Annotated in this window: 60 protein-coding genes and 1 pseudogene (1 of these 61 cut by a window edge); 37 read left to right on the forward strand and 24 right to left on the reverse strand. The window is 65.8% G+C overall.

The features are described from left to right. The coding region (locus B3H47_RS10235) for a glucokinase (RefSeq protein WP_286986922.1) at positions 1-448 on the reverse strand (448 nt) is incomplete at its 3' end. Between the two features lie 136 nt (positions 449-584). Here B3H47_RS10235 and edd point away from each other — a divergent pair. Together edd and eda are read left to right on the forward strand one after the other, a co-directional pair. Next, entirely contained in the window at positions 585-2,480 is a 1,896-nt protein-coding gene (gene edd / locus B3H47_RS10240; RefSeq protein ID WP_286986923.1) for a phosphogluconate dehydratase, read from the forward strand. Further along, entirely contained in the window at positions 2,477-3,100 is a 624-nt protein-coding gene (gene eda, locus B3H47_RS10245) for a bifunctional 4-hydroxy-2-oxoglutarate aldolase/2-dehydro-3-deoxy-phosphogluconate aldolase (protein WP_286986924.1), read from the forward strand. The genes edd and eda overlap by 4 nt, the downstream gene beginning before the upstream one ends. A 20-nt stretch (positions 3,101-3,120) precedes the next feature. Here the strand turns inward: eda and B3H47_RS10250 are convergent, their stop codons facing one another. From B3H47_RS10250 to B3H47_RS10265, 4 genes are all read right to left on the reverse strand, one after another. After that, positions 3,121-3,324: a hypothetical protein gene (locus B3H47_RS10250; RefSeq protein ID WP_013121841.1), complete on the reverse strand. Its 204-nt coding sequence runs from the start codon at positions 3,322-3,324 to the stop codon at positions 3,121-3,123. A 104-nt stretch (positions 3,325-3,428) separates the two neighbouring features. Further along, positions 3,429-3,638, reverse strand: a complete 210-nt coding sequence (locus B3H47_RS10255) for a hypothetical protein (RefSeq protein ID WP_286986925.1) — start codon at positions 3,636-3,638, stop codon at positions 3,429-3,431. A 14-nt stretch (positions 3,639-3,652) separates the two neighbouring features. After that, complete coding sequence (cydB, locus tag B3H47_RS10260) at positions 3,653-4,786, reverse strand: cytochrome d ubiquinol oxidase subunit II (protein ID WP_286986926.1); 1,134 nt, start codon at positions 4,784-4,786, stop codon at positions 3,653-3,655. Between the two features lie 5 nt (positions 4,787-4,791). Further along, positions 4,792-6,429 (reverse strand): cytochrome ubiquinol oxidase subunit I, encoded by a 1,638-nt coding sequence (locus B3H47_RS10265; protein ID WP_013104169.1) that lies wholly within the window; start codon positions 6,427-6,429, stop codon positions 4,792-4,794. Between the two features lie 382 nt (positions 6,430-6,811). On the opposite strand from B3H47_RS10265, the gene B3H47_RS10270 reads away from it, so the two are divergent. Continuing rightward, complete coding sequence (locus tag B3H47_RS10270) at positions 6,812-7,135, forward strand: DUF1840 domain-containing protein (RefSeq protein ID WP_013104170.1); 324 nt, start codon at positions 6,812-6,814, stop codon at positions 7,133-7,135. After that, complete coding sequence (locus B3H47_RS10275) at positions 7,136-8,098, forward strand: cation diffusion facilitator family transporter (RefSeq protein ID WP_286986927.1); 963 nt, start codon at positions 7,136-7,138, stop codon at positions 8,096-8,098. Here B3H47_RS10275 and B3H47_RS10280 read toward each other — a convergent pair. Next, positions 8,086-9,129, reverse strand: a complete 1,044-nt coding sequence (locus tag B3H47_RS10280; protein ID WP_286986928.1) for a sterol desaturase family protein — start codon at positions 9,127-9,129, stop codon at positions 8,086-8,088. The genes B3H47_RS10275 and B3H47_RS10280 overlap by 13 nt on opposite strands. 18 nt (positions 9,130-9,147) lie before the next feature. Next, entirely contained in the window at positions 9,148-10,203 is a 1,056-nt protein-coding gene (locus B3H47_RS10285) for a beta-propeller fold lactonase family protein (RefSeq protein WP_286986929.1), read from the reverse strand. 279 nt (positions 10,204-10,482) lie between these two features. Between B3H47_RS10285 and B3H47_RS10290 the strand changes: the two genes are divergently transcribed. The 16 genes from B3H47_RS10290 (at position 10,483) to hprK (ending at position 26,591) form a co-directional block, all read left to right on the forward strand. After that, positions 10,483-10,911 (forward strand): hypothetical protein, encoded by a 429-nt coding sequence (locus tag B3H47_RS10290; protein WP_286986930.1) that lies wholly within the window; start codon positions 10,483-10,485, stop codon positions 10,909-10,911. Positions 10,912-10,954: 43 nt separating this feature from the next. Further along, positions 10,955-11,533 (forward strand): glycine zipper family protein, encoded by a 579-nt coding sequence (locus tag B3H47_RS10295; RefSeq protein WP_013104175.1) that lies wholly within the window; start codon positions 10,955-10,957, stop codon positions 11,531-11,533. A 92-nt stretch (positions 11,534-11,625) separates the two neighbouring features. Then, positions 11,626-14,199: a penicillin-binding protein 1A gene (locus B3H47_RS10300; protein WP_286986931.1), complete on the forward strand. Its 2,574-nt coding sequence runs from the start codon at positions 11,626-11,628 to the stop codon at positions 14,197-14,199. Positions 14,200-14,278: 79 nt separating this feature from the next. Beyond that, positions 14,279-15,301, forward strand: coding sequence for a glycine--tRNA ligase subunit alpha (glyQ, locus tag B3H47_RS10305; protein WP_286986932.1), 1,023 nt, complete (start codon positions 14,279-14,281; stop codon positions 15,299-15,301). 63 nt (positions 15,302-15,364) lie between these two features. Then, entirely contained in the window at positions 15,365-17,482 is a 2,118-nt protein-coding gene (gene glyS, locus B3H47_RS10310; protein WP_286986933.1) for a glycine--tRNA ligase subunit beta, read from the forward strand. A 26-nt stretch (positions 17,483-17,508) separates the two neighbouring features. Then, positions 17,509-18,096, forward strand: coding sequence for a D-glycero-beta-D-manno-heptose 1,7-bisphosphate 7-phosphatase (gene gmhB / locus B3H47_RS10315; protein WP_013104179.1), 588 nt, complete (start codon positions 17,509-17,511; stop codon positions 18,094-18,096). 10 nt (positions 18,097-18,106) lie between these two features. Beyond that, a complete protein-coding gene (locus B3H47_RS10320; RefSeq protein WP_286986934.1) occupies positions 18,107-18,844 on the forward strand; it encodes a lysophospholipid acyltransferase family protein in 738 nt (245 codons plus the stop codon). Beyond that, positions 18,831-19,715 carry a M48 family metallopeptidase gene (locus B3H47_RS10325; protein ID WP_286986935.1) on the forward strand — a complete coding sequence of 295 codons (885 nt, stop codon included), beginning with the start codon at positions 18,831-18,833 and terminating at the stop codon, positions 19,713-19,715. The genes B3H47_RS10320 and B3H47_RS10325 overlap by 14 nt, the downstream gene beginning before the upstream one ends. Positions 19,716-19,741: 26 nt before the next feature. Then, positions 19,742-21,184 carry a cardiolipin synthase gene (gene cls, locus B3H47_RS10330; protein WP_286986936.1) on the forward strand — a complete coding sequence of 481 codons (1,443 nt, stop codon included), beginning with the start codon at positions 19,742-19,744 and terminating at the stop codon, positions 21,182-21,184. 78 nt (positions 21,185-21,262) lie between these two features. After that, positions 21,263-21,652: a lactoylglutathione lyase gene (gloA, locus tag B3H47_RS10335; protein WP_013104183.1), complete on the forward strand. Its 390-nt coding sequence runs from the start codon at positions 21,263-21,265 to the stop codon at positions 21,650-21,652. 57 nt (positions 21,653-21,709) lie between these two features. Further along, on the forward strand, positions 21,710-22,042 hold the full coding sequence (locus B3H47_RS10340) for a DMT family transporter (RefSeq protein WP_276732164.1): 333 nt from the start codon (positions 21,710-21,712) through the stop codon (positions 22,040-22,042). 143 nt (positions 22,043-22,185) lie between these two features. Continuing rightward, on the forward strand, positions 22,186-22,986 hold the full coding sequence (locus B3H47_RS10345; protein WP_013121854.1) for a hypothetical protein: 801 nt from the start codon (positions 22,186-22,188) through the stop codon (positions 22,984-22,986). Between the two features lie 61 nt (positions 22,987-23,047). After that, a complete protein-coding gene (locus B3H47_RS10350; RefSeq protein ID WP_013121855.1) occupies positions 23,048-24,079 on the forward strand; it encodes a substrate-binding domain-containing protein in 1,032 nt (343 codons plus the stop codon). Positions 24,080-24,594: 515 nt separating this feature from the next. Continuing rightward, on the forward strand, positions 24,595-24,927 hold the full coding sequence (gene hpf / locus B3H47_RS10355) for a ribosome hibernation-promoting factor, HPF/YfiA family (RefSeq protein ID WP_286731621.1): 333 nt from the start codon (positions 24,595-24,597) through the stop codon (positions 24,925-24,927). Between the two features lie 128 nt (positions 24,928-25,055). Continuing rightward, entirely contained in the window at positions 25,056-25,526 is a 471-nt protein-coding gene (gene ptsN, locus B3H47_RS10360; protein ID WP_013104189.1) for a PTS IIA-like nitrogen regulatory protein PtsN, read from the forward strand. Positions 25,527-25,637: 111 nt separating this feature from the next. Continuing rightward, positions 25,638-26,591 carry an HPr(Ser) kinase/phosphatase gene (gene hprK, locus B3H47_RS10365; RefSeq protein ID WP_286986937.1) on the forward strand — a complete coding sequence of 318 codons (954 nt, stop codon included), beginning with the start codon at positions 25,638-25,640 and terminating at the stop codon, positions 26,589-26,591. A gap of 48 nt (positions 26,592-26,639) precedes the next feature. Here hprK and fur read toward each other — a convergent pair whose 3' ends face one another. Beyond that, positions 26,640-27,122 (reverse strand): ferric iron uptake transcriptional regulator, encoded by a 483-nt coding sequence (gene fur / locus B3H47_RS10370; protein WP_013104191.1) that lies wholly within the window; start codon positions 27,120-27,122, stop codon positions 26,640-26,642. A 141-nt stretch (positions 27,123-27,263) separates the two neighbouring features. On the opposite strand from fur, the gene B3H47_RS10375 reads away from it, so the two are divergent. The 4 genes from B3H47_RS10375 to B3H47_RS10390 are packed head-to-tail and all read left to right on the forward strand — an operon-like array spanning position 27,264 to position 29,828. Continuing rightward, positions 27,264-27,863 carry an outer membrane protein assembly factor BamE gene (locus B3H47_RS10375; protein WP_286986938.1) on the forward strand — a complete coding sequence of 200 codons (600 nt, stop codon included), beginning with the start codon at positions 27,264-27,266 and terminating at the stop codon, positions 27,861-27,863. Between the two features lie 23 nt (positions 27,864-27,886). Then, positions 27,887-28,708 carry a 4-hydroxy-tetrahydrodipicolinate reductase gene (dapB, locus tag B3H47_RS10380; RefSeq protein WP_286986939.1) on the forward strand — a complete coding sequence of 274 codons (822 nt, stop codon included), beginning with the start codon at positions 27,887-27,889 and terminating at the stop codon, positions 28,706-28,708. A 7-nt stretch (positions 28,709-28,715) separates the two neighbouring features. Next, positions 28,716-29,369, forward strand: a complete 654-nt coding sequence (locus tag B3H47_RS10385) for a MotA/TolQ/ExbB proton channel family protein (RefSeq protein ID WP_013104194.1) — start codon at positions 28,716-28,718, stop codon at positions 29,367-29,369. Positions 29,370-29,381: 12 nt separating this feature from the next. Continuing rightward, a complete protein-coding gene (locus B3H47_RS10390) occupies positions 29,382-29,828 on the forward strand; it encodes an ExbD/TolR family protein (protein WP_286986940.1) in 447 nt (148 codons plus the stop codon). A 6-nt stretch (positions 29,829-29,834) separates the two neighbouring features. On the opposite strand, the gene B3H47_RS10395 is transcribed toward B3H47_RS10390, so the two are convergent. Beyond that, entirely contained in the window at positions 29,835-30,173 is a 339-nt protein-coding gene (locus B3H47_RS10395) for a c-type cytochrome (protein WP_286986941.1), read from the reverse strand. 139 nt (positions 30,174-30,312) lie between these two features. Further along, entirely contained in the window at positions 30,313-32,139 is a 1,827-nt protein-coding gene (locus B3H47_RS10400) for a diguanylate cyclase (RefSeq protein ID WP_286986942.1), read from the reverse strand. Positions 32,140-32,297: 158 nt separating this feature from the next. Between B3H47_RS10400 and B3H47_RS10405 the strand changes: the two genes are divergently transcribed. Continuing rightward, positions 32,298-32,936 carry an MBL fold metallo-hydrolase gene (locus B3H47_RS10405; RefSeq protein ID WP_286986943.1) on the forward strand — a complete coding sequence of 213 codons (639 nt, stop codon included), beginning with the start codon at positions 32,298-32,300 and terminating at the stop codon, positions 32,934-32,936. A 42-nt stretch (positions 32,937-32,978) separates the two neighbouring features. Here B3H47_RS10405 and B3H47_RS10410 read toward each other — a convergent pair whose 3' ends face one another. The 12 genes from B3H47_RS10410 to pyrE all read right to left on the reverse strand — a co-directional run bounded on the left by B3H47_RS10410 (position 32,979) and on the right by pyrE (position 41,221). Further along, the gene (locus B3H47_RS10410; RefSeq protein WP_286986944.1) at positions 32,979-33,506 is read right to left on the reverse strand and encodes a cytochrome b/b6 domain-containing protein; all 528 of its coding nucleotides are present in this window, start codon (positions 33,504-33,506) and stop codon (positions 32,979-32,981) included. Next, positions 33,503-33,790: a PepSY domain-containing protein gene (locus B3H47_RS10415; RefSeq protein WP_013104200.1), complete on the reverse strand. Its 288-nt coding sequence runs from the start codon at positions 33,788-33,790 to the stop codon at positions 33,503-33,505. Before B3H47_RS10415 ends, B3H47_RS10410 begins: the two co-directional genes overlap by 4 nt. A 140-nt stretch (positions 33,791-33,930) precedes the next feature. Continuing rightward, complete coding sequence (locus B3H47_RS10420; protein ID WP_286986945.1) at positions 33,931-34,848, reverse strand: OmpP1/FadL family transporter; 918 nt, start codon at positions 34,846-34,848, stop codon at positions 33,931-33,933. Continuing rightward, the gene (locus B3H47_RS10425) at positions 34,778-35,179 is read right to left on the reverse strand and encodes a hypothetical protein (protein ID WP_286986946.1); all 402 of its coding nucleotides are present in this window, start codon (positions 35,177-35,179) and stop codon (positions 34,778-34,780) included. The genes B3H47_RS10420 and B3H47_RS10425 overlap by 71 nt, the downstream gene beginning before the upstream one ends. A 159-nt stretch (positions 35,180-35,338) precedes the next feature. Next, a complete protein-coding gene (locus B3H47_RS10430) occupies positions 35,339-35,671 on the reverse strand; it encodes a BON domain-containing protein (protein WP_286986947.1) in 333 nt (110 codons plus the stop codon). A gap of 11 nt (positions 35,672-35,682) precedes the next feature. Beyond that, positions 35,683-36,159, reverse strand: a complete 477-nt coding sequence (locus B3H47_RS10435; protein WP_286986948.1) for a DUF6691 family protein — start codon at positions 36,157-36,159, stop codon at positions 35,683-35,685. A gap of 24 nt (positions 36,160-36,183) precedes the next feature. Continuing rightward, on the reverse strand, positions 36,184-36,660 hold the full coding sequence (locus tag B3H47_RS10440; RefSeq protein WP_324344813.1) for a YeeE/YedE family protein: 477 nt from the start codon (positions 36,658-36,660) through the stop codon (positions 36,184-36,186). Positions 36,661-36,667: 7 nt separating this feature from the next. Beyond that, complete coding sequence (locus tag B3H47_RS10445) at positions 36,668-36,907, reverse strand: hypothetical protein (RefSeq protein ID WP_286986950.1); 240 nt, start codon at positions 36,905-36,907, stop codon at positions 36,668-36,670. 239 nt (positions 36,908-37,146) lie between these two features. After that, complete coding sequence (locus tag B3H47_RS10450; protein ID WP_286986951.1) at positions 37,147-38,517, reverse strand: sigma 54-interacting transcriptional regulator; 1,371 nt, start codon at positions 38,515-38,517, stop codon at positions 37,147-37,149. 9 nt (positions 38,518-38,526) lie between these two features. Then, the gene (locus tag B3H47_RS10455) at positions 38,527-39,030 is read right to left on the reverse strand and encodes a hypothetical protein (protein WP_286986952.1); all 504 of its coding nucleotides are present in this window, start codon (positions 39,028-39,030) and stop codon (positions 38,527-38,529) included. Beyond that, positions 39,027-40,490, reverse strand: a complete 1,464-nt coding sequence (locus B3H47_RS10460) for a sensor histidine kinase (protein WP_286986953.1) — start codon at positions 40,488-40,490, stop codon at positions 39,027-39,029. The genes B3H47_RS10455 and B3H47_RS10460 overlap by 4 nt, the downstream gene beginning before the upstream one ends. Positions 40,491-40,522: 32 nt before the next feature. Next, positions 40,523-41,221 carry an orotate phosphoribosyltransferase gene (pyrE, locus tag B3H47_RS10465; RefSeq protein WP_286986954.1) on the reverse strand — a complete coding sequence of 233 codons (699 nt, stop codon included), beginning with the start codon at positions 41,219-41,221 and terminating at the stop codon, positions 40,523-40,525. Between the two features lie 104 nt (positions 41,222-41,325). Here pyrE and B3H47_RS10470 point away from each other — a divergent pair, with 104 nt between their 5' ends. From B3H47_RS10470 to ubiM, 4 genes are all read left to right on the forward strand, one after another. Further along, the gene (locus B3H47_RS10470; protein WP_286986955.1) at positions 41,326-42,249 is read left to right on the forward strand and encodes a 23S rRNA (adenine(2030)-N(6))-methyltransferase RlmJ; all 924 of its coding nucleotides are present in this window, start codon (positions 41,326-41,328) and stop codon (positions 42,247-42,249) included. 203 nt (positions 42,250-42,452) lie between these two features. Continuing rightward, positions 42,453-42,785, forward strand: a complete 333-nt coding sequence (locus tag B3H47_RS10475) for a YegP family protein (RefSeq protein WP_013104211.1) — start codon at positions 42,453-42,455, stop codon at positions 42,783-42,785. Positions 42,786-42,878: 93 nt separating this feature from the next. Then, on the forward strand, positions 42,879-44,285 hold the full coding sequence (locus B3H47_RS10480; protein ID WP_286986956.1) for a dihydrolipoyl dehydrogenase: 1,407 nt from the start codon (positions 42,879-42,881) through the stop codon (positions 44,283-44,285). Positions 44,286-44,329: 44 nt separating this feature from the next. Next, complete coding sequence (gene ubiM, locus B3H47_RS10485) at positions 44,330-45,559, forward strand: 5-demethoxyubiquinol-8 5-hydroxylase UbiM (protein ID WP_286986957.1); 1,230 nt, start codon at positions 44,330-44,332, stop codon at positions 45,557-45,559. Positions 45,560-45,565: 6 nt separating this feature from the next. Here ubiM and cydC read toward each other — a convergent pair whose 3' ends face one another. Both cydC and cydD read right to left on the reverse strand, forming a co-directional pair. Continuing rightward, complete coding sequence (cydC, locus tag B3H47_RS10490; protein ID WP_286986958.1) at positions 45,566-47,353, reverse strand: thiol reductant ABC exporter subunit CydC; 1,788 nt, start codon at positions 47,351-47,353, stop codon at positions 45,566-45,568. Further along, the gene (gene cydD / locus B3H47_RS10495) at positions 47,353-49,110 is read right to left on the reverse strand and encodes a thiol reductant ABC exporter subunit CydD (protein ID WP_286986959.1); all 1,758 of its coding nucleotides are present in this window, start codon (positions 49,108-49,110) and stop codon (positions 47,353-47,355) included. Before cydD ends, cydC begins: the two co-directional genes overlap by 1 nt. 177 nt (positions 49,111-49,287) lie before the next feature. On the opposite strand from cydD, the gene B3H47_RS10500 reads away from it, so the two are divergent. The 8 genes and pseudogenes from B3H47_RS10500 to kdpB form a co-directional block, all read left to right on the forward strand. Further along, positions 49,288-49,737, forward strand: coding sequence for an OsmC family protein (locus tag B3H47_RS10500; protein WP_286986960.1), 450 nt, complete (start codon positions 49,288-49,290; stop codon positions 49,735-49,737). Positions 49,738-49,785: 48 nt separating this feature from the next. Further along, positions 49,786-50,436, forward strand: coding sequence for a class I SAM-dependent methyltransferase (locus B3H47_RS10505; protein ID WP_286986961.1), 651 nt, complete (start codon positions 49,786-49,788; stop codon positions 50,434-50,436). A gap of 12 nt (positions 50,437-50,448) precedes the next feature. After that, positions 50,449-50,757, forward strand: a complete 309-nt coding sequence (locus tag B3H47_RS10510; RefSeq protein WP_286986962.1) for a hypothetical protein — start codon at positions 50,449-50,451, stop codon at positions 50,755-50,757. Between the two features lie 159 nt (positions 50,758-50,916). Next, on the forward strand, positions 50,917-51,129 hold the full coding sequence (locus B3H47_RS10515) for a hypothetical protein (protein ID WP_286986963.1): 213 nt from the start codon (positions 50,917-50,919) through the stop codon (positions 51,127-51,129). Positions 51,130-51,245: 116 nt separating this feature from the next. Beyond that, the gene (locus tag B3H47_RS10520; protein ID WP_286986964.1) at positions 51,246-51,371 is read left to right on the forward strand and encodes a hypothetical protein; all 126 of its coding nucleotides are present in this window, start codon (positions 51,246-51,248) and stop codon (positions 51,369-51,371) included. Between the two features lies 1 nt (position 51,372). After that, on the forward strand, positions 51,373-51,462 hold the full coding sequence (gene kdpF, locus B3H47_RS10525) for a K(+)-transporting ATPase subunit F (protein WP_276729370.1): 90 nt from the start codon (positions 51,373-51,375) through the stop codon (positions 51,460-51,462). Continuing rightward, on the forward strand, positions 51,462-53,255 hold the full coding sequence (gene kdpA, locus B3H47_RS10530) for a potassium-transporting ATPase subunit KdpA (protein ID WP_286986965.1): 1,794 nt from the start codon (positions 51,462-51,464) through the stop codon (positions 53,253-53,255). Before kdpF ends, kdpA begins: the two co-directional genes overlap by 1 nt. Positions 53,256-53,306: 51 nt before the next feature. Then, positions 53,307-54,085, forward strand: a pseudogene (gene kdpB, locus B3H47_RS10535) (potassium-transporting ATPase subunit KdpB); its annotated part runs 871 nt beyond the window's last position; the annotation flags it as partial.

Genomic DNA, 54,085 nt, shown 5'->3' on the forward strand with positions numbered 1-54,085 from the left:
TCAGGCCCGACACGCCCAGGCCGGTGCCCGCGCCCAGCAGCGCCAGCGGCGCGCCGGGCACGGCGCTGCCGCCGCCCACCTGAACGAGCTCGGCCGCGGGCAACTCGGGCAGGGCGCGCGCGAGCACAGCGAAGTCGTTGAGCACCAGAAAGGTCTGCAGCCCCAGCTCGGCGCGGGCCTGGGCGATGGAAAAGGCCCAGTGATGGTTGGTCATGCGAATCTGGTCGCCATACACCGGGTTGGCAATACCGATGGCGACATGGCGCACGGCGGTCGCGCCCGTGGCGGCGAGATAGGCGAGCAGCGCATCGGCAAAGCGGGCGTAATCCGCCGTGGGCAGCACGCGAATATCGCTCAGCCCTTGCGCGGTGTGCAGGGCGAATCGGGCATTGGTGCCGCCGATGTCGCCGACCAGGCGGGTGGCAGGAAGGGAGAGATTCGCAGTCATCTTGGGGGTGTACTCTGAGCAGCCTTGCCGGTGGGGTAGGCATAGTATGTTGCCTGATGAAGCGGGTTTGAGCCCCTTAATGGCCTGTGGGTACGGAGTATCGCGGCCTATCGCTAAATGACTGTTTGGAGTTGCCATGTCTTCTTTGCATCCCGTATTAGTGGCCGTGACGCAGCGCATCGAGGCGCGTAGCGCGGCGCGGCGCGAGGCTTATCTGGCGCGCGTGCGCGCGGCGCGGGGCAGCAAGGTCGAGCGCGGGCACCTCTCCTGCACCAACCTGGCGCACGCGATGGCGGCCGCCCCGGCGCCGGCTAAGCTGACGCTCAAGGAAATCACCCCGCAGTCCCGGCCCAATCTGGCCATCGTTTCCGCGTACAACGACATGCTCTCGGCGCACCAGCCGCTGGGCGCGTTTCCGGCCTGGATCAAGGAGGCCGCGCAGGCGGCGGGCGCCACGGCGCAGTTCGCCGGGGGCGTGCCCGCGATGTGCGACGGCGTGACCCAGGGGCAGGCCGGCATGGAGCTGTCGCTGTTTTCGCGCGACGTCATCGCCATGGCCACGGCAGTGGCGTTGAGCCACCAGATGTTCGACGCCGGGCTCTACCTCGGGGTGTGCGACAAGATCGTGCCCGGCCTGCTGATTGGCGCCCTGGCTTTCGGCCATTTGCCTGGCATATTCGTACCCGGTGGCCCCATGACCAGTGGCATGGGCAACGACGAGAAGGCCCGCATCCGCGCGCTGTATGCCGAAGGCAAGATCGGCCGCGCCGAACTGCTCGAAGCCGAGATGCAGTCGTATCACAGCGCGGGCACCTGCACCTTCTACGGCACCGCCAATTCCAACCAGATGCTCATGGAGATCATGGGCCTGCACCTGCCCGGCTCGGCCTTCGTCAACCCTGGCACGCCGCTGCGCGAAGCGCTCACCCGCGCCGCTGCTACCCGCGCCGTGGCGATTTCTGCCGAAGGCCCGGAGTACACCCCGATCGGCGAACTGGTCGATGCGCGCGTGATCGTCAACGGCCTCGTCGGCCTGCTGTGCACGGGGGGCTCGACCAACCACACCATCCACCTCGTGGCCATCGCCCGCGCCGCGGGCATCGACATCAACTGGACCGACTTCGACGATCTCTCCAAGGCCGTGCCCACGCTCACCAAGCTCTACCCCAACGGCCGAGCCGACGTCAATCAGTTCCACGCGGCCGGGGGCATGGGCTTTGTCATCCGCGAACTGCTCGCCGCCGGTCTGCTGCACCCCGATGTGCAGACCGTGGCCGGGCCCGGCCTGGCGCGCTACGCGCAGGAGCCGGGCTTCGATGGCGGCCAGCTCGTCTGGCGCCCGGTAAACGACGAGACGCTCGACCGCGACATTCTGCGGCCCGTCTCCGATCCGTTCGCCCCAGACGGCGGCCTCAAACTCATGACGGGCAATCTGGGGCGTGCCGTCATCAAGGTCTCGGCGGTCAAACCCGAATACCGCGTGATCACCGCGCCCGCCCTCGTGTTCGACGAGCAGGACGACCTGCTCGCCGCTTTCAAGCGCGGCGAGCTCGAGCGCGACTTCGTCGCCGTCATCCGCTTTCAGGGCCCGGCGGCCAACGGCATGCCCGAGCTGCACAAGCTCATGCCCACGCTGGGCGTGTTGCAGGAGCGCGGTTTCAAGGTGGCGCTGGTGACCGACGGGCGCATGTCGGGCGCCTCCGGCAAAGTGCCCTCGGCCATTCACGTCACGCCCGAGGCGGCGCACGGCGGGCCGATCGCCAAGGTACGCGAAGGCGATCTCATCACGCTGAACGCCCACACCGGAGAAGTCAACGCCGAAGTGCCGCCCGAAGTCTGGGCTGCGCGCCAGGCGCAGAGCGTCGACCTCAGTCGACGCCAATACGGCGTGGGCCGCGAGCTGTTCGCCGCCTTCCGCCACCATGTGGACGGCGCCGAGCAGGGGGCGACCAGCTTTCAGCATCCCGACTGGGCCCCCAAACGAGAGCCCGCCCTGTCCGCTGCGCCCGTCGCAGCAGGAGCCACGCGATGACCGCCGAAGAACTGCTGCGCGCCGGGCCGGTGATGCCCGTGCTGGTGATCCGCGATGCCGGGCAGGCTGTCGATCTGGCCACGGCGCTGGTGGCTGGCGGCATCCGCACCCTGGAGGTGACGCTGCGCACCCCGGCCGCGCTGGACGCCATCCGTCAGATTCGCGACCGCGTGCCCGGTGCGCTGGTGGGCGCGGGCACCGTGCTGAGCCCGAGCGACTGGCAGCGCGCGCAAGACGCGGGCGCGATGTTCGGCATCAGCCCCGGGCTGACGCCCGCGCTGCTGGCGGCTACCCGCCCAAGCAGCTTGCCCTTCGTGCCCGGCGTGGCCACCGCCAGCGAAGCCATGACGGCGCTGGACGCGGGTTTCACCGCGATGAAACTGTTTCCGGCCGAAGCCGTGGGCGGTCAGGCGCTGCTCAAGTCCTTGCACGGACCGCTGCCGCAATTGCTGTTCTGCCCGACCGGGGGCATTCACCCGGGCAACGCCGCGGCCTATCTGGCGCTGCCCAACGTAGGCTGCGTGGGCGGCTCTTGGCTGGCGCCCGAAGCGGCCTTGGCCGCGCACGACTGGGCCGCCATCACCGCCCTGGCGCGTGAGGCGGCAGCGTTACGAAAGTAAGGGCGCGGCAGCCCGCTGGGTCAGTTCGGCTGGTGCGGTTCTGCTGTGCGGGGTTCATCCAGACGTTCGAACCACACGACGGCGCCTGCCAGCAGCAGCACGAAAAAAGCGGTGCCGAAAATCCAGGCGAAATACCACGAGGCGTTACTGCCCACGAGGATGCCGATGCCGATCACAACGGCACCGATGACCAGGAACAGCGCGAGAGAGAGCAGTTTTTTCATGGCTGTCATCCTTTAAAACCGAAGGTTGCAATAAAAAGGGCCAGGTTGCCCTGGCCCTGGAGCAAGGCTCTGCCGCGAAGCGAGAGCCTTCGGTGCGGCGTGACTCAGTGGCCGCCGCGTTGAGCGCCGCCGTTGCGGCGGTCATCTTCCTGGGCGTCGAAAAAGGCGCCCGAGGCGGCAGAAACCAGCACGATCATCGCGGTGCCCACGATCCAGGCGAAGTACCAGGAGGCGTAGTCGCCGATGATCACGCCGATGACAATCGCAATCAGCGCGATGGTCATGAAGAGCACGAAATAAAGAAGGTTTTTCATGATGAGATCCTTGCTCAATAGGCGTGGGGGTCGGCTTCGACTTCCTTCGGATCGACCCTGCCGCGCATGACGTAGAACGCCCAGCTGGTGTACCAGAAGATGATGGGCACGAACACCACGGTCCAGCCGGTCATCCACAGCAGCGTGGTTTCACTGGAGATGGAATTCCACAGGGTCAGGCTTTGCGAGGGGTTGGAGCTCGACGGCATGAGGAAGGGGAACATGGCCACGCCGATGGTGCCGACCACGCCGATCCACGATACCGCGCCCAGCCACCAAGCCAGGGTGTGCTTGTTGCTGCGCACGCTCGTCCAGCCGAAGAACAGACCGGCAAAACCGAGCAAGGGCACGGCCCAGAGGATGGGGTAGCTTTTGTAGTTGGACAGCCAGCCACCGGGCACCAGTTCGACGGTTTGCTGCAGCGGAGTTTGCGGCACGCCGCCTCCGGGGAAGCTCACGATCTTGTAGCCGTTGACCATGCTGACCCACACGCCGAGCACCGCGAACAGCACGATGGCGGCCAGGGCGGCATAGCCCGCTGCAGTACGGGCACGGCCCGCGACGGGTTCGGGCGCGCGGCCCATCATCATCACGCCACCCATATAGACCGACAGCGACAGCGACAGCAGGCCGGCCAGCACCGAGAACGGGTTGAACAGGGTGATGAAGCTGCCGGTATAGACCGAGCGCATATCCCACTGAAAGTGGAAGGGCACGCCCATGAGCATATTGCCCATGGCGGCGCCGAAAATGATCATCGGCAGCGCGCCGCTGAGCAGCAGCGTCCAGTCCCAGGCATTGCGCCAGGCCGGCGAGGCGATTTTGCTGCGGTATTCAAACCCCAGCGGGCGCACGATCATGCTCCACAGCAGCAGCAGAATGACCACATACAGACCGGAGAACGAAGTGGCGTAGATCAGCGGGTAGGCCGCGAAGATCGCGCCGCCGCCGAGAATGAACCACACCTGATTGCCGTCCCAGTGGGGGCCGATGGCATTGAGCATGGAGCGGCGCTCGGTATCGGTTTTGCCGATGAAGCGCAGCAAGGTGCCTACGCCCATGTCCATGCCGACCATGGTGCCCAGCGCGACGAACAGCACGCCGAGCAGGACCCACCACAAGACTTGAAGGATGAGATACAAGTCCATGACTATTACTCCTTATGGGCGCTCATCGGAGCGGCCGGGTTGGGGGCGAAACCACCGCCGAACGACGGCTGGGGTTTGCGGCCTTGGGGAATGGTCGGAGTGGACGGCGTGCCGTGCTCTTCCGGCCCTTGCTTGATCGCGCGCACCATCAGATACATCTCGACGGCGATGAAGATGGAGTAGAGCGACACAAAGCCCACCAGCGAGAAGATCATGTAGCCCACGCTATGGCTGGATGCAGACATCCAGGTAGGCAGCATGCCGAACACGGTCCAGGGTTGACGGCCCACTTCAGCAGTGAGCCAGCCCATTTCGCAAGCGAGGAAAGGCACGGGAATCATCCAGGGGGCGAATTTGAGGAACCAGCGGTTCTTCGGCTGCTCCAGCTTGCCGCTGATGGTGAGCATGGCGGCGTAAACGAAGTAGGCCAACATCAGCAGGCCCATGCCGACCATGAGACGGAAGGTCCAGAAAATCACCGAGACTTCGGGGATGGTGTCCTTGGCGGCCTTGGCGATGTCCGCGTCCGTTGCCTTGGAGACATCTTGTTCAGGCGAGTAGCGCTGCGCGAGGAAACCGTAACCCAGGTCTTTTTCGTGCGCCTTGAACTGCGCCATGGCAGCGGCATCGTTGGGGTTCTTGCTCAGCAGCTTGAGCGCTTCCACCGCCGGAATGCCGTTCTTGATGCGCTGCCTCGCGTCCGCCTCGATCTGGTCAACACCCGGCACGACCTTGGTGAGGGTGTGGGTCAGCAGCGGCGTCAGCACATACGGCACCTGGATAGACCAGACGTTCTTTTGCTCGCTCTGCGACGGCCAGGCCACCACATTGAACGGAGCAGGCGCAGCCTCGGTTTGCCACATGGCTTCCATGGCGGCGAGCTTGGACGGCTGCGCATGCGCGCCGACGAAACCCAGCGCGTCACCCAGGGTGATGACCCCGGCGGTGGACAGCACGCCGAACAGCGCGGCCATGCGGAAGGAGCGGCGAGCCAGTTCCATATGGCGGTTGCGCACCATATACCAGGCGCTCACCCCGGCAACGAACACCGCGGCGGTGACGTAACCGGCGATGCTGGTATGCACGAACTTGGCCTGCGCATCCGGGCTGAAAATCAGCGCGCCGAAGTTGGTGAGTTCCATGCGCATGGTCACCGGGTTGAACGCGGCACCTTGCGGGTCTTGCATGAAGCCGTTGGCCACCAGAATCCACAAGGCCGACAGGTTGGAGCCGATGGCCACCAGATAGGTCACCAGCAGATGCTGACCTTTGGTCAGGCGCTTCCAGCCGAAGATCATCATGCCGATCATGGTGGATTCCATGAAGAAGGCCATCAGTCCTTCAATGGCCAGCGGCGCACCGAAGATGTCGCCGACGAAACTGGAATAAAACGACCAGTTGGTGCCGAACTCGAACTCCATGGTCAGGCCGGTGGCCACGCCCAGGGCGAAGTTGATAAGAAACAGCTTGCCCCAGAACTGGGTCATGTCGCGGTAGATCGTTTTGCCGGTGGTGACGTAAACCGTCTCCATGGCGGCGATCATGAAGCTGATGCCCAGGGTGAGGGGGACGAAAAGGAAGTGGTACAGCGCGGTGGAGGCAAATTGCCACCGCGATAAGTCCACGACGAGGGTGTCGATCATTTTTGCGCTCCTGTTGTGTCGATCCGTGGGTCTTGCGCAGCATGGCGCGGCTGATTGACACCCACGCGGCGAAGAACACGGAGCAAGGATAGGCGCCCACGTATCTCGTTTTTTTGATTTGGAGCAATGTCCGGGAATTCCCTAGGCTTGGCAGTGGCCCTTACGCTGCATTGTTCTGCGACAAAACGTCGCAGTCTGCTCGTCTGCGTTGATTTTTCATGCGGGTGGAAGCTTTTTCTGCGGTTTTGCTGCGCTCACGCGACGCGGGCGAGCTGCGGACGACCCATTCCAGAAAAGGACATTTGCATGGCATTCGACCGTCAGCGTCGGCACAATGCATCTGAGAGACGGCGCAACGACGTTTCCCCCGCAAGGAGCCCCCATGATTTACAAATTTCAATCCAAGGCCGACAGTGATTTGTTCATGAACGTCGGCCCGGCCGAACGCATTCTGTCCATCATCGGCAAGTCGGCGGGCGCGCAAGGCATCATCGAGCCGTCCGAAATGCCAGCGGCCATTGCCGCCCTTGAAGCGGCCGTGGACGCAGAAGAACAGGCGCGCAACGCGGCGATGGAGTCGGCCGCTGCGGACGGGCAGGTGGTCTCGGCGGCGCAACCCATCGGCCTGAAGCAGCGGTCCTGGCCGTTCATCCAGATGCTCAAGCGTTGCCAGGAAGCGCAGACGCCGGTTGTCTGGGGCGTGTGAATGCAGGACCCTGAGCACACGCATGCGGCGCACGATCACGCGCCTCATCGCGCACACGCACACGCCGCAGGGCATCATGGCCACGACCATGCCCGAGGCGCCAGCGCGCACCGACTGGGGTGGGCATTGGCCGTGCTGCTGATTTTCACCGTCATCGAGGCGGTCGGCGGCTGGTGGGTGAACTCGCTGGCGCTGCTGTCCGACGCGGTGCATATGGCGGCGGACAGCGCCGCGCTGCTGCTGGCGCTCGTAGCCATCCGCCTCAGCGCCCGTCCGCCGAGTGCGCGGCTGACCTATGGCAACGGACGCTGGCAGACACTGGCGGCCTTCGTCAATGGGCTGGTGCTGCTGCTGTTGACCGTGGGGCTGATCGTCGAGGCCCTGCAGCGTCTGTGGCGGCCCGAGGCGGTGGAGGGCGGCTGGATGCTGGTCATCGCCGCGCTGGGCGGCCTGGCCAATCTTGGGGCGCTACTTGCCCTGACGGGCGGCGAGTCGCTGAATGAACGTGGGGCGCGGCTGCATGTGCTGTCCGATTTGCTGGGTTCGGCGGCGGCCATGCTGGCGGCGGGGCTGATTCTGGGGTTCAACTGGACGGTGGCCGACCCGCTGCTGTCACTGCTGGTATCGGCGCTCATCCTGCGCTCGGGCTGGCATCTCACCCGCGATAGCGCGCACGTGCTGCTCGAAGGCGCGCCTGCGAGTCTGAGCGCAAGCGAAGTGCGCGAGGCCTTGGCCGACGTGCCGGGCGTGGCGGGAGCCCACCATGTGCATGTCTGGTCACTCGATGGCGCAGAGCCGGTGGTGACTTTGCATGTGCGCCTCGCGGCCCAGGCCGAATCGGAGGCGACCTTGCGCGCAGTGCATCATCGCCTGCATGACGCGCTGGGCATCGAGCATGCCACGGTGCAGATCGAGGCTGGCGCCTGCATCGGCCCCGGTCAGCCCCATTGTCACCTGGGCTGACGGTCTGGCAGCGTCGGCGCAGCGAATGGCGCAAACAGCCGCCGAACCATGCGGCGCAGACCAAGCCCCTGTTGCGCCCAGAAGCCGTCGCCGTAATCCTCGCCCTGGCCGTCTGGCGCGGCAAGCTGGGCACGAACGCCGGTGGGCTGCAGCGGTGTGGTGAAGTCGGCAGAACGGAACAGCACGTCCCACCACGGCAGCAGCACGCCGAAATTGCAGCCGTAGAGCCGCGCGTTGTTCTGGTGGCCAAGCTCGTGGCCGTAGCCCACCGCGTGGTGCAGGCGGTGAAATCGCGGGCTCACCAGCAGCCGCTCGCCCAGCCAGCCGAAAGACAGCCGGATGTTGGCATGTTGCAGACTTTGCAGCGCGCCCGACACCAGCGACAGCGCGACAAACTGGTTGGGCGGCACGCCGATCAACAGCGCCAGCGCGGCGAAAAATGCCGCCATCAGCACGTCGTCGAGCACATGGTTGCGATCGTCCGACCACAGGCTGAGCTGACGCTGGCTGTGGTGCACCGCGTGCAGTTCCCACCACCACTGGATCTGGTGCTGGGCGCGGTGATACCAGTAACCAGCAAAGTCGAGCACGATCAGGTAGATCAGGAAGCTGATCAGCGGCCGGTCGGTGATGCCGGGCCACAGCGCGTCGAGGTTGAGGTTGTCGATGCCGCGCAGGCGGAACCATTCCTGCAGGCTGTCAAACGCGGGTTGCAGGGTGAAAAACAGCACCAAATTGATCAGCCCCAGGCGGTTGATGAAGGTGTAGAGCACATCCACCCGCACCGCGCGGCGGTTGGGCCAGACTTCAAGTGGCCGCAGCGCTTCGAGCGGACGCAACACGGCGTAGACCACGCCGATCTGCAGCACCCCGGCGAGAAACCACAGCACGCCGTCATAGGCGAAATCGTCATCCACCATGAGGTGAAAGTGGTAGAGCACCGGCTGCACCAGGGTGACGAAAACCCAGGTCTGCGCCTCGCCGATGAGCAGGCTGGTGGCGTGGCTGATCCAGTCGAGCGGATTGAGCATGGCGGTGGGTGGAGGAAGTCAGCGCGTGGCGGCGATGGTCGGGGTCGGCTTCAGCTGCAGTGATGCAGCCTGCTGACGCGCCAGTGTGGACAGAGGCGGCAGGTTGTCGTAGAACGGCGCGCGGTTGTAGAAGTAGATGCCGTGCGGCGACTTGCCCACCGGAATCACATCCACCAGCTTGCGCGTATCCATGTCGATCACCCCCACCGAGCGGGCGAAGCGGAAGGTCACCCACAGCCAGCGGCGGTCGGCGGAAAGCTCCATATCGTCCGGCCCCGGGCGCAGACCGGTGATGTCGCCCACCTTGGTGAGGGTGTCCATGTCGAGAATGCTGATGGTGTCGGACACCCGGTTGCTCACCAGCACATGCCGCCCGTCGGCCATGGAGCGGAAGTTGTGCGCCGCCTTGCCGGTGACGATGCGCTTGAACACCGTGCGGGTGCGCGGATCGACGGCCACCACCGCATCGCTGCCGGTCAGCGCGACCAACAGGGTTTTGTCCCCCGGCGTCAGCCACAGCCCGGCCGGGGTTTCGCCCACTTTCAGCGTCCACATTACGGTTTGCGTGGGCAAGTCGATGGCGGCCACCGAATTGGTGTCCTGCAGGCTGATGTACACCGTCTTGCTGTCGGCGGTGAACGCCATGTGGCTGGGCAGCGACTTGAGGGGAATACGCTTGGCGAGCAGGAACTTGCCCTGGTCGTAGCTGTAGATGTCCACCCGGTTCAGGCGCAGGCAGTTCACCACGAACCAGCGGTGATCGGGCGAAAAACCGATCTGGTAGGGGTCGGGAATATTGGGCACGTTGCCTATGGGCTTGCCCGTCTGCGGGTTGAGCAACATGAGGTCGCCGCTCACCGCGTTGGCGACGATCAGGTCTTGATTGTTCGGCGTGGCCATCAGGTGATGCGGCTCCTTGCCGGTGGCAAAGCTGCCGATGGGCTGACGGGTGTCCTGGTTGATCAGAGTGATGCGGGCGTCGCCCGAATCGAGCACCACCACCACATCGTCCTTGGCCTGCGCCAATCCGGTCTGTGCCAACAGGACCGAGAAAACAAACAGGAATTTACGCATGGGATCACCAAGGAAGCACTCAGGAAGGCGCGTTGCAGCCCCGAATACGGGCCATCAGGACGCGCTGCGGCCGCAACTGTAACGCGCGCGCAGGCCGAGCTGTTGACCAGAAACAGTCTGCAATCAGTCCGCATTAAAAATTTGCATTCACCGCACCCCATGGGTTGTCCCCCATTGGGGGCTGATGCTCGTTAAAGTGCAAAGCCTGTGGTGGGCATGGTTGTGGGCGTGTGGCGGAACTTGGTCCGGCGGCCGCGTTCCAAACAGAAAAGAGTTGATATGCATCCCTTATCCCGAATCAAGATGGTTTTGTTGGCCGCCGCGGCGGTCGGGGCTTTGCTCGTGCCGGGCCTGGCGCAGGCGCGCGTGCATTGGAGTATCGGTATTGGCGTGCCGGCTTACTACGGCTGGGGGCCGGGTTGGGGTTCTGGCTGGGACGGCAGTTGGTACGAGCCCGGTTGGTATGGGCCTTTCCCGGGCTATGGCGGCTGGTCCGCCTGGAGCCCTCCGGTGGTGGTGGAGCGGCAGCCGGTGGTGGTGCAGTCGCTGCCGCCCGGCCCGGCGCCGCAGTCGTTCTGGTACTACTGCCAGAACCCGGCGGGTTACTACCCCTATGTCGCGGCCTGCCTGGGCGGGTGGACGCCGGTGCCTGCCTCGCCGCCTCCGCCGCCTCCGCCGCCTCCGCCGCCTCCGGCGCCTGCCAAGTGATTCACGCTTTCCACTTTTTATAACGATCTATCGAGGAAGCATCATGCGAATTTATCGAAACCTTCGGTTTTCCCGTCCCCTGTTTCTTCTTCCTGCCGCTTTGGGCGCGCTCGTGCTGGGGGGCTGTGCCACCGCGCCGCTCGGGCCCACGATTGCGGTCATGCCGGCCCCGGGTATGCCTTTCGAGCAGTTTCAGGCAATCGATGCGAGCTGCCGCCAGTTTGCGCAGCAGCAGGCCGCGCCCTACCAAGGCGGCGCGAGCAATTCCGGCGTGACCTCGGCGGCCCTTGCCACCGGCATCGGGGCCGCAGCCGGGGCGCTGATCGGCGGCAACAGCCAGGGGGCCGGTGTGGGCGCGGGCCTCGGCCTGCTCGCGGGCAGCGCGGGCGGTGCGGGGTCTTATGGCGACACGCAGGGCAGTGCGCAGCGCGCTTACAACATTGCGTATCAGCAGTGCATGTACTCAAGGGGTGCGCAGGTGCCGGGTTATGCGGCGCCGCGATATGTGGCGCCGCCTCCGCCCCCGGCCTATCCCGCGCAGCCGTCTTACCAGCCGGCGCCTCAACAGCCGAGCTATCAGCCGCAGCCGGCCTATCCACCGACCTATCCCCCGGCGCAATGAGGGCGCGCCGCGCAGATCGTTACGTCGGGTCACAACTGCTCACAGGATGGCGGGTGTTTTAGCGGATGCGGCGGCTATCATGCCCCGCGACTATGAGTACCTCTGCTGACTCCGCCCCTGCGGGTTCTCCCAAGCCGCCTGCAGGCCGCGACAAGCGCCCCAAGCGCGCTGTGCGTTCCCGCCCTCTCTGGCTCAAATTTTTGCTCGGCGCCGTGCTGCTGGGCGTGGCCGGAATATTGGCGCTGGTGTTTGCCGTGGTCATGCTCTATCCGCGTTTGCCCGCGCTGAGCGAACTCACCGATTACCGCCCTGACCTGCCGCTGCGGGTGTATTCGGCCGAGGGCACGCTGATCGGCGAGTTTGGCGTGCAGCGCCGCACCGTGGTGCCGTTTGAGCAGATTCCGCTACAGGTGCGCGAGGCCTTTCTCGCCGCCGAAGACTCGCAGTTTTACGAGCACGGCGCGGTGGACTGGACGGGCGTGTTTCGCGCCGCCCTGGCCGACCTGATGCACGGCGCGGCCGTGCAGGGCGCCTCCACCATCACCATGCAGGTGGCGCGCGACTTCTATCTCAGCCCGCAAAAAACGCCGCTGCGCAAATTCACCGAAGCGCTGATGGCCTACAAGATCGAGCATGAGCTGAGCAAGAATCAGATTCTCGAGCGCTATCTCAATCAGGTCTATCTCGGCCAGCGCGCCTACGGCGTGGCGGCGGCGGCGCAGGTGTACTTTGGCAAGCCGCTCGACCAGCTCACGCTGGCGCAGGCGGCCGTACTCGCGGGTTTGCCCAAGGCGCCTTCGGCCTTCAACCCGCAGACCAATATCAAGGCCGCGCTCATTCGCCAGCATTACGTGCTCGGCCGCATGAAGGTGCTGGGCGACATCACCCAGGCGGAGTATGACGACGCCATGCAGGCGCCTCTGAATGTGGTGTCCGGGCAAGGCCTGCTGCGCTACAAGGTGGACGCCGATTACGCCGCCGAGCAGGTGCGCGAGATCATGGTGGCGCGCTTCGGCGAATCGGCCTACACCGACGGCTATAAGGTCTACACCACCCTGCACGACCGTGACCAGAAGGCGGGGGTGGACGCGGTACGCGCCGGGGTGCTGGCCTACGACCAGCGGCACGGCTGGCGCGGACCGCAGGCGCGCATCGATCTGCCCGCGCACGATGCCGATGCGCTCGGCGTGGCGGTCAAGGCGCTCAAACCCTACGATGCGGCCGGCAGCCTGCATCCGGCCGTGGTGCTGCACGCCAGCCCCAAGCTAGTCGAGGCCGTGCTCGAATCGGGCAACACGGTGGAACTCAGCGGCGATGCCCTGCGCTTCGCCGCTGCGGGCCTGTCACCCAAAGCCGCTGACAAATTGCGCATCGATCGTGGCGCCGTGGTCTGGCTGCAGAAGCTGGCCAAGGGCTGGCGCATCGCGCAGATGCCCGATGTGCAGTCGGCGCTGGTGTCGGTCGATCCGAAAGACGGCGCAGTGCGCGCCTGGGTGGGCGGCTTCGACTACAACCACGAGAAGTTCGACCATGTGAATCAGGCCTTCCGCCAGCCCGGTTCGAGCTTCAAGCCCTTCATCTATTCCGCCGCGGTGGACGAGGGCCTGGCGCCCACGACCGTCATCGACGATTCGCCCATCACCATTTCGCAAGGCCCGGGGCTGCCGCCGTGGACGCCGCACAACTACGACAACGAGCAGCTCGGCGCCATTCCCGCCACCCTGGCGCTGGCGCATTCCGACAACGTCTGCGCGGTCAAGGTGCTGCTGGCCGTGGGCATTCCCTACGCCCGCCAGTTCGCCTCGCGCTTCGGCCTGCCGCTCGACCAGATTCCGCCCTATCCCACCATGGTGCTGGGCGCGGGCAGCTTCACGCCCCTGCAGATGGCCACGGCCTATGCGGTGTTCGCCAATGGCGGCTCGCTGGTGCAGCCCTATCTCATCAAACGCATCGTCGATGCTCACGGCGCCGAGGTCTATGTCCACAAGCCGGAAATCGCGGGTCAGAACGCGCCGCGCATCATCAGCGCGGCCAATGCCTTCCTCACCACGCAGATGATGCAGGCGGTGATCCAGCACGGTACGGGCGCGGCGGCGCTGTCGCTAGGCCGCATCGATCTGGCGGGCAAGACCGGCACCTCGCAGAATTTTCACGATGCCTGGTTCGACGGCTTCAACCCCGATCTGGTCGCCATCACCTGGATGGGCTACAACAACCAGCGCGACCTGTACCGCGGCGAGCAGGGCGCCAAGGCCGCGCTGCCGATCTGGATGGACTACATGCGCGTCGCGCTGCAGGGCAAGCCCGACGTACCCTGGCCGGTGCCGTCTGGTGTGATCATGTCGCAGGTCAACCCGGCCACCGGCTTTGCCTCCAATGGCCCAGGCGCGGTGAGCGGCTACTTTCTGCAGAATTTCCCGCCGCTGGCCATCGACGCCCAGATGCCGCTGTCAGCGCCTTCTTCGGCGCCGCTGGCTGCAGGTGGCATCAGCACCGGCAGCGGCGGCATGCTGGTCGGACCCGGCGGCGTGCCGGTGGGCACTTCCACCGTCAGCGTGCGCGGTCAGGGGCCGGGCACGCACCCGGCAGCGGTGGCCCAGCCCGTGGCGCCCCCGCCGTCTCTGCAGCCGGGGGCCATCCTGCCATCGCTGGGCGGCAATCCCTGAGGAGGGCGCCACCATGCCTGCTGCTGCGCGTTGCGTAGCGGCGGGTTTCTACAATGGCGCCTTCTTTAAGGCCGATTCCATGCGCACCTTTCAAGACCTCATACTCACCCTGCAAACCTATTGGGCCCGGCAGGGCTGTGCCGTTCTTCAGCCCTACGACATGGAAGTGGGCGCCGGCACCAGCCACACCGCCACCTTTTTGCGCGCCCTCGGCCCCGAGCCGTGGAAGGCCGCCTATGTGCAGCCCAGCCGTCGCCCGAAAGATGGCCGCTACGGCGACAACCCCAACCGGCTGCAGCATTACTACCAGTTTCAGGTGGTGCTCAAACCCGCGCCCGACAACATCCTCGATCTCTATCTCGGCAGTCTGCAGGCGCTGGGCTTCGACCTGAAGACCAACGATATCCGCTTCGTTGAAGACGACTGGGAGAACCCCACGCTGGGCGCCTGGGGGCTGGGCTGGGAGGTCTGGCTCAACGGCATGGAAGTCACCCAGTTCACCTATTTCCAGCAGGTCGGCGGCATCGACTGCAAGCCGCTGACCGGCGAGATCACCTACGGCCTGGAGCGCCTGGCCATGTATTTGCAGGGCGTGCAGAGCGTGTATGACCTCGTCTGGACCGAAACCGAGGTCGCCGGTGAAGCGGCTGCCCCCACGCCCGCGCGAGCGGGCTCTGCCCCCCCAGGGGGCGCGAGCGCCTTGGGGCGGCCCGGCGGCGCTCGTACCCTTCTCAAATACGGCGACGTGTTCCACCAGAACGAAGTCGAGCAGAGCGCCTACAACTTCGAGCACAGTGACGTGGACTTTCTGCTGACCGCCTTTGCCGCGCATGAAAAGCAGGCCAAGGCGCTGATGGCCGCGCAACTGGCGCTGCCCGCTTACGAACAGGTGCTCAAAGCGGCGCACAGCTTCAATCTGCTCGACGCTCGCGGCGCGATTTCCGTCACCGAACGCGCCGCCTACATCGGCCGCATTCGCAACTTGGCGCGCGGCGTGGCGCAGGAATACCTCGACAGCCGCGCCCGTCTGGGTTTCCCGCTGGCGCCCCGCGCCTGGGCAGACGAAGTCTCTGCCCAGCTCGCCCAGAAGAAAGCCGCCTGACGTCTGCCGCACGCCGTGCCCGCGCTGCTGTCGCGGGGCGGCGGCGGCCTGCAATTGCCCGCCATGAACCCACAGAACCTGCTTGTCGAACTCTTCGTTGAAGAACTGCCGCCCAAGGCGCTGCCCGCGCTGGGCGAGTCCTTCGCCCGCACCCTGGCCGCGAGTCTGCAGTCTCAGGGACTGGCCGCATCTGACGTCGAGCCGACGCCCTACGCCAGCCCGCGCCGACTGGCCGTGCGCATCCCCGCCGTTGCTGCCAAGGCGGCCGACAAGGCCGTGGCGCAGAAGCTCATGCCCGTGGCCGTGGGGCTGGATGCCGAAGGCAAGCCTACCCCGGCCTTGCTCAAAAAGCTCGGCGCGCTGGGCCTGGGTGCCGACGCCGCCCCCCGCCTGCGGCGCGAAGGCGAGGGCAAAGCCGAAACCCTGTTCATCGACACCGTGGCGCCCGGCGCCTCACTGGCCGAGGGCCTGCAGAAAGCGCTGGCCGAGGCCATCGCCAAACTGCCCATCCCCAAGGTGATGGCCTACCAGTTGGAAGATGGCTGGACCACGGTGAAGTTCGTGCGTCCCGCGCATGGTCTGGTCGCCCTGCATGGCGCCGATGTCGTGCCGGTGCAGGCGCTGGGGCTGACGGCGGGACGCGAAACGCACGGCCATCGGTTTGAGGCTCAGTCCGATCCCATCGTGCTGCGCGACGCCGACAGCTACGCCGACCAACTGCGGGACGAAGGCGCCGTGATCGCCAGCTTCGACGCGCGCCGTGCCGAAATCGCGGCGCAGCTGCAGGCCGCCGCGCGACAGGCCGGGCCGGGTCTGCACCCCATCGACGATGCCGCGCTGCTCGACGAAGTCACCGCCCTGGTCGAGCGCCCGAACGTGCTGCTGTGCCAGTTCGATCCGGCCTTTCTCGCGGTGCCGCAGGAGTGCCTCATCCTCACGATGAAGGCCAACCAGAAATACTTTCCGCTGCTCGACGCGGCGGGCAAGCTGACCCACCGTTTCCTGGTCGTCAGCAATATCTCGCCGGCCGATCCCAGCGCGGTTATCGAAGGCAACGAGCGCGTGGTGCGCCCGCGCCTGGCCGATGCGCAATTCTTCTTCGAGCAAGACCGCAAGAAGCGCCTCGAAGACCGTGTGCCCGGCCTCGACAAGGTGGTCTATCACGCCAAGCTGGGCTCGCAGGGCGAACGCATGCGGCGGGTGCAGGCGCTCGCGGGGGGCATTGCCAGGCAGATTTCGCCGTCCTTTCCGGTCGAGCAGGCCGAGCGCGCCGCTCTGCTGGCCAAGACCGATCTGCTGACCGACATGGTCGGCGAGTTTCCCGAACTGCAGGGCGTCATGGGGCGTTACTACGCAGCGCATGATGGCGAAGATGCCTGGGTGGCCGAGGCTATCGAAGACCACTACAAGCCGCGTTTTTCTGGCGACGAACTCCCGCGCAGCGACGTGGGCTTTGCGCTGGCACTGGCCGACAAGACCGAAACCCTGGTCGGCCTGTTCGGCATCGGCGAACGCCCGACTGGCGACAAAGACCCGTTCGCGCTGCGTCGCCATGCGCTGGGCATTTTGCGCATGTTGATGGAGCGCGGCCAGGGCATCGAACTCTCGCGTTATTTGGAAAATGCCGTGCCGGTGTTCAGCGGCGTGGCCGGGTTTTTAGACCCCAGCGCCGATGTGCAGACCTTCCTTTACGACCGTCTGGCCAACCTGCTGCGCGAGCAGGGCTGGACGGCGCAGGAGGTGGACGCGGTGCTGGCGCTCAGTCCGCAAATTCTGGCCGATGTGCCGCGCCGCCTGGAAGCGGTGCGCGCCTTCGCCGCCTTGCCAGAAGCCGCCGCGCTGGCCGCGGCCAATAAACGGGTGGGGAATATTCTGCGCAAATCCGAAGGCGCGAAACACGGCAGCGGCTTCAACGCCGAGCTGCTGGTCGAGCCCGCTGAAATCGCCTTGTCGCAAGCCTTGAATGCCGTGGCGCCGCAGGTGCAGCAGCTTTACGCGGCAGGCGACTACACCGCCGCGCTCAAGATGCTCGCCGCGCTGAAAGTCCCGGTGGACACCTTCTTCGACCAGGTGATGGTCAACGCCGAAGACCCCGCGCTGCGCGCCAACCGCTTGGCCCTGTTGGCGCGGCTGCAGGAGGCAATGAACCAGGTGGCCGATTTGTCGCGTCTTGCGGCCTGAGTCCCATCCTGCACGACAATCACGGCATGAAACTGCTCATCCTCGACCGCGACGGCGTCATCAACCAAGACAGCGACGATTTCATCAAGTCGCCCGACGAGTGGGTGCCCATTCCCGGCAGCCTGGAGGCCATTGCCCGGCTGAACCACGAGGGCTGGCATGTGGCGGTGGCCACCAATCAGTCGGGCATTGGGCGGGGCCTGTTCGACATGAGCACGCTCAACGCCATCCATCGCAAAATGCACAAAGCGCTGGCGGCGGTGGGCGGGCGCATCGACGCCATTTTCTTCTGCCCGCACGCGCCGGAAGATCACTGCAGCTGCCGTAAACCCAAGCCCGGCTTGTTCCAAGACATCGCCCGTCGCTACGAGCTTGAGAATCTCCAAGGCGTGCCTTCGGTGGGCGACAGCGTGCGTGATTTGCAGGCCGGTGAACCGCTGGGGTGCGGGCTGCATCTGGTGCGCACCGGCAAAGGCGAGCGTCTGGCCGATCTGGGCAATCTGCCCGCGGGCACCCGGGTGCACGACGATCTGGCGGCCTTCGCCGCCTGGCTGCTGGAACAACCCAAGGCGAAGTCTGAAAAGACCTCCGACAAGACGCCAGACCCGGCGTGACCGAGCTGCCATGCGTTTTTTCCGTTCTCTGCTTTACATGGCGTGGCTGATCGTGACGGTGGTGCCTTACGCGGTCATCGTGGTGATTCTGTCCATTTTCATTCGTGGCACGCGGCTGTATCGCTTCACCCTGGGTTGGGTGCATCTGTCGGTCTGGGGTGCGCGCGTGATTTGCGGCATACGCAGCCATATCACCGGCATGGAGAACCTGCCAGACGGCCCGGTCATCCTGCTGTCCAAGCATCAATCAGCCTGGGAAACGCTGGCCTTTCCGCTGATCATGCCGCGTCCGCTGGCCTATGTGTTCAAGCGCGAGCTGCTCTATGTGCCGTTTTTCGGCTGGGCGCTGGGGCGGCTGGACATGGTGCACATCGACCGCAGCAAGCGTGCCGAAGCGTTCGGCCGGGTGGAAAAACAGGGCGGCCGGATTCTCAAGCAGGGCAACTGGATCATCATGTTCCCCGAAGGCACGCGCACTGCGCGCGGCGAGCAGGGCGTCTATAAAACAGGCGGCACGCGGCTGGCCATCGCCACCGGCGCGCAGGTGGTGCCCATCGCCGTGACTTCGGCGCGCTGCTGGCCGCGCCAGGCCTTCATCAAAACCCCCGGCGTGGTGGACGTGTCCATCGGCAAACCCATTTCGCCCGAAGGCCGCAAGCCCGCCGAAATGATGGCCGAGGTCGAACGATGGATCGAGGCCGAAATGCGCCGTCTCGATCCGCAGGCCTACGCGCATGCCCCGCGCTGAGTCTTCCGGCCGCGCCGCCTTGCCCGGCTCGGCGCAACTGGGTTTGTTCGACTGGGACGAGCCGACGCCCGCCCCCGCCCCTATCGCCGCCTCGGCGCCTGAAGTCGCGGTGAGCTCATCCCCAGGTTCGTCGCCGGTCTCAATACCCCGCGCTGGCGTGCCGACGCAGCGATATGACGACGGCATCCACCGTTTTGACTGGTCGCTTCATCGCGCCGCCCGCCGCACCCTGGCGCTGCGGGTGGACGACCGCGGCGTCAGCCTGCATGCCCCGCGCCTGGCCAGCGGCGCGTCCATCGCCCAGTTTCTGCAGCAGCACGCCGCCTGGGTGCAGCGCAAGCTGCGACAGCGCGAACAGCGTCTGCAGGCGCTGCAGGCCGCGCGCATCGAGTGGGCCGATGGCGGCCGCATCCCTTATCTCGGCCAGCACCTCACTCTGCGGCTGCGCGGCGCCAGCCAGTTGCAGTGGGACGAAGCCCGCGCCGAACTTCACCTGCCCCTGCCGCAAGGCAGCAGCGCGCAGCAGGTGCGCGACAGCGTGGCCGCCTGGCTGCAGCGACAGGCGCTGGGACTGTTCACCGCGCGGGTGGCGCACTTCGCCGCCCAGCTCGGGGTGCGTGTGACGGCGGTGAAACTCAGCGCCGCCACCACCCGCTGGGGCAGCGCCAAAAGCGACGGCAGCATCCGCCTGCATTGGCGTCTGTTGCACTTCAGCCCGCAACTGGTCGATTACGTGGTGGCGCACGAAGTGGCGCATCTGCGCGAAATGAACCACAGCCCGCGCTTCTGGGCGCATGTGGGCAGCCTCTATCCCGAGTATCGTCAGGCGCGCCAGCATTTGCGACAGGCCGCCCTGCCGCCGTGGGAGTGAGCGGGAGTGAGCCCGGCTAGCTTCGCATGACGCCCCTGCTCTTCCTGCTGCTGCACCTCACGCTGACGTTGACCTGCGCGGCGCATGTGCTGCTGCGCGCGCATCGTCAGCCCGAGTCGCGGGTGGCCTGGTTGCTCATGCTGGTGGCCTTTCCCTACCTCGGCGTTCTGGCCTATCTGTTGTTTGGCACGACCCAGATCGGCCGCCGACGGGCCGAGCGGCTGAGCGCCGTCGCCCGCGGTCTGCCCCGCCCTGAAACCGCCCCCGGTTGGCCGACAAACGCCGCGCTGCCGCCCGACCAAGACGCGCCGCTGTTCCGCCTCGGCACGTCGATCAGCGGTTACTTGGCGGTCGGCGGCAACCGAGCCGAACTGATGGCCGACTCGAACGCCGCCATCGCCCGCATCGTGGCCGACATCGACGCGGCGCAGTACAGCGTGCACCTGCTCTTCTATATCTGGCTGGACGATGGCAACGGCCGCCGCGTGGCCGATGCCCTGCGCCGCGCCGCCGCGCGCGGCGTGAGCTGCCGCGCCCTGGTGGACGACCTCGGATCGCACGCGTTCATCCGCAGCGCGCAGTGGCCTGCGCTGGTCGCCGCTGGCGTGCAGGTGCTGCGGGCGCTGCCCGTGGGCAATCCGCTGCTGCGCGCGCTGCGGGGTCGCATCGACCTGCGCAATCACCGCAAGATCGTCGTCATCGACAACCGCCTGAGCTACAGCGGCAGCCAGAACTGCGCCGACCCCGCCTTCCTGCCCAAGGCGAAATACGGCCCCTGGGTCGATCTGTTCGTGCGCTTCGAAGGCCCGGTGGTGCGCCAGAACCAGCACCTCTTCGCCACGGACTGGATGGGCAACGACGGCGACGACCTCACCGCCCTGCTGGTCGAGCCCTTGCCGCAAATCCAAAACGGTCAAGACGGCTTCGTGGCCCAGGTCATCGCCACCGGCCCCACCGACCGAAGGGCCGCCATGCCCGAACTGTTCGAGTCGCTCATCTTCGCCGCGCGGCATGAGCTGGTCATCACCACGCCGTATTACGTGCCCGTGCCCGCGCTGCAGGCCGCGCTGTGCGCCGCGGCCAACCGCGGCGTGTCGGCCACGCTCATCCTCCCCGCCCGCAACGACGACTTCGCCGTGGCTGCCACTTCGCGCAGCCATTACCGCGCCCTGCTCGAAGCCGGGGTGCGCATTTACGAGTTCAGTCCCGGGTTGCTGCACACCAAGTCCATCACCGTAGACGGCCATCTCAGCCTCATCGGCTCGGCCAATATGGACCGGCGCAGCTTTGACCTGAACTACGAAAACAACATCCTGCTGCTCGACACCGCGATCACCGCGGCATTACGCGAAAGGCAGGAGCAGTATCTCGCCAGTAGCCGCCGCATCACCCTGGACGAAGTGGCCGCCTGGAGCGCGCCCAGGCAACTGTGGCAGAACGCTCTGGCCATCGTCGGCCCCATTCTGTAGGTCGAGTCACGCTGCCGCGAGCGCGTCGCCCGACCGCGCGCTACGCTTTGGAGCCCGATCTTTTTCACAGGATTTCTCATGCGTTTTCTCCACACCATGCTGCGCGTCGGCGATCTGCAGCGCTCCATCGATTTCTACACCCAGGTCATCGGCATGAAGCTGCTGCGCACCACCGACCGCCCCGAGCAGAAATACAGCCTGGCCTTTCTCGGCTTCGAGCCCAACCCGGCGCAGGCCGAGCTGGAGCTGACCTACAACTACGGCGTCGATCACTACGACCTGGGCACCGCCTACGGCCACATCGCTCTGGGCGTGGACGACGCGGCCGCGGCCTGCGCACGCATCAAGGCAGCCGGTGGCAAGGTCACCCGCGAGGCCGGCCCGGTCGCCGGGGGCAGCACCATCATCGCCTTCGTGCAAGACCCGGACGGCTACAAGATCGAGCTGATTCAGCACGGTACGTTGTGAGCCGGGCAGGCGCCGCATCCGGCCGAAGCTGACACGTCCGGCCGCTATGCTCGTTCCATGCAATCCTGGTTATTTCTGTTCGGCGCGATAGCGGCCGAGGTGATCGGCACCACTGCGCTCAAAGCCACGCACGGCTTCACGCGTCTGGCCCCTTCGGTGGTGGTCGTGGCGGCCTACACCCTGGCGTTTTACCTGCTGTCACGCACCATGCAGACCATCCCGATGAGCATTTCCTACGCCGTCTGGTCGGGCGTGGGCATCGTGCTCATCACCCTGATCGGCTATGTGGTTTATCACCAGTCGCTCGACTTGCCCGCGCTCGTCGGGCTGGGGCTGATTCTCGCCGGGGTGCTGGTCATCCACCTGTTCTCAAAATCGGTGGCGCATTAAGCCCCAAGGCGGACAGTCGCGGCTGAAATCTATCGATTCGATCGATGCATATGATTTCAAATAATCGTTTGTCTTTATGAATTCGGCCTCATAAGCTCTGGGTCAACGCGGGTTTTCCCGCGCATGTCATAAGGAGCTTTTGTATGTCGACTCACAGTCCCGTTCAACCGTCGCGCCGCCTGGCGCTGCAATCCACTCTCGTTGCGGGCCTCGGCCTGACGGCGCTGGGCGCAAAAACGGCCCAGGCCGCTTCGGCGCAAGAGCGCTTCATGCCGCAAGGCGCCAGCACGCTGGCCGAGCTCGGCAAAAAACTGGCCGCCGCCCCGCGTCGCCGCGACTTCAAGACCACGCAAATGGTCCTGGAAAACCGCGACGAGTGGGATGCCGAGGCCCTTGATCTGGTGCTGGCCTACGCCGGTCAGCCCAAGCAAGTGTGGAACAACACCAATCTGGAGGGGCCGTGGCTCAATCTCATGCGCAACGCGATGAACGCGCAGATCTGGTCGTTCAAGCATCCCGATTTTCTGGCCGTCTCGGCCACGCACGGCTCGGCGCACCTCGCGTTGTATGACGATGCGCTGTGGGCCAAATACCAGTTGGGCAGCCTGACCAAGGGCAAGGCCAAGACCAATACCTGGATCAAGACTTCTCTCGCTGCCGATGCCGACCCCAAATCGGTCGAAGACCCTAAGGGCGTGTATTCCCCGGCCGACAACAGCATCACCGTGCTGCAAGAGCGCGGCGCCGTGTTTCTGGCCTGCCACAACGCCATCTGGGAACTCACCGGGCATCTGCACGCCATCGGTCACAACCCCGACAAGGTCTCGCACGCGCAGATGGCTGCCGAATTCACCAACCATCTGATCCCCGGCGCCGTGCTCACGCCCGGCATCGTGGGCACGCTGGTCGAGCTTGAAAACGCGGGCTATCGCTACGCCGGTTGAGCGTTCGCTGCGTACCCGGCCGCCTCAATCCATCCCTCGAAACCTATAAAAGGAGACTTTCATGCGTCGTATCCCTCTCGCCACAGGCACCCCCTTGCTGGCCGCGCTGCTGCTGGCCCTGCCGGTGCTCGCCAAGGCACAACAGGTGCAACAGGCCGACACCGGCTGGCAGGGCAAAGTCCATGCCCCGCAATACAAGGAAACCATCTTCCCGCCCTGGCAGCACGGCGCCAACAACCCCGCGCTGAACAAGGGCCTGGAATTCACCGTTCCGGAGGTCAACGATCTGCCCGACTTTCACGGCGATCTCGATCATCCCAAGCTGGTGATCTTCGTCGCCGGTAACTACTACTTCGCCATGGCGCCGCTGGTGCAGGCCTTCGAGAAAGAGCATCCCGACTTCAAGGGCCGTGTGTTCTACGAAACCCTGCCCCCCGGCATTCTGCTCAAGCAGATGAAGGCGGGCGGCACGATCACCGTGGGCAATATGACCTGGACGGTCAAGCCCGATGTGTATGCCGCTGGGCTGAAAAAGATCGAGGCCGGGATTCACGACGGCGTGCTCACCGGCAAAGCCATTTCCTATGTGAGTAACGACCTCACCATCATGGTGCCCAAAGGCAATCCGGCGCACATCACCGGGCTGGCCGATCTGGGCAAGCCGGGCGTCACCCTGTCCATGCCCAATCCCGCCTGGGAAGGCGTGGCGCGGCAGATCGAGGCCTCGCTGAAAAAGGCCGGGGGCGATGCGCTGGAACAGGCGGTCTATGACACCAAGGTGAAGAATGGCGAGACCACGCTCACCCACATCCACCATCGCCAGACGCCGCTTTATCTCATGCAGGGCGTGGCGCAGGCCGGTGTGACCTGGAAGTCAGAAGCCATCTTCCAGGAACAGGCGGGTCACCCCATCAGCAACGTGCCCATTCCCGCCGATCAAAACACCACGGCGATTTACGCCGCCGCAGTGGTCAAGGGCGCCGCGCACCCGAAGGCCGGTCTGATGTGGGCGGAATTCCTGCGCTCCCCCACGGCGCTGAAAATTTTTGAGCGCTACGACTTCAAGCCGGTGTCGGCCCACAAGCCCGGCTGAGCAGGCTCTCCAGAAATTCGCTGGGCCGCCCCCAGAGTTTCTTGCCCCTTGAGAGCGCCCCCAGACCTGCCGCGTTCGCGTCAGGCCCCCCGAGGGGGATGAGAAAACTTGGGGCGGCCCGGCGTTTTCTCATGAGGGAGATCCGAGCGTAGCGACGGATTTCGGGGTGGGCCCCATTTCATAAATTGGCTCTTCATGCGCCCCCGCCGCAAGGCCGGGGCGATTTTTTCGTCTCGTGCAGTGCGTCCGCCTCACTGGGGCCGGCAAAGTGTGAGCCTTCAAGTGTGAACATTTCCACGTTTTGGCGACTGTCAGCAAAAACCCGGTGAAGAGATCGGGAGTGGGCTTGATTTTGGCGGGGGGCGGTAGCACACTGAATCTGACAGATCAATCACAACCGCGCACCGGACAAGCGCCGCAGCGCACAACACAGGAGATCGAGCCACCCTACACACCGTCCCGGCAAGGCGCCTAGCCCTGCTGTTTCTTTTCTTTCCGAAATCAGGAGCCTCACTATGAATCTGACCATCAGCGGCCACCATTTGGATGTCACCCCCTCCCTGCGCAGTTACGTCGAAACCAAGCTCGATCGCGTGGTGCGGCACTTCGATCAAGTGGTGAATGTGAACGTGCTACTCAGTGTGGAAAAACTCAAAGAAAAGGAAAAGCGCCAACATGCCGAATGCAATCTGATGGTCAAGGGCAAATCGATCTTCTGCGAAAGCCAGCACGAAGACCTCTACGCGGCCATCGACACCTTGGTCGATAAGCTGGACCGGCAGGTGGTGGAGCACAAGAACCGCTTGCGCGATCACCAGGCCACTGCGGGCAAACACTTGGCGAGTTGATCGCTATTCACTGATGTTTGCCCTTGCCGCGAATCCGCAACGGAGTTTCCGGGCGGGATTCGCGACAAGGGCGAACTGCCGCAAAACCCGTTTAAACTCGCTGTCCTCTTTGGCCCAAGCGTGATCCCATGAACCGTCTTGCCCAGATTTTGCCGCCGACCCATGTGCAACTCGACGTGGACGTCAGCAGCAAAAAACGCGCGTTTGAATACGCCGGACTGCTGTTTGAAAACAGCCTTGGACTCAACCGGGCGCTGATTACCGACAATCTGTTCGCCCGCGAGCGGCTGGGCTCCACCGGGCTCGGTCAGGGCGTGGCGATTCCGCATGGGCGCATCAAAGGGCTCAAGCAACCGAGCGCCGCTGTCATTCGCCTGCGTCAGCCCATCGCCTTCGAGGCGCCGGACAACCAGCCGGTGTCACTGTTGGTGGTGTTGCTGGTGCCCGAAAGCGCGAATGCCAAGCACCTCGAGCTGCTGTCGGCCATCGCAGAAATGCTCTCCGATACCGATCTGCGCGAACAACTCCTGAGCGAGGCCGACGCCGCCGTGCTGCACCACCGCATCAGCGCCTGGGCGCCTTTGCAAACCGCAGCATGAGCCTCGGTGGCGTCATCAGAGGCGTCATCAGTGGCCTCATCAGGGGTGCCGCAAGACACTGCCACCCGCGCCGCAGGCCCGACACAGTCGCCATGATCTTCCCCGCCTGATTTGAAAGCTTCCACCCTCGCCGCCGAACGCCTGTTCGAGGCCAATGCCGCGCAGCTCATGTGGCAATGGATCGCCGGGCAGAGCAACCCCGAGCGTCGCTTCGACATGGCCGCCGTCGAGGGGGCGACTTCCGGCGCCGATCTGGTGGGGTATCTGAATTACATCCACCCCTTTCGCGTACAGATCCTGGGCTGGCGCGAGGTTGATTACCTCAACAACTCCAACCAGGAAGACCGTCTGCGGCGCATACGCCGCATCATCGGCCTGGAGCCGCCGGCGCTGGTGCTGGCAGACGGCAAGGAGCCGCCGCCCTGTCTGATCGACGAGTGCAATGCGGCGCAGGTGCCGCTGTTTCGCACCGCGGAGACGGCCGCCTTCACCATCGACGTGCTGCGCGCCTATCTGTCCAAGCACTTCGCCAACCGCGTCACCCAGCACGGCGTGTTCATGGACATCCTCGGTCTGGGCGTGCTCATCACTGGCGAGTCCGGCCTGGGCAAGAGCGAGCTGGGGCTGGATCTCATCACGCGGGGTCACGGCCTGGTGGCCGATGATTGCGTGGACCTGCTGCGCGTGGCGCAGAACACCATCGAGGGCCGCTGTCCGCCGCTGTTGCAGAACCTGCTGGAAGTGCGCGGCATCGGTCTGCTCGATATCAAGACCATTTTTGGTGAGACCGCCGTGCGCCGCAAAATGCGGCTCAAGCTCATCTGCCACCTGATTCGCCGCGATGTGCTCGACCGCAACTTCGACCGTCTGCCCGCAGGCAATCTGGAAGAAGATGTGCTGGGTGTGCCGATTCGAAAGGTGATGATCCCGGTGGAAGCCGGGCGCAACCTCGGTGTGCTGGTCGAGTCAGCCGTGCGCAACACCATTCTGCAACTTCGGGGTATCGACACCCTGAACGAATTTCAGGAACGTCAGCGCCAAGCCATGCGCGATGGGGACGACTGAAGGGTGATTGAAGGGCGACGGATCGGGGCAACTGAGCGAACTTAAAGGCTACTCGCCGTGCTCTGGCGGACGTGCCGCAAGCGGCGTGTGATCCGCCTTGTTGTAGTGTGGGCAAGTGGTCTTTTTGGCGCAGCTCGCGTAGAGCGAGAGCGAATGTTCCTGCAACTCGAAGCCGTGTTCCGTGGCGATTTTTTTCTGCCGCCGCTCGATCTCGGGATCGAAAAACTCCACCACCCGACCGCAGTCCAGGCACACCAGATGGTCGTGGTGCGTGCCTTCGTTGATCTCGAACACCGACTTGCCCGACTCGAAGTTGCTGCGCAGCAAAATGCCGGCCTGCTCGAACTGGGTCAGCACGCGGTACACCGTGGCCAGACCAATGTCTTGCTGCTCGTCGAGCAGCACGCGGTACACATCTTCCGCCGTCATGTGGCGCTGCGTGCCCTTTTGAAAAATCTCCAGAATGCGCAGGCGCGGCTGAGTGACTTTCAGACCGGTATTGCGCAAACCTTGTGCATTGCTCTGAGCCATGGGGGAGAGGGCCGTATTCAGTAGAATGCGCCGATGTTAAACGACCCCGGCCGCGTTGACCACGCGAGAGTCCCGATGCGGTTTTACTCTGTTTTTCGTTTCTCTGAACACGCTTTTGCTCAGGCGTCCTCCCGGGCGGATTTGCGGCGAGGGCTTGCCACTGCGGCGCTGTGCTGCCTGACCTTGCTGGGCGGTTGCAGCACCACAACCACCCAGCACGATCTCACGTCGATATTCAAGCCCTACCGCGCCGATGTGATTCAGGGAAATTTCGTCTCGCGTGAAATGGCCGAGGAGCTCAAGCCCGGCATGACCAAGGAACAGGTGCAAGCCATCATGGGGACGCCCCTGCTCAAGACGGTCTTCAATCAGAACCGTTGGGAATATGTGTTCAGCCTGCGTCAGGGCTATCACGCCCCCATCGTGCGCCGCTACACCGTGTATTTCGACAAGGACGGCAAGATGGTGCGCGCCGACGGCGATCCGTTGCCTTCCGAGCAGGAGTTCGTCGCGCAGATCAACACCCTGCGCGATGGCGGCAGCAAACCCAAGTCGCTGACCGAGGCGCAGCTGCAGGCCGAAATCGCCGCTGCGGACAAGAAGTTTGCGCAAACCAAGCGTCCGCCTGCCGCCGCCTCGCAGCCCGGCAATCTGACGGTTTACGCACCGCCGGCCGAGATTGCCGAGTTGCAAAAGGCTGTGCCGCCCGCTGCGGCTTCCTCTTCCGCTGGCAATCCTTGACCTCTTTTGAGAGGCTTTCGCGCATGAGCACATCGTCTGCAGAAACGCATCGCATCGCCATTGCCGGCGCTAGCGGCCGCATGGGCCGCACGCTCGTCGAGGCCGTCCTGGCCGCGCCGGATTGCAGCATCGGCGCCGCGCTCGACATGCCGGGCAGCCCGGCGCTCGGTCAGGACGCCGGGGCTTTTGCCGGGGTGCATACCGGTGTGGCCATACGCTCCGATCTGTACGCCGCGCTGCAGCACGTCCGCTATTTCATCGACTTCACCCGGCCTGAAGGCACCATGGCGCATCTGGCCGCGTGCGAGGCGGCGGAGGTGGCCATGGTCATCGGCACCACGGGCTTCGACGAGGCGCAGCTCGCGCGCATCCGCATCGCATCGCAGCGCATCGCCATTGTCATGGCGCCCAATATGAGCATCGGCGTGAACGTGGTGTTCAAGCTGCTGGAGCAGGCGGCGCGCGCGCTGGCGCAGGGTTATGACATCGAGATCATCGAAGCCCATCATCGCCACAAGGTGGACGCGCCTTCGGGCACTGCGCTGAAAATGGGCGAGGTCGTCGCGGGCGCATTGGGGCGCGACCTCAAGCAATACGCCGTCTATGGCCGCGAAGGCGTCACCGGCGAACGCGACCCGTCCACCATCGGCTTCGCCACCGTGCGCGGCGGCGACATCGTGGGCGACCATACCGTGCTGTTCGCGGGCACCGGCGAGCGCATCGAAATCACCCACAAGTCGAGCAGCCGCGCCACTTACGCCCAGGGCAGCCTGCGCGCAGTGCGCTTTCTCGCCGCCCAATCCCACGGCCTGTTCGACATGCAGGACGTGCTGGGCTTGAACTGAGTCACCCATGGGAGGGCTCGCACAGTTCTGGCAGCAGGGTGACGCGCTCAGCCATCTGGTCGCGCTCGTGCTGCTGGCGATGTCGGTGGCGAGCTGGTTTGTCATTTTGTGGAAAGCGGCCCTGCTCTGGCGGGCCACGCGTCGTGTGCCCGCGGGCATTGCGGCGTATTGGGGCGCCGCGTCGCCCTTGCAGGCCGCAGCGGCAACGCAGAGTGCAGACCCCGACGGCCTGTCCAGCCTGATGGCCGAGACCGCCTCCAGGCTGGCGCGACCCGATACCGCGCATCGCTGGCAGTCGCATGAAGACCGCGTCACCCGCGAATTGCGCGAGGCTTTGCAGGCGGCGCAGCGGCGTCTGCAGGCGGGCCATGTGCTGCTGGCCAGTGTGGGCAGCACCGCCCCATTCGTCGGCCTGTTCGGCACGGTCTGGGGCATCTATCACGCCCTCACGGCCATTGCAGCGAGCGGACAGATCAGCGTGGACAAAGTGGCTGGGCCGGTAGGTGAAACGCTCATCATGACCGCAGCAGGTCTGGCCGTGGCCATTCCCGCCGTGCTGGCCTATAACGCGCTGAGCAAGCGGGCGCGCCGGGTGCAAGGTGCGCTCGAAGGGTTTGCGCACGATCTGCAGCGACTGCTGGCGGCCAGCCCCGTTCTTTGAATTACGCGCGCCATGAGCTTCGGCAGTTTTGATCAGGGCGACGAAGGCGAAGCAATGAGCGACATCAATATGACGCCGCTGATCGACGTCATGCTGGTGCTGCTGGTGATTTTCATCATCACCGCACCGCTGCTCTCCGGCAGTCTCAAGCTCGATCTGCCCAAGGTCGATGCTCCCGCCGCGCAACAAGCGCCAACGGTGCTGAATGTCGGACTGCGCAAGGATGGGCAACTTTATCTGGCCGACCAAACCATCACCCTGGCACAGCTCACGGCGCGCTTTACCACCGCCGCACAACAGTCGCCCAAGACCGAGGTGCACATCAGCGCCGACGCCGCCGTGCCCTACGGCGATGTCGCCCGGGTCATGGGCGCCGCGCAAAAAGCGGGCCTGAGCCGCATCGGCCTCATCACCCAGCCGCCTGCTGGAAGTATGCCCGGCGCGGCCTCGGCGCCCTAGCAGACCTTACTTGAACTTGTAGTAAGTCTGGTTGAGGTAGGCGGCGATGTCTTTCACCTCTTCCGGAAACAGGTCGTGGTTGAGCTGGGTGACGCACATCTGGGTGAACGCCATCAGTTGCTGCGGGTTGTGCACCTTGCGGTCGGCGCGGGTGTACATCGCCGAGGACGAGCCCATCATCCGCTGGGCATGACAGGCGGCGCATTTGAGATTGTCGTAATACTTCTGGCCCTGCGCGATATTGGCGCCGACGAACTGCGGCGGAACCGCCTCCGCAGCCTGCGCCAGTGGCCACGCCGCACCCAGCACAGCAAGCAGGCCGCAGGTGGCGAGGGCTCGCCGCATTTGTCGCATCGGTCGAATCATCGTTGTCTCCCTCGTTATTTGTTGAGACTTTAGTGTGCGGGTTGCGGCCGGGCTTGTCTACAGCAGCCCTGCTGCGTACAGGGGAAACGTCGGCTCTCAAGGAAACGCAGGAGTCGCTTCAAGACCGTGCCGGGCGGGTGAACTGGAACAGCGAAGTCTGCACGTCGGCCTCCATGTCGGGCTCCCACACGACATAGGTATCGCGCCCGAGGGCCTTGGCGCGATACATCGCCACATCGGCCAGGCGCAGCAACTCCTCCAGCGTTTGCGCATGAGACGGGTACAGCGCCACGCCGATGCTGCCCGAGGCGCGGAACTCCCGCCCGGACAGGGCGTAGGGTGCGCGCAGCCGCTCCAGCGCATGCCGGGCCAGGTCTTCGGCCAGGCGCGGCGAGGGCAGATTGGGCAGTACGACGGCGAACTCATCGCCGCCCAGGCGGGCGCAGACCGCGTCCGGCCCGAAGGCTTCGCGCAGCCGCGCCGAGGTGGCCTGGATCAGCGCGTCTCCCGCAGCGTGGCCGAACTGATCGTTGATGCGCTTGAGGCCGTCGAGATCGAGCCACAGCACGGCGGCAAATGCCTGGCTGTCCTGCGTGCGGTCGAGTTGACGCTGACCGCTGTCGAACAGGCCGTTGCGGTTGAGCAGGCCGGTGAGCGGATCTTTGAGCAGCAGATCCTGCAAGCGCGTGGCGCGTTCGCGCAATTGCGCCACGCGCACCGACAGGCCATAGGTCAGCACCAGAGCGAGAAACACCAAAATCCACTGCAGCGCGTCGGAAGTGAGAAAAGTCTCTGGAAGCCAGCCCAGAGTGCGTCCGATGTTGGCAAAGCCGACGATCAGCAGGGGAAACAGACTGAGCAGCAGGATGATGGCCGGCATGAACCGCTGCTGCCAGCGCACCGCCGCGGCCCACGCAATCAGCACCAGCGAGGCCGCCGCGATCAGCTGGGCGGGAACCAGCAGCCATTCGCTATTGGGCAGCAACACCGCCACCGCGAGGGTGATGGCCAGCCATTGCACGATCTGCAGCGCCAGATCGGTACGCGGCGCGTGGCGCGGCAACAGCAGATAGGCGCGGATGAAATACAGCCCTCCGGCGCACATCAACGGCAATCCGCCCACCAGGCCGATGCTGTTCCAGACGAGGGTGTCTGGCCAGAGTTGGTGCTGCCCTACGCCCGAAATGGCGAGCATGTAGAACAAAGTGGCCGATTGCCACAGGATGTAGGCGAAATAGGCTCGGTCATGCGTACTCAGAAACAGGAAGGCGTTGTAGATCAGCAGCGCCGCCACCATGCCGTAGAACAGGCCCTGCAGCAGCGCGTCGTCCACCGCGTATTGGCGGAACGCCCCCGCGTTCCACAGGTGAAATTCGGGTGTGAGCGCGCCGTACTGCGCCACGCGAAGCAGCAGCGTGCTGGGTCCTTCGGGCGGCTGGAAGGCGTAAGCGGTGTAACGCGAATGCAAGGCGTCGAGCTGGCCGATGCCTGCGGGGTGCTCACCGCTGGCCTGCGCCAGATCGGCCGACAGCAGATAAGCCTGCGCCTCACGCCAGACCGGGCGACCTAATTGCAGCACCAGCTGCTCGGGCGACTGCGCGCTGCGAAACAGATGCACCCGCAACCAGAGGGCGTCTTCGCTGATGCCCAGATTGCCGCCGTTGACCGCCTGGAACCGCGCATCGGGCAAGGCGGCCACGGCGCTGGGCTCCAGGCGCTTGCCGTTTTCGCGGTAAACCTGCAGCGAATTTTGCAGATTCTGGCGCCGCAGATCCTGCGGCACCAGAACCACCAGCGGGGTCGCATTAGCGCCGGAGGGGGCAGTCGCCCAGGCGGGCGCTGACATGGGCGCCGACATCATCAGCACCAGCAACATGATGGCCTGCAGCAGCATCTGCGCACGCGGCCTCTCGCGTCGATGGGGGTGCAATGACAGGCGAGGCATGACGGGACATGGGCGAACGGGCCGGGCGGTCGAAAAAGGGAAAACCAGTGTAGGGAGCGGCACAAGTCGCTTCAATCCCTCTCAGCAGGGGGAGGCAGAAGATTCCGCTATAGACTGGATCGCCTGCCCTTTCTGTGTCAAATCATCCGCTTCAAGCCATGCTCCGCTACCGCATTCTCCCGGTCACCGCCTTTGCCCAGAACACCTGTCTCGTGTGGGATGACGCCACGCAGGAGGCGGTTTTCACCGACCCCGGCGGCGAGGTGGATCGTTTGCTGCATGCGGTGGTCGAGGCCGGCGTGACGCTGCGCGCGGTCTGGCTGACCCACGCGCACATCGACCACGCGGGCGCCGCGGCGGAAGTGGCGCAGCGCGCGGGTGTGCCCATCATCGGCCCGCATCCGGGCGATCAGTTCTGGATCGACGCCCTGCCGCAGCAGGCGCAAAGGTTCGGCTTTCCGCCCGCCAAGACGTTCACGCCAGACCGCTGGCTGGCCGATGGCGACACCCTGCAGCTCGGTTCGCTGCCCTTCACCGTGCGGCATTGCCCTGGCCACACGCCGGGTCATGTGGTGTTCCACCAGCCCGAGGCGCGGCGTTGCTGGGTGGGCGATGTGTTGTTCGCCGGGTCGATCGGCCGCACCGATTTTCCCGGCGGCAATCATCAGCAGCTGCTCGACAGCATCACCGGCAAGCTCTGGCCCATGGGCGATGACACGGTGTTCATTCCCGGACATGGGCCAGAGTCGACCTTCGGCGAAGAACGCCGCAGCAACCCTTACGTGCGCGGCACCTGAAAAGCGCCGCAAGCGCCAAGGCGTGCGGCGGGTGCGCAGCCCTCAATGCGGCAGCCTGCGCCCGTCGAGCATCGACCGCGGCAAAAACCCCCGGGCGCGCAAACTGCCCACGGCCACCCCGAGCAGGTGAAAGCCGACGAGCCACCCCATGAGATTGACCAGCACGGCGTGCAGCGCCTGCAGCGTCTGGTCGCCCCAGTAGCGGTCGGTGGTCAGCGCCCAGCCGCTGGCGGCGATCGCCAGCAGCATGGCGAACATGGCGAGGACGTTCCAGGCGGCGATCGGGTTGTAGCCCGCGGCCAGTTCCGCCCGTCCGCGCGCCAACTGCGCGGCATGACGCAGCACCTTGCGCGGGGGGTGAAGCAGTGCGCGCCAGCGCCAGTCCGCGGGGGCGCGCCAGGCATAGGCCAGACGCCAGACGACCAGCGCCGCGGCGGCGTAGCCCAGCCATTCGTGCGCCGCGCGCCAGTCGGCTTCCAGCGCCCACGCGCCGATGAAAGCCGCCGCCAACGCCCAGTGGAATAACCGGATGGCCAGCGGCACCCGCTCAGCGTCGGCTGTGGCGCTCATCGCGTTTCCTGTTTGACGATTTTGCCGCTCACCGGGTCGAAGTAAATCTCCACTTTTTTACCGGCTTGGTTCTTGCCATAGATCTCGTAGCACTGCCCCGAGGTGATCTTGAATTTGTTGATCTCGTAGCCCTGCGCCTTCAACTCCATTTGGAACTTGCCCGCATCGATCCACGCCGATTGCGGCTGGTTGGTGCACTGCGGCCCGGCGAAGGCGGTGGACAAGCTCAGCGCGCCAAAGGCGGCCACGGCGGCACGGGAGAGGAAAAGGGCGGGATGCGACATGGAGGCTCCAAAAAAGAGGGAAGCGGGGCGAAACGCGAGACGACGAAAATAATGTAATAAATAATAACGATTCGCATTTGTTTGCGGGACAATTCCCTGCGCTCCTTCAGGTCAATGCCGCAGCCCGGCCGTAGGGGCGCTCAAAACTTCCAGCCGACCGACACGCCCAGCGTGTTCTGGTTCATTCGCACGGTTTCCGTCGAGCCCGCCGTGGCGAAGCCGGGCGGCAGCGGGCCGGTCACGCTGTTGTCGAGCGCATGGACGTAATCCACCGAGACTTCCATGTCCTTGCTCACCGCATAGGTGGCGCCGAGGGTGAGGTGGTCTTGGGTGACCGCGGGGGCGATGGTGTTGAGAAAGACCTGTGAACTCTGCACCGGGTTGTCGGCGTGGTTCCAGCCGAAGCGCAGGGTCAGGTCGGGGCTGTACTGGTAGGCCGCGCCGAGCTTGATCACCGTGATGTTCTTCCAGCCGAAAGCCGGGCCGTTGTCCTGGCCGAGCAGGCATTGCTGCTGATAGAAGCAGTCGGCGGTATTGCCGATGGCCTTGACCTTGGCGTAGTTGATGCGCACCACGTCGCCGGCCAGGGTCCACTGCGGCGCGGGCGTCCAGGCAAAGCCCAGGCCGTAGGTTTCAGGAATGTCGAAATGCGCGCCTCCGGCGAACAGTCCGGTGTATTTGCTGAAACTGCTCATGCGGGTTTCGGGTTGCCAGGTGGCGCCCAAAGTGAGGCCGGGGGCGACCGTACCCGTCCAGCCCAGCCGCACACCCAAGCCGGTGGAGCTGTCGTGGCCGTTGTCGGTGAGCTTGTCCGGGGCAACGGAATAGAGCTTGAAGTTGCTCAGGCCGTTGGCGCGAAAGGTCTGCTTGACCAGATTCAGGGCGATGCCCACGGCGTTGTCGTCGTCGAGCTTCATGGCGAAGGACGGCGAGATGAAAAGTTGCTGCAGATCGACCCCGGTGCCCGCTTGCAGGGGCGGAAAAATTTCAGAGTAGCCACTGTTCATGCCGCCGTTGCCGTACATGCTGATGCCGACGGCCATGCGGGGATCGAGCATCCAGTTCATCCCGATGAAACAGAGACTGGTCATTGCCCGAATAGGTGCCGGTGATCGGCGTGCCAGCGGCCGGGCCCATGGCCGACCCCAGACTGCCAGCGGTGCTCACGCTGCGGTCGGGCTTGAACAGGCTCAGTCCGCCGTCCACGCGGTTGCCGATCAGCGCCATGCCGGCCGGGTTGGTGGCTGCGGCCAGCGCATCCTGCGGCAGGGCGATGCCCACGCCTCCCATGCCGTTGGATTTGATGCTGTAACCCGGCTGAAAGTAACCGTCGGTGGCCTGGGCGGCCGGTGCGGCGAGGCTGGCAAATACGAACGCAAGTTTTTTCATGGCTCTGGGGGCTGGAAGGGGGAGAAAATCGCCGCAGCCGAAAAGCTGCGGCGAAAACACTCCCGACCCGTCGCGCAGACGGGTGGGCGTGCGAGGAGCGCGACAAGTCGCTGGGGACGGCGCGCAGGCGCCGAATTCGGGGATGGGCGTGAACGGGTGTTAATGCGGCGAGGACGGAGCCCTGCCGGGGGCGATCTGCCAATCGCTGCACACCGCCTGCACCCCTGCCGTGGTGAACACCAGCCATTCCGCATGGGTGCGCAGCTTGGGGTCGCGCAGGGTGCCGCACAGCCGCACCAAGCCTGCCTGAACCTCGATCTGAATGCCGAGGTGGCGCAGAGAAGTCTGGCTCAGACGCTCCAGCACCTGCGCGCGCAGGCGCTGGTCGGCGTCGTCAGGGGCGGCGGCCAGCGTCGGGCGGGGCGTGTTGGAGCGCGGCCGCTCGGTTCCGGCAGGGCGTAGCGTGTAGCGCATCGGTGAAGTTGTGGACATGAGAGCCTCCTTCAGGGTTTGGCCGTCAGCGGGGCGGCCTTTCGGTTTGTTTGGAGCGGTGCGGTTTGCGATGACTTGGCCGCGGCGCGCTGCCACAGTTCGAAGCCCGCCATGCCGGCCATCATGCTGGCGAAAAACAGCCATTGCGGCGCGTGCAGCGAAGCCAGTGAGGCCAGCGACGGGCCGGGGCACAGCCCGGTCATGCCCCAGCCGATACCGAACACCGCGCTGCCCAGCAGCAGCCGCGAAGTGATGCTGCGGGTATCGGGAAAGGCGATGGGCTCGCCCAGCAGCGCCTTGCTGCGACGCTGCGCGAGCTGCATGGGCGCGAAGGCCACGACGACGGCGGTGACGAGAACCAGCAACAGACTGGGGTCCCAGGCGCCGGCGATATTGAGAAAACCCAGCACCTTGTCGGGGTTGGTCATGCCGGAAAGCAGCACGCCCAGGCCGAACAGCAGGCCGGAGAAAAACGCGAGCTTGTTCATGAGGATCTCCTTGAGAACTCAGGGTCAGTACAGCAGGGCATGAACCGATACCGCGGTGGCGATGCCGGTGGAGAGGAAAGTGGCCACCGCAGCCAGCGAGCGGCGCGACAGCCGCGCCAACCCGCAGACACCGTGGCCGCTGGCGCAGCCCGAACTCAGCCGCGCGCCCACCCCCACCAGCAGACCGCCGACGAGCAGCAGCCCCCAGGGCGCCTCGAATTGCGCGCCGGGCAGGGGCATCGACAGCGCCCACAGTACCGAAGCCGCGAGCACGCCGACGAGAAAACTCAGCCGCCACGAGGCTGGGCGACGCGCGGCCAGAGCGTCGCTGAGCGAGCCGCCCAGAATGCCGCTGATGCCCGCGATCTTGCCGCCGCCCAAGGCGAGCGCGCCCGCTGCGGCGCCGATCAACGCGCCGCCTGCAAGGGCGGAATAAGGGGTGAATACAGACCAGTCGATAGTGAACATGGCGGTTCTCCTGTCAGGGTGAGTTGGGGGCAGGGGCGAGTCAGCGCCGCGGCCCGGACGAGCGGATCGGGCGCGGGGATGCGCCCAAGGCGCTGGCGTCAAACTCCCGTTGCAGAAGGTCAAGGTCGTGCGCCTGCTGACGCTGCAGCCGGGCCAGCGGATCGGGCTGGTAAAGCGCCCGCAGTTGCGCGGCGAGGGCGTACAGCTGGCGCTGCATGGCGTGGAACCGGGCGAGGGCGAGTTCGGCGTGCGGGGCTGCGGGGGAAGGGTGGGTGTGCATGAGGATTCTCCGGTTGGGGGCAGATCGACCCAATACGATCTGCGCGGAGTCCTAGTGCAAACCCTGTGCCACCGGGGTGCTTTCAGAGGGATTGAGGGAAAAAATCACACAAATTAGCGACAAACGGCCGATTTGCCCAAGAAAAGCGTCGGGCAGCGGCGACGGATTGCCCGGTGTTTTGGCAACACCTTGATTTATCGAATGATTTTTGTCGCGGTGGAGCGACAGTGCGACAAGCCCTAGTCTTGCGGCGGCGCTTCTTCGGCAGCGGCTTTGAACTGCGCCGGGTCGAGATGGTGCTTGCCGAGCAGGCGATAGAACTCGGTGCGGTTGCGTTGCGCCAGCCGCGCGGCCTGGGCGACATTGCCGTTGCTCATCTTGAGCAACTGGGCCAGATAGTCGCGCTCGAACTGTTCGCGGGCTTCGGCGAAAGGCAGCAGGGTGGTGGGTTTGAGCCGCAGCGCCCGCGTCACCGAGGTGGCCGGTATGCGGCTGGTGGTACTCAGCGCGCAGCACTGCTCGACCACGTTCATGAGCTGGCGCACGTTGCCGGGCCAGTCTTGTTGTTGCAGCAGATCGAGCGCGTCGGGCGTGAAGCCGGTGATGCGCCGGTGCAGCCGGGGGGTGAGGATCTTCAGCGCATGCTGCGCCAGCATGGCGATGTCTTCGCGCCGTTCGCGCAGCGGCGGCAGGTGCAGGGTGACGACATTGAGGCGGTAATACAGGTCGTCGCGAAACTGGCCGAGCGCGATGGCGGCGTCGAGATCGCGGTGGGTGGCGGAGACGATGCGCACGTCCACATCGACCGCCTGCGCCGCGCCCAGCGGGCGCACTTGGCGCTCTTGCAGCACGCGCAGCAGCTTGACTTGCAGCGGCAGCGGCATATCGCCGATCTCGTCGAGAAACAGCGTGCCGCCGCTGGCCTGCTGAAACAGCCCGGTCTGCGCCTGACTGGCGCCGGTGAACGAACCCTTGGCATGGCCGAACAGCTCTGATTCGAGCAGGGTTTCGGGAATGGCGGCGCAATTGATGGCGACGAACGGCCCGGCCTGCCGGGGGCTGGCGCGGTGAATGGCGCGGGCCAGCATTTCCTTGCCGGTGCCCGACTCGCCGCGAATGAGTACGCTGGCCTCGCTGCGCGCCACCAGTCCGGCTTCGGACAGCAGTGCGAGCATGCGCGGACTGGCGGTGAGAATGTCGGCGCGCCAGGCTTCGTCCTTGGGCGAGGGCGCGGCGGCTTGCTTGGGCTGCAGCGCGATCGCACGCTCCAGCAGGGCAAGCAGCTCGCGCGCTTCGAACGGCTTGGTCAGAAAGCCGAACACGCCGCGCTGCGTCGCGTCCACCGCGTCGGGAATGGTGCCGTGCGCGGTGAGAATGATGACCGGCAGCGACGGGTCTTGCGCGCGGATGTGCTCGAACAGCGACAGCCCGTCCATACCGTCCATGCGCAGATCGGTGATGACCGCGCTGGGGCGGCTGGCCGCCAGGCTGCCCAGCGCCTCGGCGCCGCTGGCGGCGGTGACGGGCGCATAACCGGCCGAGCGCAGACGAATGGCCAGCAGCTGGCGCAGGTCGGGGTCGTCATCCACCAGAAGAACGGTTGCGGGCATGGGGTGGGATCAGCGGCTGCGGTTCTGAAGCTGGGTCTCTAGCGATTTGATCTGGTCGATCTGCTTTTGCAGGGCCTGGACGTTTTTCTGCGCCTGCTGCAGGGCGAGTTGCTGCGCGGCATCGCGCTGCAGCAGGGTGATGAAGTTGCGCATCGGCACATCGTCAGCGCGGGCTCGCACACCTTCAAGCAAATTCTGTGCAAGTTCGGCGTCGCCCGCCTCGCCGCGCGTAAGCATCAGCATGGCGAGCTGCAGTTGTTCTGCAACCCCGCGCCGCTTGCCCAGCGCCAGCAGCCGCGTCGTCTGGCTCTGCAGCGCCGGGCCTGCGGTCTGCGGGGTGTCGCGCAGCAGGCGGTCGAGGGTGGTTTCGTCGAGGCGATCGGTCGGGGCCGAGCCGGAGGTTGTTGGTGCGGCCATTTGAGCCAACCGTGGCAGTTCGGCGCAGGACGTCAGCGCGAGCGGCAGCGCGAGGGAAAGAATGAAGCGTTGGCGTAGAAAACGTGGCAAGGTCATACCGGATTTTGAGCTTGGTCTGGAAGAAACACGCGAAACACCGCGCCAGGGCCGGGGTGGGGCGCGAGCTCCAAGGTGCCGCCGTGCATTTGGGCGTACTGCCGCGCCAGGGCCAGACCGAGCCCGGTGCCGCGCAAGGCGCTGGCCGGCTGGTTGCGGCCCTGGAAGAACGGTTGGAACAACTGCTTGCGGTCTTCCGGCGCCACGCCCGGGCCCTGATCGCTGACGCAGATTTCAACGCCGCCTTCGATCCGATTGGCGTCGAATCCGATTCGGCCGCCCTGCGGGCTGAAGCGGATGGCGTTGACCAGCAGGTTCTCGAACAGGCTTTCCAGCTTGGCGCGATCGCCCTGCACTTGTAGCGCAGCACAGCCGCACTCCACATGCACGCCCTTCGCCCGCAGCGTGAGATGATTGCGGCGGATCAAACTGGCGAGCAATAGCCGCAGCTTCACCGGGCCGATCTGCAGCGGTTCGGGGTGATGCAGCGCGCTGTCGTAATGGATCAGGCTGTCGATGCGGTGGTGCAGGTCGCGCACATTGCCGCGCATGATGCGGGTGATCGACTGCTGCTCGGCGTTGAGCGGGCCGGGCACGCCTTCGGCCAGCAAGTCCACGCCCTCTTTCATCGAGGCCAGCGGGGTCTTGAGCTCGTGCGATACATGCCGCAGCAACTGGATTTTCTGCGCCTCCAGGTCGGCCAGCCTGCGGCGCAGCCAGTCGAGTTGCACGCCCAGATCGACCAGATCGCGCGGCCCGGCCACGCTGGGCGCCTGATCGAGCTGCCCTTCGCCCAGACGGCGGATGGAGCGTTTGATCTGTCGCAAGGGCTGGCTGAGCAGCCAGGAGAACAGCAGCGCCAGACAGACCGACAGGCTCACGCTGGCCAGCGCCAGCCAGCCCAGCACCGACCACACGCGGTTGGAGACCTGCAGCAGCCGCGCTTCCAGCGCATCGACCAGGCCGTTGCTGTGGTTGATCAGCCTGTCGGCCGACAGGCGCATGGCGTCGAATTGCGGGTTGAGCGCGTTGAACACCCGAGCGCCATCCTTCACCTTGCCCGAGGCCATGACCCCGGCGAACAGCGCCGCTTCCTGCGTGTTCAGGCTGTAGAGGGTGTGCTGCTGGTTGGGCGGCAGCGGCATGGCCTGGAGTTGCGCGGCATCGTGCACGAAAGCCTCATGCGCCTGCTTCACCCCGCTGCACAGCGCGGCGTCCTGCAGCACCAGACACTGGCCGCTGGCCCGCTGCAGGTTGTCGATGTCCTGGGCGATCTGGCGCGAGGTGCGCGTGAGCTGCACCGCCACGGCCACCGAGCTGCGCGCCTGCGTGGCCACCTGATCGAACAGATACGCCGTGACCGACAGCCCGATGAGCAGCGGCAGCCCCACCAGCGCAAAGCTCCACAGCAGCAGCGCGGAAAAAGAGATGCCCAGCGGCGCGCGCAGCTTGAGGGTCATGGCGGATTCGTTCGCGACTCTTGCGCGCTGCGTCAGACCCCGTAAGTGTCGCGGTACTGCTGCACCGCGGGCCGCCAGCGCGCCAGCTCTTGGTGGCCGCTGTCGGCCAGGTAGGCGAGCAGGCTGTCGAGATTGGCGATGGAAATGACCGGCAGCCCGTACTCGCGGCTGACGTGCTGTACGGCCGAGACGTCGAGGGTGCGGCCCTCAATCGCGGCCTTCTCCTGGCGGTCGAGCGCGATGAGCACGGCGGCGGGTTCGGCCCCGGCTGCGCGGATCAGCCGCACCGATTCGCCCGTGGCCGTTCCCGCGGAAATCACGTCATCGACGATGACCACCCGGCCGCGGATGGGCGCGCCCACGGTGCTGCCGCCCTCGCCGTGATCCTTGGCTTCCTTGCGGTTGTAGGCGAAGCCCACATTGCGGCCCAGCCGCGCCAGTTCCACCGCGACCACCGCGCCGAGCGGAATGCCCTTGTACGCCGGGCCGAACAGCATGTCGAACGCCACGCCGCTCTCCAGCAGCGCGCGCGCATAAAACTGCGCCAGCCGCGCCAGCATGGCGCCGTCGTTGAACAAACCGGCGTTGAAAAAATAGGGCGACTGCCGCCCCGCCTTGGTGGTGAAGTCGCCAAAGGCGATCACGCCGCTGTCGACGGCGAAACGGATGAAGTCGAGCGCGTTGGGGCGCGCACTTGGCGCGGAAGCGGTTGCAGGAGAAGGGGAGGACATGATGGCGGTGCAGGGTGGGGCGGCGCAGCAAGACGCGCCGCAGATTCAAAGCGGCATTGTGCCGCAGGATTTCTCCCCGGCCCGTCAGCGGCTACAGTGCACACATGCTCGCCTACCGACACGCCTTTCACGCCGGCAACCACGCCGACGTGCTCAAACATCTGGTGCTGGTGCAGGTGCTCCGGCACATGAACCGCAAAGAAAAACCCTATTGGGTGATCGACACCCACGCGGGCGCCGGGGGTTACCCGCTGCACGAAGCCTCCGCGCAAAAAAATGCCGAGTATGCCGACGGCATCGAGCGCCTCTGGAGCCGCAAGGACGCGCCGGAGGCGGTGCAAGACTACCTCGCGCAGATTCGCGCCTTCAACACGGGTGGCCCGATCTCAGGAAAACGCCGGGCCGCCCCAAGTTTTCCTGACCCCCTCGGGGGGCGGGTCGGCGAGCCGACCCAGGGGGCACTCATCTACTACCCCGGCTCGCCCGGCATTGCCCACCAGCTCATGCGGCCGCAAGACAAGCTGCGGCTGTTCGAGCTGCATCCCACCGATCACCGCGTGCTCGACGCCACCTTCGGCGCGCAGCCGGGGGTGCAGGTGCGCTGTGCCGACGGTTTTGTCGCCCTCAAAAGCCTGCTGCCGCCGCAAGACCGCCGCGCCGTCGTGCTGCTCGATCCGTCTTACGAACTCAAGACCGATTACGCCGCGCTGCGCAACACGGTCAGCGACGCGCTGCAGCGCTTTGCCGTCGGCACCTATGCGGTGTGGTACCCGGTGCTGCAGCGGCGCGAGTCGCACCTGCTGCCGCAACAGCTGCGCCGCATCGCAGGCCAGGCCGATTGGCTCGATGTGCGCATGCAGGTGCGCGAACCCGACGCCAGCGGCTTCGGCCTGCTGGGCAGCGGCATGTTCCTCATCAACCCGCCGTGGACGCTGCACGCCACCTTGCGCGAGGTGCTGCCCTGGTTGACCGGGGTGCTCGGGCAGTTCAATGGGGCGCATTTCGCGCTGGAGCAGCAGGCCAGCTGATCCACCCCCAATACGCGGTCGATCTGTCAACTATTGTCAAAAGTTGGGTCGCAAGTCTTGCATTTGTCACAGAACGCGTCGACCATTCGGGGCGTGTGGGGACGCGTCGTCCCTGCCCTTGTTCCCATTCGTCCATCGGCGCGCGAGTTGCCCGACAAGCGCCTGCGTCGCCTGGCATCGACTTACCCATCCAGGAGTTCTCTATGGCAGTCCGCTTTGAATTGCACAAAAACGAAAAAGGCCAGTTCCACTTTTCGCTCAAAGCGGCCGATGGCGGCACGCTGCTGAGCAGCGAGCACTACGAGAGCAAGGCCTCTGCAGAGAATGGCATGGCCTCGGTGAAAAAGAACAGCGTGCTGCCCGAGCGCTTTGAAAAACAGGTCGCCAGCGACGGCCGTGCCTACTTCACGCTGAAGGCGGCCAACCATCAGGTGGTGGGCACCAGCCCGATGTTCGGCACCGCCGACAAGCGCGATGCCATGCTCGCCATGGTGCACGCCGAGGCCGAGCACGCCGCGGTGCACGATCACACCTGAAGTGTTTTGCACCGCGCGGCTTGACCCTGCCCAAAACGGGCGTCAAGCCGCGCCGATAGACTGGCGCGCAGTCCTCTTCACCGGAGTTCCTCCGTGCGTCACGTTCATATCGCCATCCTTGGCGCCGGCACAGCCGGGCTCACCGCGCTGTCGCAGGTGCGCAAGCACACCGACGACTTTGTCATCATCAACCACGGCCCCTACGGCACCACCTGCGCCCGCGTGGGCTGCATGCCGTCCAAGGCGCTGATCCAGGCGGCCGACGACTTTCATCGCGGTAGCCAGCTGGCCAGCCTAGGCATCCGCGGCGGCGAGGGGCTCAAGGTCGATCTGCCCGCCGTGCTGCAGCGGGTGCGCGACTACCGCGATGCGCGCGTGGCCGGGGTGCTGGGCGCGACTCACAGCCTGCAGCCTGCGCAGAACATCGCCGGGCGGGCACGGCTCGACGGGCCGGGTCGCGTCATCGTCACCCACGCCGCCGACGGGCGCGAAGAGATCATCACTGCCGACCGCATTCTCATCGCCACCGGCACCCGTCCGTTGGTGCCGCAGGCGTGGCAGGCGTTTGGCAACCGCATTCTCACCACCGACGACCTGTTCGAGCGCCCCGATCTGCCGCGCCGCATCGCCGTGGTCGGGCTGGGGGTGATCGGCCTCGAACTGGGGCAGGCGCTGGCACGGCTGGGCCTGGACGTGCACGGCTTCGAGCTGCGCGAAAGCCTCGGGCCGTTGACCGATCCGGTCATCCAGGCCGAGGCGCAACACCGCATCGGCGCCGAATTTCCTCTGCATCTGGGCCGCGCCATCGATCTGCGCGAAGGGGCTGCGGGCACGCTGATCGTGGATAACGGCGAAAGCCCGGTCGAGGTCGATGCCGTGCTCGCCGCCATGGGGCGGCGCACCAACACCGACGGCCTTGGGCTTCAAACGCTGGGCGTGCCGCTCGACGCCCGCGGCCTGCCCGACTTCGATCGCAACACCCTGCAGATCGGCGACCTGCCGGTGTATTTCACCGGCGACGTCAACGGCGAGCTGCAAGTGCTGCACGAGGCGTCCGACGAAGGCTTCATCGCCGCCTTCAATGCCCTGCATGGCCCGACGCGCTTTCGCCGTCGCGTGCCGCTGGCCATCGCCTTCACCGATCCGCAGATTGCCGTGGTCGGCCAGACCTGGCAGTCGTTGCAGGGGCGGTCGTTTGCTACCGGCGGGTTCAACTTCGCCCAGCAGGCGCGCGCCATGGCCATGCTGCGCGCGGCCGGACAATTGCATGTGTACGCCGAGCCCGGCAGCGGCAAACTGCTGGGGGCGGAGATGTGCGTGCCCGGCGCCGAGCATCTGGGGCATCTGCTGGCCCTGGCCCTGCAGCGCGACATGACCGTGGCCGAACTGCTCACTCTGCCCTTCTATCACCCGGTGCTCGAAGAGGGTTTGCGCGCGGCGTTGCGGGTGCTGGCGCGCGCGGTGTATGGTGAAGCGCCGCTGGAAATGGCGCGGCTGTAAACACTGGACAAACTTTCTTTATGACCGCTTCACAGGACTTTGACATGACGTTCGATCTCGCCATCATCGGCGCCGGCCCAGCCGGTCTGTCTATGGTGCGGGCGCTGGCTGGCAGCGGCCTGCGCATCGCCCTCGTCGAGCAGCAAAGCGCGGCCGCGCTGGCCGACCCCCCTTTCGACGGCCGCGAAATTGCGCTCAGCCTGCGCACCCTGCGCACCCTGCGCGAGTCCGGGGTGTTCGACCACATCGCGCCCGATCAGGTGTTTCCGCTCGAACACGCCGTGGTGCTCAACGGCAACGATCCGCATCCCATGCGCGTATCGCCGCTGCGCGGCAAAACCCAGCTCGGCGCTCTCGTGCCCAATCAGCAAATCCGCCGCGCGGTCTGGGCTGCGGTGCAGGGCCAAAGCGAATACACCCTGTTCGACCAGACCCGTCTGGGCGCGGTGCGCACCGATGCGCAGGGCGTTGAGCTCGACCTCGAACCGGCGCAGACATCGGTGCCCGCTGCCCCGGCCCAGACTATCCGGGCGAAGCTGCTGATCGCCGCCGACAGCCGGTTTTCCGAAACCCGGCGCAAGATGGGCATCGGGGCCGACTCGCACGACTTCGGCAAGACCATGCTGGTGTGCCGCATGCAGCATGAGCAGCCGCATCACCACACCGCGTGGGAATGGTTCGGCATCGGCCAGACCTTGGCCTTGCTGCCCTTGTCCGAGCACCTCTCGTCCGTGGTGCTCACCCTGCCGCAGCATGAGATGCAGGCCCTGCTGGAGCTGCCCGACGCCGACTTCGAGCGCGACATCACCCGGCGCTATCAGGGTCGTCTGGGCGAAATGAAACGCGCGGGCAGCCGCCACACCTATCCGCTGGTCGGGGTTTATGCCCAGCGCTTTGTCGCGCCGCGTTTCGCCCTGATCGGCGACGCCGCCGTGGGCATGCACCCTGTCACCGCGCACGGCTTCAACTTCGGTCTGCACGGCGTCGATCTGCTGTCGCGCGAAATTCTGGCCGCCGCGCGCGCGGGTACCGACATCGCCGCGCCCGAGCGTCTGCAGCGCTTCGAGGCGGCGCATCGCCGCGCGACGCGCCCGCTGTATCTGGCCACGCAAGCCATTGCCACGCTCTACACCGACGACCGCGGCCCGGCCCGTCTGGTGCGCCGACTGGTGCTCGATGCCTCCAGCCGCATCGGCCCGCTGCGCCTGGCCATCGCCACCGCGCTGAGCGAAGACGGATTGAGCCTGCGCGGGCTGTTGCCGCGCATGACCTAAGCCGATTTACAGCGCGTCGTGCAGCGCGCGGAAGGCGCCGCCCTGCCGCGCCAGCAACTCGGCGGGCGCGCCGGCCTCCACCACCCGGCCGGCTTCCATCACCAGCACCTGGTCGACCGCAGCGGGCAGCGCGGCGATGCGGTGGCTGATCAGCAGCACGGTGCGGCCCTGCATCAGTTGCACCAGGTCGCGCAGCAGATCGCGCTCGGTCAGCGCGTCCAGGCCCTCGGTGGGTTCGTCGAGAATGAGCAGCGGCGCGTTGCGCAGCAGCGCGCGGGCAATGGCCACGCGCCGCGCCTGCCCGCCCGAAAGCCGCATGCCGGCCTCGCCCACCCAGGTTTCATACCCCTCGGGCAGCGCGGCGATGAAGTCGTGCAACTGCGCCGCCTTGCACGCTGCGATCACTTCGTCCTCCGTGGCCTCGGGCTTGGCCAGCATGAGGTTGTCGCGGATGGTGGTGTTGAACAGATAGGTGTCTTGCGACACCACGGCGATGTGCGCGCGCAGCGCCTCGCCCGGCCAGGCGCGCAAGTCGTGGCCGCCGATGCGCACGCTGCCCTCCTGATAGTCCCAGAACCGCAGCAGCGCCTGCACCAGCGTGCTCTTGCCCGCGCCGCTGGGGCCGACCAGGGCGACGCGCTCGCCCGCGCGCAGATGCAAGCTCAGGCCGTCGAGCGCCCAGACCGCCTCGCCGCGCGCGCCGGGGTAGCGCAGCCGCAGGCCGTCGATCTCGACATCGGCACGCTCCCACTGCGGCACGGGCATGTCGGCGGGCTCCTCCACCTGCGGCCGGGCGTCGAGAATGCCGAACACCCGCCGCGCCGCGGCCAAGGTCTCGCCCAGCATTTGCAGCGCCAGCGGCAGCGGCAAAACCGCCTCGAAACTGGAGAGCACGAACAGCGCCAGCATCGGCAGTTCAGCCGGGGTGATGGACGCATCGGTCACCAGCGGAATGGCCAGCAACAGCGCACACCACATCGCCAGATTGGCCGACAGCCCCAACAGCCCTTGTGACAGGCCGGTGGCGCGGCTGAGCTGGCGCTGCTGGCCGATCATGGCCTCGGTCAGCGCGTCGATGCGCTGCGCCTGCCGCGCCGCCCCGCCATACACGCGCAGCTCGCCCAGCCCTTGCAAGCCATCGACGGCGGCGCTGCGCAATTCGGCGCGCAGCGCAACCAGCCGCCGCCCCGGGCCATGCCCCAGACGGAAGGTGAGCAGGGGAACGGCCACCCCGGCCAGCAGCAGGAACAGCAGGGTGGACGCAGCCACTCGCCCGCTGTAGAGCGCCATCATGCCCAGAATGAGCGCGCCGCCCAGCAGCGCCACGCCCACGGGCACGAGCACGCGCAGGTAGAGGTGGTTGAGCGCGTCGATGTCGCTGATGAGGCGGCTGCTCAGGTCGGCGCTGCGCAGCTCTTGCAGCCGCGCCGGGGCCAGCGGCTCCAGCCGCCGGTAGAACCACACCCGCAGTTCCTGCAGCAGCCGGAAAGTGGCTTCATGCGTGATCAGGCGTTCGATATAGCGCCCGGCAGTGCGGGTGATGGCCATGCCGCGGATGAAGGCGGCCGGGGTGAAGTAATCCATCGCTGCGCCCACCAGGCCGACCAGTGCCATTTGCGCGATGAACCAGCCCGAGGCCGTCATCAGCGCCACATTGGCGAGCAGGGTGAGCAGCGCGGCGAGCGCGCCCCACAGCATCCAGTTGCGGTAGGGCAGAAAAAGTCCGACGAGCCGCTTCAAATCGGCGCGGGCTTGGGTTAGATCGAAATCGGGCGGCAGCGGGTTCCAGCGCATCAGGCTTGCTCCTGAACAGCGGGCTCGTGGGCGCGCACCAGCCGGGCAAAGGCGCCGTCGGCCCTCAGCAGATCGGCGGGCGCGCCCTGCTCGATCACGCGCCCGGCTTCGAGCACCACCACATGGTCGGCCTGCAGCACCGTGCTCAGGCGGTGCGCGGCAAGAATGACGCAGCGCGCTTTCGCCAGGGCCAGAATGGCCGCGCTGACCTGCGCCTGCGTCTGCGCGTCGAGCTGCGCCGTGGCTTCGTCGAGCAGCACCAGCTTTGCTGGCTTGAGCAGCGCCCGCGCCAGCGCCAGACGCTGCACCTGTCCGCCCGACAAGCCCAGACCGCGCTCGCCCAGCGGAGTGTCGTAGCCCTGCGGCAGCGCGGCGATGAAGTCATGCGCCTGCGCCGCGCGGGCGGCGCGCTCCACCGCCTCCTGCGGCGGGTCGGACTGGCCCAGCGCGATGTTGTCGCGCACCGTGCCCTCGAACACATGCGGACGCTGCGGCACCCAGGCCACATGCCGCAGCCAGTCGGTGGCGTCGAGCGCGGTCAGCGGCGTTTCATTCACCAGGATGCACCCGGCCTCGGGTTGCACCAGCGCCATCAGCGCGTGCAGCGCGGTGCTCTTGCCCGCGCCGCTGGCGCCCACCAGCGCGGTGAGGCCGCGTGGTAGGGCGGTAAAGCTCACCGCGTCGAGCGCGGGCGGCAGATCGGCGGCGTGGCGCACGGTCACCGCTTCGAAGCGAATCCGCACCTCTTGCCCCGCGTCCAATTTCTGCGTGCCGCCGGTGGCTTGGGCGTGCGGCGGAATCGGGGTGTCGAGCAGCTTGAGCAGGTTTTGCGCCGCGCCGATCGCCTCCATGCGGGCGTGGTAGAAGGTGCCCATATTGCGCAGCGGCAGATAAAACTCGGGCGCCAAAAGCAGCACGAAAAAGCCGTTAAAAAACTGCATTTCACCGTAAAATAGGCGAAAGCCGATAAAAACCGCCACCATCGCAATGCTGATGGTGGACATGAACTCCAGCGCCACAGAAGACAGAAACGCCACCCGCAACACCTTCATGGTGCCGATGCGGTATTCCTCGGTGAGCGCGGCCACTACCTCGGCCTCATGGCGGCTCACGCCAAACAGTTTGAGCGTGGTCAGCCCCTGCAGCGAATCGAGAAACCGCGCGCTCATGCGCGAGAGCAACTGCCATTGCTGCTGGTTGAGGGTTTCCGTGCCCTTGCCGATCAAAATCATGAAAATCGGAATCAGCGGCGCGGTCAACAACAGCACCAGCCCCGACACCCAGTCCTGCGGCAGCACGAACACCAGAATCGACAGCGGCACCAGTGCCGTCAATGACATATTGGGCAGGTAGCGCGCGTAATAGGCTTCGAGCGCGTCGATGCCGGTCACGATGGTGTTGGCGATGTCGCCGCTCGACTGGCGCGTGAGCCAAAGCGGCCCCAGCGCCTGCAGATGCTCGTAAAGACGTCCGCGCAAATCGCGCCGCACCTGCGCCGCGGCCTCGAAGGCCACGTTTTCAGACGCCCGCATCAGTGCGAAACGCAGCGCGAAAATCGGCAGCATCGCCGCCAGATAACCCCACACCTCGGCGAGATGCTGATGGCGGGTGATGACCGCCGACACCACCCGCGCCAGCAGCCAGGCCTGCACGATGATCAGCCAGCCGGCAAACAGCCCCAGCCCCACGGCGCGATTGAGCTGCGGGCGGATATCTTTTTTGCGGGCCTTGAGCCAGAGTTCTTCGGAGGTTGCCAAGATAGTAGACGTGCAGCGGGAGCAGTCAGCCGCACGGCGGCGCGGCGAAACCAGCATGTTAGAGGGCGGTCCCGCAGCCCTTATCGATCTACAAGTATTAAAGTTGATCGCAAGCGGTCTTGTCTCGATAAACCTTTCCGTGCCGCGACCCTACCGAGCCCTCAACCTGGAGCTTTCATGGACGACAAACAGCCCCCCAGCGTCACCCTCAAGCAGATCGACGCCTACCAGTTCGACCTGCACTTTGCCGACGATCGCCCCACCATTCTGACCGACGAGCCGCCGCCCCTGGGCGAGGGCGCGGGGCCGTCGCCCTCGCACCTGCTGCTCGCTGCCGTGGGCAACTGCATGAGTTCTAGCATGTATTTCGCCCTGAGCAAATTCAAGCTCGACCCCAAGGGGCTGACCACCACCGCCACGGGCGAGATCGGGCGCAACGAAGCCGGTCGTCTGCGCGTGCTGTCCATCACGGTCGATATTCGCATGGGCGCTGCCGCGCAAGGCATGGATCGGCTCGACCGCGTGCTGATGCAGTTCGAGCAGTTTTGCACCGTGGGCGAAAGCGTGCGCCAAGGCATTCCCGTGACGGTTTCGGTATTCGACGGCACCGGGCAAAAACTCAAATAACTGCGCAAAATGGCGGCTTTGCTTTTGCCTATGTCAGCCCATACCGCCATGATTCCCCACACTCCGGCCACGCCGCCCGCCGGCAGTTTTGCTGATCCGCGCGAAACCTGGAACGCCCGCTTCGCCAAGCCCGGGCTGCATTACGGCGCCGAGCCCAACGCCTTTCTCGTGCGCGAATCCGCGCGTTTTGCGCCATCGAGCCGCATTCTCAGCGCGGCCGACGGCGAAGGCCGCAATTCCATCTGGCTGGCCGAGCAGGGCCACCACGTCACCGCGTTCGACCTCTCGCCCGTCGCCGTCGATAAAGCCCGCCGCTGGGCGCAGGAGCGCGGCGTATCGGTGGACTTTCACGTCGCCTCGGTAGATGAGTGGGACTGGGCGCCGGGTCGATTCGACGCCGCCGTCGCCATCTTCGTGCAGTTCGCCGACCCGGCCCTGCGCCAGCGCCTGTTCTCCGGCCTGTGGCGCACCCTCAAACCCGGCGGCCTGCTGTGCGTGCAGGGCTACGCGGTGAAACAGCTCGAATACGGCACCGGCGGCCCGGGCCGCGCCGACCATCTCTACACCCCCGAACTGCTGCGCGAGCTGTTGCCCGAGGCCGACTGGTTGCTGCTGCAAGAGCACGAAGCCACCCTGCACGAAGGCACGGGCCACGTCGGGCGTTCGGCGCTGGTCGATGCGGTAGCGCGCAAGCGCTGAGTGCGGTACTTGATGGAAACGCAGCACCCTGACCAGCTCTACCGCGGGCGCTTCGGCACTCTGCTGGTCGGCTCGCGCAGCAAGCTCAACGACCGCGTCAGCCTGTACGAAGAAACCCGGCGCACCACCGGCTATGGTCAGGCTGGCCTGCTCCATGCCTTCGGCGTCGACCTCGTGCTCACCGAGCGCTGGAGCACGGGGCTGAAAATGGAAACCGTGGAAACCGGCACCATCAGCGACCCGCTCAACGGCGACATCAAACGCCGTGTCGTCGCGCTCTCCATGGGCTACAACGCCACCGTCCTTGCCTCCAGTCTGTAATGCCGCCACGACCAGAGCAACCTCACCGGCGAGCGCACCTCCTGGCTTACCCGCAACAGCTTCGGCCAGCAGCTCACCGCCGCCTGTCGCCTGCTGGGCAAGCTCGACCTCGCGCGCAGCAGCGCCAGCCTCGTGGTGTTGCGCGGCGAGTGACACTTCGTGCGCAAATGGAGCGGCCTGGTCGGGTGGCGTCGCCTGAACGCCAAAGAGGCCGGCGATGCCCAGAGCGGAGCGTTGCTGGCCGTGTACCGGCGCATGAACGAGCACGTCAAAATGGGCGTCGGCGACAACTTCACCAACTTCTCAGACAACCTCACCGATCTGTCCTACAACAACCGGGGCGTGTTCCTCAACGTGCTGGCCACCTACTGACCCTGGCCACGGACTGAGATTGCAAGGCCCTCCGCCGCAGTGCGCGGGCGCTTGTGCTCTGGCCCGCATTTTTTACGCGCGGTTTACACGCATCTGCCTACGCTTTCGATCCATGAATGGCACGAGGCGGCGCAGTGGCGTCGAACTGCATGGATCTGTTCTGGATTGCTCTGACGCTGGCGCTGTTCGCCGCGGTCTTCGCCCTGGTGGCGTTCTGTGACCGTCTGCTGCAAAGGAGCTGAGGTGAGTCCATTCGTCTGGATCGGCGCGGTCGCCGCGCTGGCGCTCCTGATTTACCTGCTGGTGGCGCTGTTCCGCGCGGAGGACTTCTGATGACCCCCGAATTCTTCGCCTTGCTGGCGGTGCTGCTCTTGGTGGTTCTGGGCGCAGCCCGCCCCCTGGGACGTTACTTCGCCTGGATCATGGACGGCGGTCCCGCCTGGCGGCCGCTGGCCCGGCCGGAGGCCGGTCTGCTGCGGCTATGCGGCGTCGATGCCGCCGGGATGCGCTGGTCGCGCTATGCCGTGGCCTTGCTGGTGTTCAGCCTGCTGGGCACGCTGCTGGTGTATGCGCTGCAGCGGCTGCAGGGCGTGCTGCCGCTCAACCCGCAGCAGTTCGGCGCGGTCAGCCCCGACTCCAGTTTCAACACCGCCATCAGTTTTGTCACCAATACCAACTGGCAGGGCTATGCGGGCGAATCGACCCTGAGCAACCTCACGCAGATGATGGGGCTGGCGGTGCAGAACTTCGTCTCGGCGGCGTCGGGCATCGCCGTGGCCTTTGCCCTGATCCGGGGATTCGCGCGTCACCGTGCCACCGAGATCGGCAACTTCTGGGTGGATCTCTATCGCATCACGATCTATGCCTTGCTGCCCCTGTCGATGCTGCTGGCGATGGCCCTGGTCAGCCAGGGCGTCATCCAGACCTTCTCGGCCGATACGCCCGTCACCACGCTGCAGTCCACGACCTACGTGGCGCCCAAGCTGGACACCGCGGGCCAGCCGATGCGCGATGCCGCCGGGCAGTCGGTGCAGCAGACCGTGACCGTCACCCAGCAGATTCTGCCCATGGGGCCAGTGGCGTCGCAGGAGGCGATCAAGGAGCTGGGCACCAATGGCGGGGGGTTTTTCAGTGCCAACTCTGCCCACCCCTATGAGAATCCGAACGCGTTGAGCAATCTCCTGGAGATGATCGCGGTGCTGCTGATTCCCGCCGCGCTGGTCTACACCTTTGGCCTGGCCGTGGGCGACACCCGCCAGGGCTGGGCCCTGCTGGCGGCGATGACGCTGGTGTTCGCGGTCGCCGTCACCGGTCTGGCCGCAGCCGAACAGCAGGGCAACCCCACCATCGCCGCGCTCGGCGTCGATCAGGCGCACGGCGCGCTGCAGTCCGGCGGCAATATGGAAGGCAAAGAGACGCGCTTCGGCATCGCCGCCTCGGCGCTGTTCAACGCCGTGACCACCACCACCTCCTGCGGCGCGGTGAACGCCATGATCGACTCGTTCACGCCGCTGGGCGGGCTGGTGCCGATGGCGCTCATGCAGCTCGGCGAAGTGGTGTTTGGCGGTGTTGGCACGGGCTTGGCGGGCATGCTGGTCTTCGCGCTGGTGGCTGTATTCGTCGGCGGGCTGATGATCGGCCGCACGCCCGAATATGTCGGCAAGAAGGTCGAGGCCTTCGACATGAAGATGGTGTCCATCGCCGTGCTGCTCATGCCCGCGCTGGTGCTGCTCGGCACGGCACTGGCCGTCGTGGTGCCGGCCGGGCTGGCGGGTCTGGCCAACCCCGGGGCCCATGGCTTCTCCGAGATCTTCTACGCCTTCACCTCGGCCGCGAACAACAACGGCAGCGCCTTCGCCGGGCTGTCGGTGAACACGCCGTTCTACAACGGCTGGCTCGGTGCGGCGATGCTGTTCGGACGTTTCGCCGTGATGGTGCCCACCCTGGCGCTGGCGGGTTCGCTGGCGGCGAAAAAGCGCATTCCTGCAGGCGGCGGCACCCTGCCCACGCATGGCCCGCTGTTTGTCAGCCTGCTCATCGGCGTGCTGCTGCTGGTGGGCGCGCTGAACTTCTTCCCGGCCTGGGGCCTGGGCCCCATCGTCGAGCAGTTGCAGCTCTGGAAATGAACCGGATATGAAACAACCCCCTGACTTGCTACGGGCCTTTTCGCACCTGATATGACGCGCTCATCCCTTCCCTTATTCGACGCCGCGCTGCTGCGACCAGCCGTGGTGGATGCCTTTGCCAAGCTTGATCCCCGTGTGCAATGGCGCAACCCGGTGATGTTCGTGGTTTATGTGGGCAGCCTGTTCACCAGCGCGCTGTGGCTGCAGGCGCTGGCCGGGCACGGCGAGGCACCGGCCTGGTTCATCGGCGCGGTCACCCTGTGGCTGTGGTTCACGGTGTTGTTCGCCAACTTTGCCGAGGCCCTGGCCGAAGGCCGCGCCCGGGCGCAGGCGGCCTCGCTGCGCGGCATGAAAAAAACCGTGGTCGCCAAGAAGCTAGCCGAACCGCGCTCCGGCGCCCCGTGGACCCAGGTGCCCGGCGAGAGTCTGCGCCGTGGCGATGTTGTGCTCGTTGAAGCCGGTGATCTGCTGCCCTGCGATGGCGAGGTGATCGAAGGCGTGGCCGCGGTGGATGAGAGCGCCATCACCGGCGAGTCGGCCCCGGTGATCCGCGAGTCCGGCGGCGACTTCTCCGCCGTGACCGGAGGCACCAAGGTGCTGTCGGACTGGATCGTGGTGCGCTGCACGGCCGATCCCGGCGAGTCCTTCCTCGACCGCATGATCGGCCTGGTCGAAGGCGCCAAGCGGCGCAAGACGCCCAACGAGATCGCGCTGACCATTCTGCTGGTGGCGCTGACCCTGGTGTTCCTGCTGGTGACGGTGACGCTGTTGCCGTTTTCCATCTACGCGGTGAATGCCAATCACGCGGGTGTTCCGGTCACTCTCACGGT

This window comes from Thiomonas sp. UBA7699 (genome assembly GCF_002482605.1).
Lineage (GTDB): Bacteria > Pseudomonadota > Gammaproteobacteria > Burkholderiales > Burkholderiaceae_C > Thiomonas > Thiomonas arsenitoxydans.

What these genes read in the sequence shown, in the direction of transcription:
- B3H47_RS10350 (WP_013121855.1), top strand. Translation starts at nt 23,048, where the DNA reads ATGCGTCGTATCCCTCTCGCCACAGGCACCCCCTTGCTGGCCGCGCTG.
- B3H47_RS10430 (WP_286986947.1), bottom strand. Translation starts at nt 35,671, where the DNA reads ATGTCCACAACTTCACCGATGCGCTACACGCTACGCCCTGCCGGAACC.
- B3H47_RS10340 (WP_276732164.1), top strand. Translation starts at nt 21,710, where the DNA reads ATGCAATCCTGGTTATTTCTGTTCGGCGCGATAGCGGCCGAGGTGATC.
- cls (WP_286986936.1), top strand. Translation starts at nt 19,742, where the DNA reads ATGACGCCCCTGCTCTTCCTGCTGCTGCACCTCACGCTGACGTTGACC.
- B3H47_RS10510 (WP_286986962.1), top strand. Translation starts at nt 50,449, where the DNA reads ATGGAAACGCAGCACCCTGACCAGCTCTACCGCGGGCGCTTCGGCACT.
- glyQ (WP_286986932.1), top strand. Translation starts at nt 14,279, where the DNA reads ATGCGCACCTTTCAAGACCTCATACTCACCCTGCAAACCTATTGGGCC.
- B3H47_RS10270 (WP_013104170.1), top strand. Translation starts at nt 6,812, where the DNA reads ATGATTTACAAATTTCAATCCAAGGCCGACAGTGATTTGTTCATGAAC.
- B3H47_RS10450 (WP_286986951.1), bottom strand. Translation starts at nt 38,517, where the DNA reads ATGCCCGCAACCGTTCTTCTGGTGGATGACGACCCCGACCTGCGCCAG.
- B3H47_RS10280 (WP_286986928.1), bottom strand. Translation starts at nt 9,129, where the DNA reads ATGCTCAATCCGCTCGACTGGATCAGCCACGCCACCAGCCTGCTCATC.
- B3H47_RS10385 (WP_013104194.1), top strand. Translation starts at nt 28,716, where the DNA reads ATGGGAGGGCTCGCACAGTTCTGGCAGCAGGGTGACGCGCTCAGCCAT.
- B3H47_RS10475 (WP_013104211.1), top strand. Translation starts at nt 42,453, where the DNA reads ATGGCAGTCCGCTTTGAATTGCACAAAAACGAAAAAGGCCAGTTCCAC.
- B3H47_RS10405 (WP_286986943.1), top strand. Translation starts at nt 32,298, where the DNA reads ATGCTCCGCTACCGCATTCTCCCGGTCACCGCCTTTGCCCAGAACACC.
- B3H47_RS10425 (WP_286986946.1), bottom strand. Translation starts at nt 35,179, where the DNA reads ATGAAAAAACTTGCGTTCGTATTTGCCAGCCTCGCCGCACCGGCCGCC.
- B3H47_RS10460 (WP_286986953.1), bottom strand. Translation starts at nt 40,490, where the DNA reads ATGACCCTCAAGCTGCGCGCGCCGCTGGGCATCTCTTTTTCCGCGCTG.
- B3H47_RS10455 (WP_286986952.1), bottom strand. Translation starts at nt 39,030, where the DNA reads ATGACCTTGCCACGTTTTCTACGCCAACGCTTCATTCTTTCCCTCGCG.
- B3H47_RS10500 (WP_286986960.1), top strand. Translation starts at nt 49,288, where the DNA reads ATGGACGACAAACAGCCCCCCAGCGTCACCCTCAAGCAGATCGACGCC.
- B3H47_RS10325 (WP_286986935.1), top strand. Translation starts at nt 18,831, where the DNA reads ATGCCCCGCGCTGAGTCTTCCGGCCGCGCCGCCTTGCCCGGCTCGGCG.
- edd (WP_286986923.1), top strand. Translation starts at nt 585, where the DNA reads ATGTCTTCTTTGCATCCCGTATTAGTGGCCGTGACGCAGCGCATCGAG.
- eda (WP_286986924.1), top strand. Translation starts at nt 2,477, where the DNA reads ATGACCGCCGAAGAACTGCTGCGCGCCGGGCCGGTGATGCCCGTGCTG.
- ubiM (WP_286986957.1), top strand. Translation starts at nt 44,330, where the DNA reads ATGACGTTCGATCTCGCCATCATCGGCGCCGGCCCAGCCGGTCTGTCT.
- fur (WP_013104191.1), bottom strand. Translation starts at nt 27,122, where the DNA reads ATGGCTCAGAGCAATGCACAAGGTTTGCGCAATACCGGTCTGAAAGTC.
- hpf (WP_286731621.1), top strand. Translation starts at nt 24,595, where the DNA reads ATGAATCTGACCATCAGCGGCCACCATTTGGATGTCACCCCCTCCCTG.
- B3H47_RS10415 (WP_013104200.1), bottom strand. Translation starts at nt 33,790, where the DNA reads ATGTCGCATCCCGCCCTTTTCCTCTCCCGTGCCGCCGTGGCCGCCTTT.
- B3H47_RS10285 (WP_286986929.1), bottom strand. Translation starts at nt 10,203, where the DNA reads ATGCGTAAATTCCTGTTTGTTTTCTCGGTCCTGTTGGCACAGACCGGA.
- B3H47_RS10445 (WP_286986950.1), bottom strand. Translation starts at nt 36,907, where the DNA reads ATGCACACCCACCCTTCCCCCGCAGCCCCGCACGCCGAACTCGCCCTC.
- B3H47_RS10400 (WP_286986942.1), bottom strand. Translation starts at nt 32,139, where the DNA reads ATGCCTCGCCTGTCATTGCACCCCCATCGACGCGAGAGGCCGCGTGCG.
- B3H47_RS10520 (WP_286986964.1), top strand. Translation starts at nt 51,246, where the DNA reads ATGGCACGAGGCGGCGCAGTGGCGTCGAACTGCATGGATCTGTTCTGG.
- kdpA (WP_286986965.1), top strand. Translation starts at nt 51,462, where the DNA reads ATGACCCCCGAATTCTTCGCCTTGCTGGCGGTGCTGCTCTTGGTGGTT.
- B3H47_RS10345 (WP_013121854.1), top strand. Translation starts at nt 22,186, where the DNA reads ATGTCGACTCACAGTCCCGTTCAACCGTCGCGCCGCCTGGCGCTGCAA.
- cydC (WP_286986958.1), bottom strand. Translation starts at nt 47,353, where the DNA reads ATGCGCTGGAACCCGCTGCCGCCCGATTTCGATCTAACCCAAGCCCGC.
- B3H47_RS10320 (WP_286986934.1), top strand. Translation starts at nt 18,107, where the DNA reads ATGCGTTTTTTCCGTTCTCTGCTTTACATGGCGTGGCTGATCGTGACG.
- B3H47_RS10505 (WP_286986961.1), top strand. Translation starts at nt 49,786, where the DNA reads ATGATTCCCCACACTCCGGCCACGCCGCCCGCCGGCAGTTTTGCTGAT.
- B3H47_RS10300 (WP_286986931.1), top strand. Translation starts at nt 11,626, where the DNA reads ATGAGTACCTCTGCTGACTCCGCCCCTGCGGGTTCTCCCAAGCCGCCT.
- B3H47_RS10470 (WP_286986955.1), top strand. Translation starts at nt 41,326, where the DNA reads ATGCTCGCCTACCGACACGCCTTTCACGCCGGCAACCACGCCGACGTG.
- B3H47_RS10295 (WP_013104175.1), top strand. Translation starts at nt 10,955, where the DNA reads ATGCGAATTTATCGAAACCTTCGGTTTTCCCGTCCCCTGTTTCTTCTT.
- B3H47_RS10390 (WP_286986940.1), top strand. Translation starts at nt 29,382, where the DNA reads ATGAGCTTCGGCAGTTTTGATCAGGGCGACGAAGGCGAAGCAATGAGC.
- glyS (WP_286986933.1), top strand. Translation starts at nt 15,365, where the DNA reads ATGAACCCACAGAACCTGCTTGTCGAACTCTTCGTTGAAGAACTGCCG.
- pyrE (WP_286986954.1), bottom strand. Translation starts at nt 41,221, where the DNA reads ATGTCCTCCCCTTCTCCTGCAACCGCTTCCGCGCCAAGTGCGCGCCCC.
- B3H47_RS10420 (WP_286986945.1), bottom strand. Translation starts at nt 34,848, where the DNA reads ATGCTCGATCCCCGCATGGCCGTCGGCATCAGCATGTACGGCAACGGC.
- cydB (WP_286986926.1), bottom strand. Translation starts at nt 4,786, where the DNA reads ATGGACTTGTATCTCATCCTTCAAGTCTTGTGGTGGGTCCTGCTCGGC.
- B3H47_RS10250 (WP_013121841.1), bottom strand. Translation starts at nt 3,324, where the DNA reads ATGAAAAAACTGCTCTCTCTCGCGCTGTTCCTGGTCATCGGTGCCGTT.
- B3H47_RS10255 (WP_286986925.1), bottom strand. Translation starts at nt 3,638, where the DNA reads ATGAAAAACCTTCTTTATTTCGTGCTCTTCATGACCATCGCGCTGATT.
- B3H47_RS10275 (WP_286986927.1), top strand. Translation starts at nt 7,136, where the DNA reads ATGCAGGACCCTGAGCACACGCATGCGGCGCACGATCACGCGCCTCAT.
- B3H47_RS10410 (WP_286986944.1), bottom strand. Translation starts at nt 33,506, where the DNA reads ATGAGCGCCACAGCCGACGCTGAGCGGGTGCCGCTGGCCATCCGGTTA.
- B3H47_RS10435 (WP_286986948.1), bottom strand. Translation starts at nt 36,159, where the DNA reads ATGAACAAGCTCGCGTTTTTCTCCGGCCTGCTGTTCGGCCTGGGCGTG.
- gloA (WP_013104183.1), top strand. Translation starts at nt 21,263, where the DNA reads ATGCGTTTTCTCCACACCATGCTGCGCGTCGGCGATCTGCAGCGCTCC.
- B3H47_RS10265 (WP_013104169.1), bottom strand. Translation starts at nt 6,429, where the DNA reads ATGATCGACACCCTCGTCGTGGACTTATCGCGGTGGCAATTTGCCTCC.
- dapB (WP_286986939.1), top strand. Translation starts at nt 27,887, where the DNA reads ATGAGCACATCGTCTGCAGAAACGCATCGCATCGCCATTGCCGGCGCT.
- gmhB (WP_013104179.1), top strand. Translation starts at nt 17,509, where the DNA reads ATGAAACTGCTCATCCTCGACCGCGACGGCGTCATCAACCAAGACAGC.
- B3H47_RS10395 (WP_286986941.1), bottom strand. Translation starts at nt 30,173, where the DNA reads ATGCGGCGAGCCCTCGCCACCTGCGGCCTGCTTGCTGTGCTGGGTGCG.
- B3H47_RS10290 (WP_286986930.1), top strand. Translation starts at nt 10,483, where the DNA reads ATGCATCCCTTATCCCGAATCAAGATGGTTTTGTTGGCCGCCGCGGCG.
- ptsN (WP_013104189.1), top strand. Translation starts at nt 25,056, where the DNA reads ATGAACCGTCTTGCCCAGATTTTGCCGCCGACCCATGTGCAACTCGAC.